Here is a 57,671-nt window from a genome sequence, read left to right as displayed (position 1 = left end):
AGGAAGCCGCCGTACCGCGCCTTGTCCAGCCGCGGATCGAGCACCGCGACGACACCTCGGTCACCGCTGGCGCGGACCAGGCGCCCGGCGCCCTGGGCCATCAGCAGGGCCGCGTGTGTGGCGGCGACGGCCATGAAGCCATTGCCCCCGCGCTCCTCCACCGCCTTTTGCCGCGCGCTCATCAGCGGGTCGTCAGGACGCGGGAAGGGGATGCGGTCCATCACCACGAGCTGGCAGTTCGGGCCCGGGACGTCCACCCCCTGCCACAGCGACAGCGTGCCGAAGAGGCACGTCCTGGCGTCCTCGGAGAAGGCCCGGATCAGCTCTCCCAGCGTCTCCTCGCCCTGCAGCAGCACGGGGTGGTCCAGCCGGCCCCGCATCGCCTCCGCGGCCGCCTGCGCGCCCCTCATGGACGAGAAGAGCCCGAGGGTGCGCCCGCCCGCGGCCTCGATCAGCTCGGCGAGTTCGTCGAGCATGTCCTCGCGGCCGGCGTCGCGGCCGGGCTGCGACAGGTGCCTGGCGACGTAGAGGATGCCCTGCTTGCGGTAGTCGAACGGCGAGCCGACATCGATGCCCTTCCACCGCGGCACCGGGTCCTCGCCCTCCGCCGCCTTGGTGCCCTCCGGCGCCAGGCCGAGAGAGGCGGCCACCCCGTTGAAGTCGCCGCCCAGCTTCAAGGTGGCCGAGGTGAGCACGACCGAGCGGTCGGTGAAGAGCTTCTCGCGCAGCAGCCCGGACACGCTCAGCGGAGCGACCCGCAGGGACGCCCCGAAACGATCGTGGCGCTCGCACCACACCACGTCGTACTCGGAGCCCTGCACCAAGCGCTCAGCGACCTCGTGGACGTGCTCCACGGACGCCAGGGCCTGCTTGCGGACCGCGTCCTCGTCCTGCACGGACTTGTCGCGGGTCTCCCCCAGCGCGGTGATGACCAGGCGGCAGGCGTCCCGCAGGGCGGCGAGCACGTATCCCAGGTCCTCGGGGATCTCCTCCAGCCGCCCGGGCAGGGCCAGCTCCATCACCCGCTCGAAGCCCTCGCCGGCGCTCAGCAGGGCGTCGGCCGCCTTCTCGTTGACGAGCTTGGCGGCGCGCTTGACCGCGCGGTTGACGCCGATGGGGGTGAGCTCTCCGGTGGCCACGCCCGTGACCCGGGAGACCAGTTCGTGCGCCTCGTCGATGATCAGCACCTCGTGGCCGGGCAGCACGGGAGCGCCCTCGATGGCGTCGATCGCGAGCAGGGCGTGGTTGGTGACCACCACCTCGGCGAGCTTGGCCCGCTCCCTTGCCGCCTCGGCGAAGCACTCGGCCCCGTAGGCGCACTTGGTGGCACCCAGGCACTCCCGGGAGGTGACCGACACCTGGCTCCAGGCGCGGTCGGACACCCCGGGGGTCAGGCCGTCACGGTCGCCGGTCTCCGTCTCGTCCGCCCAGTCCCGCATCCGCAGCAGGTCCTGCCCCAGCTTGCTGGTGGGCGCCGCCGCCTCGAAGGGGTCGAAGAGGCCGTCCTCCTCGTCCTGCGGCACGCCCTCGTGGAGGCGGTGCAGGCACAGGTAGTTGGAGCGGCCCTTCAGCATCGCGAACTGCGGCTCGCGCCGCAGGAGGGGCTTGAGCGCCTGGACCGTGCGCGGCAGGTCGCGCTCGACCAGCTGCCGCTGCAGGGCGAGGGTCGCGGTGGCGACCACCACGGGCTCGCCGTGGGCGAGGGCGGGCACCAGGTAGCCGAGCGACTTGCCCGTACCGGTGCCGGCCTGCACGAGCAGGTGCGAGCGGTCGTCCACGGCCGCCTCGACGGCCTTGGCCATGGTGACCTGGCCCTCCCGCTCGACACCGCCGACAGCGGTGACGGCGGCGTGCAGCAGGTCGGTGAGCGCTGGGGGTCCCCCCGCGGGCGTCGGGGAGTCTGGGGCGGTGGTGTCCATAGGGAGGCCAGCCTACGGCGCGCCACTGACACTGCGTTCCCGCTCGCTCCGATCCGGTCACCGCGCCGGGTTCGCGGCACCGGCCCCGCTCGCCCGGTGCTAGCTTCTGGTCACATGCAGTGCCAGAGCCGTCTGACGCTTGATGCCTCGGCCGCGGACTTCGTGATCGACGTCGCCAACGTCGTGCGCGAGCCGGCGCTCGGCGGGGAGCGGGCCGCGGACCTGGCCCGTTTCGAGGGCTTGCTGGACGCACTCGCGGCCTACGCCCGCGACCCCGCGGTGCAGGTGTACGCGATCACCGACCGGTCCCTGCTCACCGACGGGCGGCTGACCGCCCCGGAGCGCGAACGGCTGGGCGGGTGGTACCGGGGCGGGCTGCTGGAGGTGCTGCCCAGGGCGGACGACCGCATCCTGGAGCTAGCCGACGCCCTGGAGCTACGGGTGGTCAGCGCCGACAACTTCCTGGACTTCCACCGTGCCTATCCCTGGATCCCCGGCGACCGCGACCGCTTCCTGCGGCCGGTTCTGGACCCGGACGGCACGATCGGGGTGCGGCCGCGGATCATGCCGGTGCCGCCGGAGTGGCAGGTCTCGCGGAAGGAGGAGGAAGGGCTGCTGCTGGAGGCCGGAGTGCTGCGCCGCTGGGCGCCCTCGGCGCACCGCGCCGTTCTCGGCCGCAACTGGCGCTGCCCCGAAGCCGGCTGCCCGCTCTTCGGCTCCGCGGACCGGCCCGGTACGGCGCTCCCCAGGCGCCGCGGGCGGCGCATCGAGTGCCCGACGCACGGGGTGCCGCTGGCGGACGCGGGGCCGCGCCCGGCCCGCGCGCAGGTGAAGGTCGTCATGGACGGCACCGTCCGCGGCCGCTTCATGGTGACGGCCGGCGAACCGCTCGCTGTCGGCCGCGCACCGGGCAGTGGCGGTGTCGCCCTGGGCGCCTGGATCGACCAGGCCGCGGTGGACTCGGTCAGCCGCACGCACGTGGTGCTCGACTACGACGGCTCCGCCCTCACCGTGGTCGACGAGCGCAGCGCCAACGGCACCCGGATACGACGCAGGCGCCCCGAGGGCGACGTACTGCTGCCGCTCCACCACGGCAATGTGTGGCGGCTGCGCCGCGGCGACTCCGTGGTGCTGCACGAGCGGCTCGAACTGCTGCCCAGCGGCCGCCAATTCGTCTTCGAGGAGGACGAGGCGGACGGTGCGGACGGGCCTGCCCGCACAGCCGCCGCGGCCGCGGCGACCATGGTGGCGCTGCCCAGCGCCCTATGGCGCGAGGCGGCCGCACCGCCACGGGAGCGCGCTGCGCTGGGTGCGGCGGACCGCCCGGAGGTCGAGTGAGCGGGGACCGCGCGATCGGCGTGGGCACGCTCCTGAATGGCCGCTACCGGTTGGAGGCGCCCTTGGGCGACGGCGGCTTCGGCAGGGTTTACGCCGCGATGGACGAGAGCCTGGGCCGCAAGGTGGCGGTGAAGGTGCTCACCTTGCGTGCGGAGTGGTCGCCGGAGGAGCGCGCCGAGCGCCAGGGCCGCTTCCGGCGGGAGGCGTACGCCGCGGCCGCCCTCGCCCATCCCAATGTGGCCACGGTCCACGACGCGGGTGCGCACCAGGGGAGCCCGTTCCTGGTGATGGAGTTGCTCGCCGGTGAGGACTTCGGCCGGGTGCTGCTGGAACGCGGCGGCCTCCCGGTCACGGAGGTGCTCTCCTACGGGGCGCAGATCGCCGCGGGTCTGCAGCACGCGCACGAACACGGCCTGGTGCACCGCGACATCAAGCCGGAGAACCTGATGCTGCTGCCGGACGGCACGGTGAAGGTCTGCGACTTCGGCCTCGCGGCGCAGCAGGACCCTACGCGCACCCGCCACACCGCGGCCCATGCCGTGCTGGGCTCGCCGCCTTACCTGTCGCCCGAGCAGGCGCAGGGGCACGAGGTGACCTCGGCCTCCGACCTGTACGCCCTGGGTTGCGTGCTCTACGCGATGCTCGCCGAGGGGCCGCCCTTCTCCGCCGGCACCCCCGTCGGCTACGCCTACAAGCACGTGCACGTGGCGCCCGAGCCGATCGCGCGCCGCCGACCGGACGTTCCGGCGCCCCTGGCGGACCTGGTGCACGCCCTGCTGGCCAAGTCCCCTGCCGACCGCCCTGGCAGCGCGGGCGAAGTGGCCGAGCGGCTGCGGGAGATGGCGCGACCGGCGGAGGAAGCACGGGTGGACGCACGGCATGTCCTGTGGGCGCTGCTGGAAGAGGGCGAGGAACTGCTGGCGAAGCAGCGCTACACGGAGGCGGACCGGCGCTACTGGGAGGTGCTGCACCGGCTCGCGCTCCTGGGCGTCGAGGGCGATGCCGCCGCCTTTGCCGCGCGCTTCGGCCGGGCACGGGCGCTGGAGGGGATGCACGGCACGGTGGCCGCGATCCGGCGCTTCGCGGAGGTGGCGCGCGAGTCGTCCGCCGCCCTGGGCGCGGGGCACCCGTTGGCGCGCTGCCTGGCCTCCTATGCGGCGGTCAGGGCAGCACCAGAACAGTGACGTCGGCCGCGAGCCGCAGCGTGGAGCCGGGGCGCAGGACTGCGGTGCTCCTGGGTGCGAGGCGGCGGCCGTCCACGAAGGTGCCGTTGGTGGAGTCCTCGTCCGTGACGGTGGCGGTGCCTTCGGCGTCGACGGCGACGGTGGCGTGCAGGCGCGAGAGGTCGGAGTGGCCGGTGAGGAAGCCGGCCCGCGGACACAGCCGCGGCTCCCGGCCGAGCCTGACCTGCTCGTCTCTGGTCAGGGCGATGGTCTGGCCACCTGAGAAGCGCAGGGCGAGGGCATGGGGCGGCGCGACCTTGCCCGGTGCGTCGAGCGTGAGAGACGGCCGGTCGATGACGCGCGTGTCGGCCTCCGCTGCCCGGTCCGACGCCATGGGTGCTGGATCGCGGCCTGGGTCGCGATCCGCCGCCATGGAGGCGTGGGCGGCCTCCATGGGTGGCGGGACGAGCGCGAAGGGGACGTAGCAGACGCGGCAGACCAGTTGGCCGGGCAGCACACCGGCCGCACCGCAGCCCGGGCATGTCCTGGTGCCGTCCTGCTCGCCCATCGCGCTCCGTCCGCCGGGGCCGGTCGCCGCCCACCACCGTGGGCATCGTAGCGACCGGCCCCTCCTCGCCTCCTTGGGTGTCAGGGGCCGCTGAGGGGATTGGGGACGGTGCCGTGGACAGCGGCGTGCGGGCGGTTGGGGCGGTCGCGGTAGCCGTCGAGGTGGAGCCGGTTGCGGTTCAGGCACAGCCGGGCGATGCGCGCGGTGAGCAGGTCGAAGGTGGCGAAGCGCTCCTTGAGTTCGGGGAAGCGCTCCTGGTGGTGGAGGACCTCCTGCCGCACCAGTTGCCAGAATTCCGCCTCGGGCACCCCGAGTTGTGCTTCGCACAGCGGCGCCAGATAGCGGAAGACGCCGACGAACAGACCCGAATGGATGAACTGGGTGAGGAATTCCGGGGGTTCGGTGAGGAGCACGGAGCGGACTTCCTCCGGCATGGTGGCGAGTTCCGGCAGCGGGTGCGCGGAGACGTTCACGTCGTCCACGAAGTCCTTGACCGCCAGCCGAACCGGGATGTCGTGCTCGTCGAAGACGACGATGGCGTTCTCGCCGTGCGGGGAGAACACCGTTCCGTAGCGGTAGAGGAAGTGCAGCAGCGGCGGGAGGATCGCCGCGAAGAGGTGCCGGAGCCAGATCTCGGGTGCGAGTCCGGAGCGTTCCACGAGTTCGGCGGTGAAGGCACGGCCGTCGCGGTCGGTGTGCAGCAGGGACGCGAGAGTGCGGGCGCGCTCGCCCGGGTCGAGGCTCGCGGCAATGGGTTCGCGCCAGATGCAGCCGAGCAGTTCGCGGTACTGGTACGGAACGGCGGGCAGCTTGTCGTACTGCGGGTGGGCCACGCTGACGGACGCGACCTCCCCGAGCAGGATCACCCGTGCCTCGTCCCTCAGGAAGCGGTCGTGGTCGCGCAGCCCGTGCATCCAGGCGGTCACCGCAGGGGCGGCCAGGGTGCGTTCGGTGGGCAGGCCGCGCCAGACCAGGGTGTTGAGGACGGACAGCGGCAGCTTCACCGTGCGGCGCTGCGGCCGGCTGGTGTTGAGGAAAGTGCGGATCGACTGCTGCGGCATGCGCAGGTCGGTGTCGGTGGTGAGGTGGATGATGGTGCCGTCGGCGAGCGCCGGGGCGAACAGCGGGGCGACGATCTGGTCCCACTGCCAGGGGTGCACGGGCAGCAGCAGGTAGTCGGCCGGCTCGCGGCCGCGCTCGGCGATCAGGCGGTGGAAGCCGGCCAGGACGTCGGACGGCAGTTCCTCGGCGTAGAGCTTGTCCGGGTTCTCCAGGGTGCGGGTGCCGCGGTACTCGGCGAGGTCCCGGTGGACGGCGATCCAGGGCAGCCGGTGCTGCCTGCGCGCCTCCGGCGCCCACTGCTCGCTGTCGGCCGCCGAGAAGCCCACCCGCCCCTTGTTCGCGACCAGCCAGGGGTGGCCGGTCTGGTGACCCTCCAGTTCGGCGTAGTCGAGGTCGGCCAGCTCGGCGGCGGTCAGCGCGGTGGCGTCCAGGCGCACGTCCGCGCTGATCGTGGCGAGCAGTTCCCTGATCAAATGTCCCGTCGTGTCGCCGCTCAGGCCGAGCACCCCGTGGTGGCCGTGGGTGAGGAAGTGCAGCGGATCGCCGGTCGGCGTGATGCTGTCCGCGTCCACGCGCCAGCTGCCGTACGCGCCCCGCCGAGCGCGGAAGCGGTAGGTCACGTCGTGGTGCAGCGGCACCCGGTAGGCGTCGGGGCCCGCCTGCGGATCGGGCTCCGGGGCGATCACCTCCTCGTAGGCGAATTCGGCCAGCATCTTGGCGAGCAGCCGCCGGGACGCGCGCTGCCATGCTGCGGGATCGTTCGGGAACGGGATCGTCACGGTGGGCTCCTGCGGAAGGAGGGGACGGTGGTGGCCGGTGCTGGTCGCGGTGCTCCAACGGCCGGTGCGGCGTTACCGGATCCGGTCGCGCAGCGCCCGGTCGCGGACCATCAGGGCGGCGCGCTTGCCCGGCAGGTCGACCTCGGCGCCGAAGCGGAATCCGGCGGTGAGGAAGGCGGCGACGGACGGGGTGTTGCGCAGGTCCGGCTCGGCCACGACGCGGCGGCAGCACGGCCGCTGGTCGAGCACGAGGTCGGAGACGGCGCGCAGCAGGGTGCCGCCCAGCCCGCGGCCGCGGTCGGCGACGCGGCCGAGGAGCAGGTGGATCCCTGTGTCGTGGGGGCGGGCGGGGTAGAAGCGGGCGAGCGGGTCCAGGTCGGCGCGGTAGATCTCCCAGTAGCTCATGGGGGTCCCGTCCAGTACGCCCAGGCAGGGCACGCTGCGGCCGTCCCCGTCGCTCTGGGCGCGGACGTGGGCCTCGGTGACGTGCTGCCCGCCGGCGAGTTCCCAGAACTGCGCGACCGCAGGGTCGTTCATCCAGGCGGTGACCAGGGCCAGGTCCCTGCTGGTGTCCACCGGGACGAGCCGGAAGGAGCCCGCGGGGGTGGCGGCAGCGGGCCAGCCGGCCACACCGCCGAGCAGGTCGGTGCTGTCGCCCGCGGTGAGCGGGGGGTCGAGCAGCGCGAGGACTTCCGCGGGCAGCTTCAGGTCCAGGGTGTCCTCGGTGCCGGAGTCGGCGGATGGCAACGGAACTCCTTCCTGTGCCGGCCGTCCGACGGTGCCTCAGCGGGCCTCAGGAGCCCGTCGGACGGCCTGGCGCGGTCTTTCCGGACCGGGGGTGGGGGGCATGCTCCCGCAGGCTGTCTGCGGTCGTCTAACGGGCCAGCGGGTTGGGCAGGGTGACGTAGACGGACTGCGTATCGACCGGACCCACCAGCTCGTCCATGCCCTGCAGGCGCGTCAGCAGGTTGGCCTTGCAGCGCAGGTGACTGCTGTCCAGCAGCAGCTCGGGCAGGCTGCTCGCGCCGCGCACCGCGGTCAGGAAACGGCGGAAGGCGGCCAGCAGCAGCTCCTCGTCGGCGAGCCGCTGCGCCCCGAAGGCACCGACCAGGCCGAGGACGTTGTTGATGCCCAGGTAGTACGCGAAGCGCTCGTCGGCCGTCTCGTCGGCGACGAAGGTGTCGCTGGCCGCCCCGATGCCGGGCAGCTGCCGCTCCAGCTCGGCCCGGTGGGACTCGCGGAAGTAGTACCCCTGGTTGTCGCGGTAGCGCCCGCCGCGGGGCCAGCCGTCCTGGTCGAGGAGCACCAGGGTGTTCTGCTGGTGGGCCTCAAGGGCGATGCCCGCCTCGCCGTCCAGCCACAGCACCGGCCGCACCACCGCGTCCAGGTAGCGCAGGAACCACTCGGCGGCCACCGCCCCGCCAGGGCGCCCGGTCCGCGCGGCAAGGCGGCCGACCAGGACCGAGAGCTTGGAGTGCAGCTCATGGGCGGCCCGGCCGGGCCACGGGCGGGGCGCGGTCAGTCCGGCGAGGCAGTGCGCCTCCTCCCCGGCGCCGAAGGGGCTGTGCCGCAGGCCGACGTCCAGACCGGGCAGGGGGACGCCGGCGGGATCGTCGACCCCGAGCCAGGCCGGGTCGCGGACGATGTCGAAGCCGGGGTGGGCGGCCTGCCAGCGGGTCGCGAGCCCGGCGCGCAGCAGCCGGTGCACCTCGGTGCCGCGCAGCAGTTCCTTGCGCAGGTTCTCCCGGCGGGAGTTGGTGATCCGCAAGCCCAGCGAGAGCTTGAGCATGGCCGGGGCGCCCGGCCGGTAGACGGTGCGCACCGAGGAGGTGGGGTGCCAGCGGCCGCCCATGGGGCCGAGGTCGTGCAGCAGGCCGGCGTCGAAGAGCTCGCGGATGGCGGGTCGGTACCGGATGTCGCGGGCCTGCCAGGGGTGCAGCGGCAGGGGCGCGGTGTTCGGCGGCAGGCGCAGGCTGCTGCCGGCCATGGCCGTGAGCAGGTCGGCGGCCGCGACGGGCCGGCCCTTCTCGGTCCAGGCCGAGTCGGTGGCCAGCAGCGAGCGGTCCACGGCGACCCAATGCAGCGCGAAGCTGCCCCGCAGTTCGGGCGAGTAGGCGGCCGACTCCCCGTCGCCGAGCCCGTCGCGGCTCTTGGGCGTCGGGTGCATGGGGTGGCCGAGGATGAGCGCCTGCTCGGAGTCCAGGAAGGGGTCCTCGGGCTCCATGCTGCCGGGCCGCTGCCTGCGGTCGGCGAGGAAGGCGGAGGTCCGCAGCACAGAGTCCGCCACCCTTGCGACCAGGTCGGCGCCCTCCAGCGCGTCGGCGCCGCTCTCACGGGCCAGCAGCGCGGCCAGCTGCACGGCGGTGACCTCCTGGTGCCCCGCGGCGCCGATGCGCGGCGGTCCGAAGCGGTGATGGCCGGTCGGGGACCAGTGGTGGACCGGTACCTGCACCTCGGCGCCGGTGGCCGGCAGCGGCAGGCGCAGCAGCCCGTCGGCGGGCCGGTCCAGGCCCTTCTCGCGCGCCCAGCAGCGCAGCAGTGCCTCCGCGCCTGCGCCGTCGGCGGCGGCGTAGGGCTCCTCGCGGGCCTGCGGGGCGGCCGCCGGGGCGAACAGAGCCGCGTGCACGCGCTGGGGCGGCACGGTGGTCTGGGCGTCGTAGCGGCTGTCGGTGGGGTCCACGCGTGCGGTCATGCCAGGGGCCTCACTTGTCGGGTACGGCGGTGCGGGTGCGGGTGCGGCGTGCGGGCGCTTACGGGCGGGAGGCGCCGACAGCGGGCTGCGCGGCGCCCTGGGCGGCCTGCAGGGCGTCGGCGAGGCGGTCCAGTACGGCCTCGGCCTGCTCGTCGGTGATCGTGAGCGGGGGCAGCAGCCGGATGACGGCGGAGTGCCTGCCGCCGAGCTCCACGATCAGGCCGCGCCGCAGCGCCTCCTGCTGGACGCGCGCGGCCAGCGCCGACGCGGCGGGCAGGGCGCCGTAGTCGTCGGGCTGCGCCGCGGTATCGACCAGTTCGACGCCGATCATCAGTCCGCGGCCGCGCACATCGCCGATGCAGGCATGGTGGGCGGCCAGGCCGCGCAGCCGGGACAGCATGTGGGCGCCGACGGCCTCGGCCCGCTCGTGCAGCGCGTTCTGCCGGACGAAGCGGATGGTGGCGGCGCCGGCGGCCATGGCGAGCTGATTGCCGCGGAAGGTGCCCGCGTGGGCTCCCGGGTGCCAGGTGTCGAGTTCCTCGCGGTAGACGATCACCGCGAGCGGGAGGCTGCCGCCGACCGCTTTGGAGAGCACCATGACGTCGGGCACGACGCCGCTGCGCTCGACGGCCCAGAAGGTGCCGGTGCGGCCGACGCCGGTCTGCACCTCGTCGGCGATCAGCGGGATGCCGCGGGCCCGGGTGATCTCCCGCATCCTGCGCAGCCACTCGTCGGGCGCGGGGATCACGCCGCCTTCCCCTTGGACGGGTTCGAGCAGCATGGCGGCGGGCCGCTGCACGCCGCCCTTGGGATCGTCCAGCAGGTTCGCGGTCAGCCGCGCGGACAGTTCGGCGCCGCGGTCGCCACCGGTGCCGAAGGGGCAGCGGTAGTCGTAGGGGAACGGGAGCCTGGTGACGCGTGTGTCCGCCGCCATGGCCGCGCGCGCGTCGGTGTCGCCGGTGGCCGCCAGGGCGGCGGACGTCATGCCGTGGTAGGCCCCGGAGAAGGCCAGCAGTCCGGCCCGGCCGGTGGCGGTGCGCGTGAGCTTGATCGCGGCCTCGACGGCGTCGGTGCCGGCGGGGCCGCAGAACTGCACGCGGCCGTGCTCGGCCAGGGGCGCGGGAAGCGTCTCGAACAGGGCGGTGGTGAAGTCGTCCTTGACCGGGGTGGCGAGGTCCAGGACGTGCAGGGGGGCGCCGGAGTCCAGGACGCGCCGGATCGCCTCCAGGACGACGGGGTGGTTGTGGCCGAGGGCGAGGGTGCCGGCGCCCGACAGGCAGTCCAGGTAGCGCCGCCCGTCGGCGCCCTCTACCGTCATGCCGCGGGCCCGGACCGGGACCACCGGCAGCGACCGGGCGTAGGTGCGCGCGGACGACTCGCGCTGCGCCTGGCGGCGCAGGATCGCCTCGGCGCCGGTGATGTCGCCGTCGATCGGCGCCAATTGTCCCGGCACGCTCGAAGTGACCGCCACGTACCCTCTCCTCCTGGTCGGCTTCGGGACGGTTGTCCCCCGTCCGTACTAACGACGCGGTGACGAAGCGATCACGGGCGGTCGACAGAACTTTCCGGACGGACCCGGCCGGCGGCCCGCGCCGGTCCTCCCTCCGGCAGCGCGGAAGGGCATCCGGCCCCGGGGCGCGGCAGGGCACCACGGCGATCGAGGCACCACGAACCGGGAGAGGTGTACGGCTCGGTGAGGCCCGAGGTCGCCCGGGCGAGGTGCGGCGAGGCCGACAAGGAGATCAGAGCGTGCAACGCGTAAGGGCCGCCTCCAAGGGGAGGCGGCCCTTACATTCGTCGGTGCCGGACGGTCAGTGTCGCGCGGCCAGGGTGAACGGCGCCAGTTCGGCAGCCAGTTCCTCGTGCACCCGGACGCGGAGCAGGGTGCCCTCGCCGGTGTGCTCCTCGGAGAGCACCTCGCCGCTCGCGTGCACGCGCGAGACCAGCGCCCCATGGGTGTAGGGCACCAGGGCCTCCACCTCCACGTCAGGGCGCGGCAGCGTGTCGTCGATCAGCGCGAGCAGCTTGTCGATGCCCAGGCCGCTGCGGGCGGACACGGCGATCGCGTGCTTCTCCTCGCGCAGCAGCCGCTGCAGGACCAGCGGGTCGGCGGCGTCCGCCTTGTTGACGACGACGATCTCCGGCACGTCGTGTGCGCCGACGTCGCGGAACACCTCGCGGACCGCGGCGAGTTGCTCCTCGGGCACCGGGTGCGAGCCGTCGACCACGTGCAGGATCAGGTCGGCCTCGCCGACCTCCTCCATGGTGGAGCGGAACGCCTCGACCAGGTGGTGCGGCAGGTGCCGCACGAATCCGACGGTGTCGGCGAGGGTGTAGACGCGGCCGCTGGGCGTCTCGGCCCGCCGCACGGTGGGGTCCAGGGTGGCGAACAGCGCGTTCTCCACCAGGACGCCGGCGCCGGTCAGCCGGTTGAGCAGCGAGGACTTGCCCGCGTTGGTGTAGCCGGCGATGGCCACCGAGGGCACCTTGTGGCGCTTGCGCTCCTGGCGCTTGAGGTCGCGGCTGGTCTTCATCTCCGCGATCTCGCGGCGCATCTTGGCCATCTTCTCGCGGATGCGGCGCCGGTCGGTCTCGATCTTGGTCTCACCGGGACCGCGGGTCGCCATGCCGCCGCCGGAGGAACCGGAGCCGCCACCGCCCATCTGGCGGGAGAGCGACTGGCCCCAGCCGCGCAGCCTGGGCAGCATGTACTGCATCTGCGCGAGCGACACCTGCGCCTTGCCCTCGCGGGACTTGGCGTGCTGGGCGAAGATGTCGAGGATCAGCGCGGTGCGGTCGACCACCTTGACCTTGACGACGTCCTCGAGGTGGATGAGCTGGCCGGGGCTGAGCTCGCCGTCGCACACCACGGTGTCGGCGCCGGTCTCCACGACGATGTCGCGCAGCTCCTGCGCCTTGCCGGAGCCGATGTAGGTGGCCGGGTCGGGCTTGTCGCGGCGCTGGATCACGCCGTCGAGCACGAGGGCCCCTGCCGTCTCGGCGAGTGCGGCGAGCTCGGCCAGTGACTGCTCGGCGTCGTCCACCGTGCCGGAGGTCCACACACCGACCAGTACCACGCGCTCCAGGCGGAGCTGCCGGTACTCGACCTCGGTGACGTCCTCCAGTTCGGTGGACAGGCCCGCGACCCGGCGCAGGGAGGCGCGGTCGGAGCGGTCCAGCTGGTCGCCGTCCCAGTCGCCGTCGGTGTCCAGGCCCAAGGCCGCGTCCTCTTCCATCAGGGCTTCGGCCCGAAGGTGCTCGGGAAGGCGCTGCCGGTCGTGCGGGGAAGAGGAGGAAGCGTTGGAGGTCATCTGTTCCTTCGGTCGTACGGTCGACGTTCGGGCGCCGTGGTGGCGCCACCACTGTCGATGGTCGCACGCCGGCGCGGTGCGGTCACGCGGGTTTCACCGCGGGCGATGTTCTTTGCCCGACCGGGAACTACGTACGGTCACCGTCCGTTGCAGGAGTGTGATCAGTCCTGGACGGCTGCGGTGGTCAGGTGCGCGCGGTAGACGTCGTAGACGCCGGGGACGGACCGCATCGCCCTCATCAGCGCCGTGAGCGCCTGCTGGTCGGACAACTCCACAGTGTAGGTATGGCGGACCCGGTGCTCCTGGGGCGGCTCCACTGCGGCGGAGACGATGCCGACGCCCTGGGAGGCGATCACCTCGGTGAGATCGGCCAGCAGCCTGGGGCGGCTGAGGGCCTCGGCGAGGACGGTCGCGCGGTAGGAGGCCCCCTCGCTGGGGGCGTCGCGCCACCGGACGGGCACGGCGGTGCGGCCGTCGGCCGCCATGCGGGCGCCGCTGGGACACTCGGCCCGGTGCACGGCCACGGTGCCGCCGCGGATCGCGAACCCGATGAGGTGGTCGGGCGGCACCGGCGTACAGCACCGGGCCAGCCGGACGGAGGCGCCGGGAAGGTCGGCGACGGCCACCGGCTCGGCGTGCGGCACGCCGCTTTCCAGGGCCGCCGGTCGGGCGGCGGGGGCCTTGGCGGGCTGCTCCTCCCCGGGGAGGCCGGGGTGCTGGTTGAGCCAGCGGCCGATGGCGATACGGGCGGCCGGAGTGGTGGCGTGCTCCAGCCATTCGGGGTCGGGGCCCGAGGTGTCGCTGTCGTCCATCAGCAGCTGGACGGTGTCGCCGTCGCGCAGGCGGGTCCCCAGCGGCGCCAGTCGGCCGTTGACGCGGACGCCGACGCAGGCGTGGCCGCCCGCGCCGTGCACGGCGTAGGCGGCGTCCACGCAGCTGGCGCCCGCGGGCAGCCGGAAGGTGCCGGTGGCCTCGGCACCTTGAGCGGTGAAGACGGTGATCTCGCGGTCCTGGGCGAGGTCGTCGCGCAGGGCCGACCAGAAGGTGTCCGCGTCGGGGACGGCCCGCTGCCACTCCAGCAGGCGGGCGAGCCAGCCGGGCTGGGTCGGGTCCGGTCCCGCCCAGCCCTCGCCGGAGGGGGCGTCGGCATCAGCGCCCTGGGGCGGTTCCACGGCGGCGTGCGGGTCGCCGAGCGCGACGACGCCCGCCTCGGCGACGCGGTGCATCCGCCGGGTGCGGACGAGGACTTCGGCGATCCGGCCGTGCCGGTCCGCGACGGCGGTGTGGAGCGACTGGTACAGGTTGAACTTCGGCGCGGCGATGAAGTCCTTGAACTCGGCGATCACCGGGGTGAAGCAGGTGTGCAGCTCGCCGAGCGCGGCGTAGCAGTCGGCGTTCTCCTCCACGACCACCAGCAGCCGCCCGAAGTCGCAGCCGCCCAGCTCCTCGACCCCGCGTTTGCGCATCAGGCGGTGCACGGAGACCACGTGCCGCGGCCGGATGCTCACCTCGGCGGCGATGCCGGCGTCGCGCAGCACGCCGCGCAGGTCCTCGGCGACGACGGCGAGGGGGTCGGGGCGGGCGGCGGCCGCGTCGATCATCGCGCGGGCCCGGGCGTACTCCTCGGGGTGCAGGACCGCGAAGACCAGGTCCTCCAGCTCGCTCTTGAGTGCCTGGACCCCCAGCCGCTCGGCGAGCGGGATGAGCACGTCGCGCGTCACCCTGGCGATGCGGGCCTGCTTGTCGGGCCGCATGACGCCCAGGGTGCGCATGTTGTGGAGGCGGTCGGCGAGTTTGATCGACATGACCCGCACGTCGTTGCCGGTGGCCAGGAGCATCTTGCGGAAGGTCTCGGGTTCGGCGGCGGCGCCGTAGTCGACCTTCTCCAGCTTGGTCACACCGTCCACGAGGAAGCGCACCTCCTCGCCGAAGGCCACCCCGACCTGATCGAGCGTCACCTCGGTGTCCTCCACGGTGTCGTGGAGGAGCGATGCGGTCAGCGTGGTGGTCTCGGCCCCGAGTTCGGCGAGGATCAAGGTGACGGCGAGCGGGTGGGTGATGTAGGGCTCGCCGCTCTTGCGGGTCTGTCCGCGGTGCGAGGACTCGGCCAGGACGTAGGCGCGCCGCAGGGTCTCGACTGCTTCCGGGCCCGCCTCGGGGTAGTGGGCGCGGTGGGCCTTGATGAGGTGCTCGATCGCGTCCGGCAGCCGGCCGCGCCCGGAGCCACCGAGCAGGGCCACGCGTCCCAGCCTGCGCAGGTCGACGCGGCGCAGGTCGATCCGCCGCAGGCCGCGCCGGACGATGTCGACGGCGTTGTCCGCGTCGAAGGCGTTCTCTGCGCTCATCGGGGCCTCCCGGCAGCGTGGACCGGCTGCGGACGCTCACCACGCCCCGTGGAGCCGCGCCGGTGATTGATGCTACCGAGCCCACCACGTGCGGCTGTCACGCTCTCGCCGAGAGTGATCCCCATCACCCGTTCGAGGGAAGGTGTACGGGTGGGGTGACCGGATACGTCCGGTTCTGCTGGTGCGGGCCGGCGGCGGTTCAGTGGGTGGGTCCCCACAGCCAGGCCGGGTCGATGGTGCCCTCGGCGAGGATCACGGCGGGACCGGTCATCTCGACCTCGCCGTCTGCGCGTTCGGTGATCACGAGCCGGCCGCCGGGGACGTCCACGGTGTAGGTGGCCGCCGCTCCGGTGCGCAGCGGGTCCAGCCCGTCGCGCCGGGCGGTGGCGACCATCACGGCGCAGGCACCGGTGCCGCAGGAGCGGGTCTCGCCCGAGCCGCGCTCGTGGACGCGCATGGCCACATGGCCGGGCGCGCGGTCGACGACGAACTCGACGTTGGTCCCGGCGGGGTAGGCGCCGGCCGGGGCCACGGCGGGGGCGTGCAGCAGGTCACCCGCCTCGTCCAGGTCGGTGACGAAGGCGACGGCGTGCGGGTTGCCCATGCCGACGTTGATGGCGGGCCAGGTGCGCCCGTCCACGCCGACGCTGACGTCGCCGCCCGGCAGGGTCGCGCGGCCCATGGACACGGTGATGTCGCCCTGGCCGCCGTCCTCGGTGTCCTTGGCGAGGTGCACGTGCCGGATGCCGGCCCGGGTGGCCACGGCCAGGTCGCCGGCCTCGATGTGCCCCTCGCGCTGGAGGTAGCGGGCGAAGACCCGGACGCCGTTGCCGCACATCTCGGCGATGCTGCCGTCGCTGTTGCGGTAGTCCATGAACCACTCGGCCTCGCCGGCGAGCGCGGCGCCCTCGGGATGGGCGGCGCTGCGGACGACGCGCAGCAGGCCGTCGCCGCCGATGCCCGCGCGGCGGTCGCACAGCCGGGCCACATCGGCAGCCGACAGGTCGAGGCGGCCGTCCGGGTCGGGGACGATCACGAAGTCGTTCTCGGTGCCGTGCCCCTTGAGGAAGGGGATCCGGGCGCCGGCGTGCGGGTGCGTCACCCTCCCGATCGTACGCGGTCCGCGCCGCTGCGCCCGGTCGGGACCGGACCGCCCGGCGGGGCATGGCACAAGGGGTGCGGAATGCGGCCGGGCGTGTCAGCGCAGCCGGGCGACGCGCCAGACGGCGAGGACGGCCAGGACGGCGATCACGGCGGCGTACCCGGCGACGTAGCGCCAGTCCGCCCTTCCGCCCGAGCCGCGGGCCGGCAGTCCCGGCCAGGTCTGGCCGACCCGCCGGGCGGCCGTCAGGCCCCAGCCGGCGGCGCACCCGCACAGCAGCAGGCCGAGCATGGCCACGACGGGCCCGGCGTCGCCGGACTCGAAGGCGAGCGGAAAGGCGAACATCAGCGAGCCGCCGACGGCCAGCACGACGATGGGCGCGAGCTGCCAGATCCTCAGCCTGCGCGGCGGCCGCAACTCCCGGAAGGACTCCGCCCCTTCGAGATCCGGCAGCGGCTCGCCCGCCTCCAGGGGGTCGATGTCGTCCAGAACGCCCAGGGGCTCCAGCCGCTCCAGACGGTCGAGCCGGTCGGCCGGCTCCCCGGGATCGAGGGGGTCGAGGCCGTCGAAGGGGTCCCCGCCATTGCGGGGATCGGGTAGCGGGTGTGAGTCGTGTGACTCCTGGGACGTGCCAGGGTCCGCCGATGTGTCGCGCCCCGATGGGGTGTCGCGTGGGCCGGCTGCCATCGCCACGCGCCCTCCCATGCGTCCGACACCGTAGCTCGAAGCACGATGATGGCACGGTGAAAGGGCCCGCCCGGGACACCAGGACGTCCCGATGCCATCACGTGATCAGGCTGTGACCGCTTCTTGGAGCTTGTTCGGCCAACGCCAGCGCCTGCTCGGTGAGTTCCGTTCCGCGGGCGGTGAGCCAGTGCACCCGCGGGTCGCGCCGGAACCAGGACTCCTGCCGCCGGGCGAAGCGCTTGGTGGCCCGTACGGTCTCCGCGCGTGCCTGCTCCTCGGAGCTGTCGCCGGCGAACCAGGCGAGCACCTGCTGGTATCCGAGGGCCCGTGAGGCGGTGCGGCCCTCGCGCAGGCCGACCGCCTCCAGGGCGCGCACCTCAGCCACGAGCCCGGCCTCCCACATGCGGTCCACCCGGGCGGTGATGCGCTCGTCCAGTTCGGGGCGGGGCACGCCGACGCCGATCTGCACGGTGTCGTAGATCGACTCGTGGCCCGGCAGCCCCGCGGTGAAGGGCTGCCCGGTGATCTCCACGACCTCGAGGGCCCGCACGATGCGGCGGCCGTTGCTGGGCAGGATCGCCTGGGCGGCCTTGGGGTCCACGGCCGCGAGCCTGGCGTGCAGGGCGCCAGGGCCGCGCATCTCCAGCTCCTCCTCCAGCCGGGCGCGGACGGCGGGGTCCGTGCCGGGGAAGTGCAAGGCGTCGATGGCGGCGCGCACGTAGAGGCCGGAGCCGCCGACGAAGACAGGAACGCGGCCCTCGGCGTGGAGCCGGTCGATCTCCGCACGGGCCAGCAGCTGGTACTCGGCCACGCTCGCCGCCTCGGTCACCTCCCAGACGTCCAGGAGGTGGTGGGGCACCCCCTGCCGTTCGGCGGGGGTGAGCTTGGCGGTGCCGATGTCCATGCCGCGGTAGAGCTGCATCGAGTCGGCGTTGACCACCTCCCCGCCCAGCGCCCGGGCCAGGGCGACGCCGAGGTCGGACTTGCCGGCCGCGGTCGGACCGACGACGGCGATGACACGCTTGTTCACCCTGCAAGTCTCCCAGACGCCGGCCCTCGGCCACTTTCCGGTGATCTCCGCCGCCGTCCCGCCCGACCTCCCCTAGCTGTCGCCGGCGCGGGCGGCCACGGGGCCGGTGCCGGGTTGTCCACAAGCCCGATCGGCTGCCGACGCGAAATCCGGGCGGCACGGGTATGGTCGTCAGTGGGTGACGGAATGCACCCACTTGGCGTGTTTTGCGCCTTGGTACGTGGATGGGACGGCGCACGTCGGCGGCCAAACGGCCGCCCGCCCGCCGCTTCGACGGATTCCCAGGAAGGGTGCCCGGATGAGCCTCATGGACACGCTCAAGGAAAAGCTCGGCATGTCGAAGGGCAAGGCCGACGACATGGTCAGGGAGCACGGCGACAAGATCGACCAGACGTACGACAAGGCCGGCCACGCCGTGGACCAGAAGACCGGCGGCAAGCACAGCAGCCAGATCGACTCCGGTGTGGAGAAGGCCAAGGACGCCACACATGACTACGGCGAGCGGGGTCGCGACTCCGGCGCCTGACCGCCCGTGCCCGACCGGCCGGGGCCGACGGGCCCGGGCCGGGTGCGGGCCTCCCACGGACCGGACGGCCGCGGACCTCCACCATCCGCGGTCCGTCCATGTCTGGTGTGCGAACGCTTGCGGCGCTCGACGTCGCCGCTGCTCGGCGGGGCTCCTCGCGGGAAGCCGCGGGTCCGCTGGCTCGGCGCTTTGCCTGTGCGTCCAGGCTGCCCCTACGTCCAGGCTGCGACGAAGTAGCCGACACCGTAGGGCGCCGCGTCGTACAGCAGCTCGCCCTCCAGTCCGGCGCCCTGGGCCGCTCCGGCCAGCACCTGCCAGGGCGCCCGCCCCGCCACGAGGAGTTCGCGGGCCAGCTCGGGATCAAGGGCGGTCAGAGCGTCCACGTCGGCCGCGGCCAGCGCGTCGGCGACGGCCGCGTCATAGGGCTCGGCCCGCTCGTCGAGATAGCCGGGCGCCTTGACCGTACGGCACGCGCTCCCGTCGCCGAGCACCAGCAGCACGACCCGCTCCCCCGAGGCCGCCAGCTCCCGCCCCGCCTCGGTGCAGCGCTCGGCCGCAAGGCCGCCGTCGACGCCGAGCCCGGTCACGGGAGCCGCGTTCCAGCCCCGCAGCAGCCAGGCAGCCACCGCCAGCGAGGACGGCAGTTGCGGGGGTGCGGCGGGATCCCCTTGGCCGAGCCGCACCTCGAGCGGCACTCCGAAGGCGGCGAAGGACCCGCGCGTCCCGGCGGGGATGTCCACCAAGCCGCCCGTCTCGGACGGCCCCACGGCCACCAGCCGGTCCGGCCGGGCGGCCGCGAGCACGCCCACGACATCCGCGCAGGCGGACCGCAGGTCGTCCAGCTCCGGCGCGGCCCCGGCCGCGACCTCGGGCACGAGCAGCGGCGGGCAGGGGCACACGGCGGCAGCGACGAGCATGATCGGAACCCTACCGGCGGGGCTCAGTCCAGGGCGCAGCCACCCGCGGCCACAGGGGTCTGCGGCACGGCGGGCGCCCCGATGGTCGGCAGGCCGAGCATGACGCCCGCGGGCTTGGCCGGCGCGCTGTTCCGCCGCTCCCAGGCGTCCCCTGCGCGGGTGCGGCGCACGGCAAGCGGCGGCTTCTCGGCGAGCAGGTGGTGCGGGGCCCCGTAGGTGATCTCGACCGTCACCATGTCGCCGGGGCGCACCTCCTCGGCGGGCCGCTCGAAGTGCACCAGCCGGTTGTCGGGCGCACGGCCCGACAGGCGCTTGGTGGCGTCGTCCTTGCGGCCCTCGCCCTCGGCGACCAGCACCTCGAGGGTGCGGCCGACCTGCTTCCTGTTCTCCTCCCAGGAGATCTCCTCCTGCAGGGCGACCAGCCGCTCGTAGCGCTCCTGGACCACGGCCTTGGGAATCTGGCCGTCCATCTCGGCGGCCGGCGTGCCGGGGCGCTTGCTGTACTGGAAGGTGAACGCCTGGGCGAAGCGCGCCTCGCGCACCACGTGCAGGGTCTGCTCGAAGTCCTCCTCGGTCTCGCCGGGGAAGCCCACGATGATGTCGGTGGTGATCGCGGCGTCGGGCATCGCGGCCCGCACCTTCTCGATGATGCCGAGGTAGCGGTCCTGCCGGTACGAGCGGCGCATCGCCTTCAGCACCCGGTCCGAGCCGGACTGCAGCGGCATGTGGAGCTGGTGCATCACGTTGGGCGTCTCGGCCATGGCGGCGATCACGTCGTCGGTGAAGTCGCGCGGGTGCGGCGAGGTGAAGCGGACCCGCTCCAGGCCCTCGACGCCGCCGGTGGCCCGCAGCAGCTTGCCGAACGCCTCGCGGTCGCCGATGTCGGAGCCGTAGGCGTTCACGTTCTGGCCCAGCAGGGTGACCTCGACGACGCCCTCGGCGACCAGGGCCTCGACCTCGGCGAGCACGTCGCCGGGACGCCGGTCCTTCTCCTTGCCGCGCAGCGCGGGCACGATGCAGAACGTGCAGGTGTTGTTGCAGCCCACCGAGATCGCGACCCACGCGGCGTAGGCGGACTCCCGGCGTGAGGGGAGCGTGGAGGGGAAGGTCTCCAGCGACTCCGCGATCTCGACCTGCGCCTCGTCGGCGACACGGGCCCGCTCCAGCAGGACCGGCAGGCTGCCGATGTTGTGGGTGCCGAAGACGACGTCGACCCATGGGGCGCGCTTGATGATGGTGTCGCGGTCCTTCTGGGCCAGGCACCCGCCCACGGCGATCTGCATGCCCGGCCGCTCGGCCTTCTTCGGCACGAGACGGCCGAGGTTGCCGTAGAGCCGGTTGTCCGCGTTCTCCCGTACCGCGCAGGTGTTGAACACGACGACGTCCGCCTCGTCGGAGCCCTCCGGGGCCCGCACATAGCCCGCGCCCTCCAGCAGGCCGGCCAGCCGCTCGGAGTCGTGGACGTTCATCTGGCACCCGTAGGTGCGGATTTCGTAGCTCCGTGGGAGAGCGGTGTCCTGCGCGGTCATGCACCCCAGGGTAAGCGCTCCCCCGGACATCGCCGTACGGGGTTAAGGGGTCTGCCCGGGCGGTCGTGCGGGCGGCCCTTCCGTGTCGCCGCCCCGGCTGGCAGGATCGCGGGGCATGGACCTCTCCCACCTCGGCGGACGGCTACGGCGGCTGGGCGCGCCGCTGCGCGGGCGGGTGGCCGCCCGCCGGGTGCTGCAGGGGGCGCTGGCCGCCGCCTCGGCGCTGGCGCTGCTGGTGTGGTGGCTCCTGGCCTCGGAGGGGCCCTCGTACCCCAAGGCGCCGATCTCGCTGGCGACCGGGGTGTCCAACGGCGTCTACGAGAAGTACGGAGTGCTGCTCAAGGCGGACCTGCGCACCGCGCTGCCAGGGGTGCGGGTCGGCCTGGTGCACACCGCGGGCTCGGTGGAGAACATCGAGGACGTGGTCTCGGGGCGGGCCGACTTCACCATCGCGGCCGCCGACGCGGTGGAGGCGTACCACGGTCCGGGCAAGAACGACCTGCGCGCCTGTGCGCGCCTCTATGACGACTACATGCAGCTCGTCGTCCCGCGCGACTCCAGGGTGCAGTCCACACGGGACCTGCGAGGGCTGCGGGTCGGCGTGGGGCAGGCCGGCTCGGGCGTCAATCTGATCACCAGGCGGTTGCTGACGGCGGCGGGCCTGGACATCGACAAGGACATCACCGCCGTGCCGGTCGGCATCGACCAGGCGCCCTCGATGCTGCTGCACGGCAAGCTCGACGCCTTCTTCTGGTCGGGCGGGCTGCCGACTGCCGCGGTCGCCGCCATGGCGGCGCCGGTGGACCGCATCCGCCTGGTGCAGCTCGGCGACCTGGTGGCCAAGCTGCACGCCATGGGTCCGGAGATGGCGTACTACCGCCAGGCGATGATGCCGGCCGACGCCTACCCCAAGGTGCAGGACGGGCAGGCCATAGCGACGATCGCGGTGGCGAACCTGCTGGTCACCACCGACCATGCGAACGCCGGCCTGGTGCAGCGGCTGACCAAGGCGGTGATCGACAGCCGGGACTCGATTGGCAAGGTCGTGCACGCGGCACAGCTGGTGGACCTGCGCACGGCTGTCTTCACCGATCCGCTGCCGCTGCACGAGGGTGCCGAGCGGTACTACCGGTCGGTGAAGCCCTGACCGCGCCTGTCTGGAGGCGAACTGGGCGAGCATCCAGGGTGCGCGTCCTGGTGCTCAGGCGCTTGCGCTCAAGTGCTTGCGCTCGCCGCCTGATGCCCGACGCCTTGTGCTCGGCGCCCGCTGCTCGATGTCCAGTGCTCAGCCCGCCCCCACAGGTGCCGTACGCGGCACCGTGAGCGTCACTTCCAGGCCGCCAGGGTCGCCGTGCGCGAAGCCGATCGCTCCACCACTTTGACCGAGCAGGGCGCGCGCGATGGACAGGCCGAGCCCTGAGCCGTGGACGTTCTGGTGGCGTGCGCTGCGCCAGAACCGGTCGCCCACACGGCCCAGTTCGTCGTCGGTGAGACCGGGCCCGCCGTCCGCGACCAGGATGGCGACGTGTTCGTCCTCCACCCGTATCCCTACCGCGACCCGCCCCTGCGGGGGCGTGAACTTGATCGCGTTGTCCAGCACGGCGTCCAGGGCGCTGGACAGGGCGACGCCGTCCGCCCACCCGTCGACCGCCTTCTGCGGCGGCGACCCGAACTCCAGGGTGACGCCCTCGCGGTCCGCGACCGGGCGCCAGGCGTCGACGCGAACGCGCGTCAGGGCGGCGATGTCGGTGACGGCGAGATGGCGGCCGGAGTTCTCGGCGACCGCGAGGCCGAGCAGGTCGTCGAGCACTTGGGCCAGCCGTCTGCCCTCCTCCTTGACCGACTCCGCCTCCATGTGGCCGTCGGGCAGCTCGAGTCCCAGGAGCTCGATGCGCAGCAGGAGGGCCGACAGCGGGTTGCGCAGCTGGTGGGAGGCGTCGGCGACGAAGGCCCGCTGCTGTTCCAGCACGGCCTCCACGTTGTCCGCCATCTCGTTGAACGAGCGCACCAGGCGGCGCAGTTCCGGTGGGCCGCCCGAGCCCTCCACCCGGGACTTCATCCGCCCGGTGGCGATGTCGTGGGTGACCCGGTCCAGCGTCTCGATCGGCAGCAGCACCCAGGCGGTCAGGCGGACGGCCAGCAGCACCGCGATCGCCATGGCGGCCAGCTCCCCGGCGATCAGCAGCAGCCACCCGTGCAGGATGCGGGCCCGCAGCGCGCCGGTCGGGGAGTCGGTGACCACCACCGCGACCACGTCGCCGTCGCGCACGATGGGCGAGGCGATGGCGAGCATGCGGTGCTGCCAGGGCCACACCTGCCGCGGATTGTGGGCGCGGCGGCCGAGCAGCGCCGCCTCGTACGCCTCGTAGAGCTCGCCACTGGCGGGGACGCGCCAGTTGTCGGGGGCGGCCGCCATGGCGGAGCGGTCGCGGTAGAAGACGCCGGCCTTGATGCCGTACAGCTGCTCGTAGCGGGCGAGTTCGGTGCGCAGGGTGTGCAGGCGCTCGTCGTCGTCCGGGGAAACGGTCGACTCCTCGTCGCGTGCGGTGACGAACTGGGCGACGGCCGCGAAGCGCGTGGTGTCGTCGATGCGGTCCACGACGACGCGCTGCTGCTGGGCGGCGGCCTGACTGGCCGCCAGCGGGAAGCCGAGCGCGAGCAGCACGCCGGCCATGAGCATGATCAGCAGCGGGAGGAGTCGTGAGCGCACGGTCGGTGTCCCCTGGTTCCGCGGGTCAGGCAGCGGGGACGACGAGGCGGTAGCCGACGCCCCGGACCGTCTCGATCATCGCCGGGATGCGCAGCTTGGAGCGCAGGGAGGCGACGTGCACCTCAAGGGTGCGCCCGGTGCCCTCCCATGCGGTCCGCCACACCTCGCTGATGATCTGCTCGCGGCGGAAGACGACGCCGGGGCGCTGGGCGAGCAGTGCCAGCAGGTCGAACTCCTTGCGAGTGAGGGCCACCGGGTCGCCGCCGACGCTGACGCGTCTGCTGGACAGTTCGATGGCCACTTGGCCGAGCACCAGGCGGGTCTCCTCGGCAGGGGCGAGGTCGGTGACCACGGGGCTGCCGTGGGGCGGTGTGGGGGCGCCCTGGGCTGCGGCCGGCCGCAGCGGCGGGCGGCGTCCGACGGCGTGGATGCGGGCGAGCAGTTCGCCGATGTCGTAGGGCTTGACCACGTAGTCGTCCGCGCCGAGGTTGAGCCCGTGGATGCGCGAGCGGACGTCGGCGCGGGCGGTGACCATGATCACCGGGGTGGTGCTGCGGCGCCGGATACGGCTGCACACCTCGAAACCGTCCTGGTCGGGCAGCCCGAGGTCGAGCAGCACGCAGTCGAACTCCGGGCCGCCGTCGGGCAGCAGCGCCTCCAGCGTCTCCTCACCGTTGCGGGCGTGCCGGACGTCGAAGCCGTGCCTGCCGAGCACGGCCGACAGCGCTGCGGCGACCCGGTCGTCGTCCTCCACGAGCAGAAGCCGCATGCGTCGCCTCCTCGTCATCCCATGTGTATGCCTGGTTCGGCTTGTGTTGCGCCCCGGTTCCCTGCGAGCGTGTTGTCTCGCAGGTCCGGTTGCCCCACAAGAACCGCCGGACCCCGGCACGAAGCGCCTGTGGAATCGAATCCACCCCGATCCGCCCCCGGTGCGTCAAGGGGGTACAGGCTCACGTACGGGACCGTTACCCACCCGGTACGCATCCGGAGCGCCACGGGGTGCGCCTCCTGAGTACCCGGCGTGCCCACCTCGCACCGCGCCGACGTGCGACCGTCGCTTGACGCGGGATGACGCAGTGGGTTGCATACGCTTTGTGACCGCAACTCTTCCCGGGGTTCCTGCGTGGACCCGGTGATCGTCGCGGGGGCGGGTCCTGTCGGCCTGACCCTCGCTCTCGCGCTGGCCCGCAGGGACGTCCCCGTCATCCTCATCGACGAGGCGGAGGTCCTCGCCGACGCGGAGGGCCTGCGGCAGGCCAGGACCGCCGTACTCGGCCCGCGGGCCGTGGCCCTGCTCGACCGCCTCGGCCACCGGCGGCTGCGCGAGGACGGCGCGGCCTGGACCGGCTGGCGTACGGTGCGGCGCCGCGCGGAAGTGCTGCGGCTGGAGTTCACCCCGGAGGAGGCGCCGGTCCACGTCAACCAGCAACTCCTGGAGAAGGGTCTGCGGGACACGCTGCTGACCTGCGGCGCCGTACGGATCGTGCCCGGCTGCCGGATCGACGTGGTGGAGCAGGACGCCCGCGGCGTCACCGTGCACACCCAGGGCGCCCAGGAGACCTGGTGGCGGGGCAGCTTCCTGGTGGGCTGCGACGGCCCGCGCTCCACCGTGCGCAAGCTGCTCGGCGTACGGTTCCCCGGCCGCACGGCCGTCGACCGGCACGCGGTCGCCGCGGTCAAGGCGCAACTGCCCGAACCCGGCGTGGCACTGCTGCACCGCGACCCGCCGGGCGCCCCGATGGGGCAGGAGATCACCGCCCGCCCGCTGCCCGCCGGGGTCTGGCGGCTGGACTGGCAGTTGCCGATCCAGGGCCGCCGGCTCACCTCCGACGCCCTCGTCGAACGCGTCCGCGCGGCCCTCACCGCCTGGTGCGGCCAGGTGGTGCCCTACGAACTGCTGGGCTCGGCGGACTACCCCGTGCACCAGCGGCTCGCTCGCAGCTGGCGGGTGGGGCGGGCCTTCCTCGCCGGTGACGCCGCCCACCTGATGGGCGCCCTCGGGGCCCAGAGCATCGAGGAGGGGCTGCGCGACGCCGAGAACCTCTCCTGGAAACTGGCCTTGGCCTTCCACGACGGCGCCTCCGACATCCTCCTCGACAGCTACGAGATCGAGCGCAGGGGCGCCGTCGGCACCCGGCTGCGCGCCACCGACCAGGTCCTGCCGCTGCTGCGGGCGAGCGGCGCCTGGCAGGCCGTCCGGCACACCCTGCTGTCCGGCTCGACCCGGGACCAGGCCGAACTGCTGACGGACAGCCACCTCGGCCGTAACGAGGCCGCCACCTCGATCTACGCCCGCTCGCCGCTCGCCGTCCCCGCCCAGCGCGGCGGCAAGGCGGCCGCTCCGAGCCCCGCCGCTGCCTGCGCCACGCCACCGGGCGGGGTCGTCAGCGATGTTGCCGTCACGGCCCTGGACGGCACCGTGGGGCGCCTCAGCGAACGGCTCGGCCGTGGCCTGGTCATCCTCCTGATCGCGCCGGGCACCGGCGTCTGGGACTCCCGGCACTGGCTGAGGGCGGGTCTGATGCCGCGCCTCGCCTCGGCCGTGAAGGCCCTGCCGACCCGCGCGGAGCTGCTGGTGGCCGAGGCGTATCCGGGCGCCACCGCGCACACGGTCCTGCTCATCCGGCCGGACGGGCACTTGGTGGCCGCCATGATGGGCTGCCGGCCCGCCGAGCTGTACTCCTACGCCGACCGTGCCCGTGGCGGTCCGCCCGCCGCCGCACTCGGCGGTGGAGCGGGGGGTGAGGGTGTGCCGGGCCCTTCCGGGGCGGCCGATGAGGCGGTCGCTGCCGACGGCGCGGACGAGCGCGCGAAGGGCTCCCCCGGCCATCAGGTCAGTGGGCGTACCGGTTAGCCGCCGGCAACCGCCGCCGCGCCCGCACCGCGCCGGCCGGCCAACCACCCGTCAGCCGCGTCGACGCCTCTGCGGGCATCGCCGTCGGCGCGGAGGGCCGCAGGGTGCGGCTCCACTATTCGTGCTCCCATACCCACGGCTCCTCCTCTCCTTCATCGGTGCCCTCTTCCGCGAGGGCGTCGCGAACCACCCGCAGGGCCAGGCCCTCCGGGTATCCCTTGCGGGCGAGCATGCCCGCAAGGCGCCGCACCCGCTTGTCGCGGTCGAGCCCGCGGGTGCCGGGCAGCCGGCGCAGCACCAGTTCGCGGGCCCGCTGCTCCTCCTGCTCGTGGTCGAGCAGCCCGACGGCCTCGCTCACCAGTTCCGCGTCCACTCCCCTGGTGCGCAGCTCACGGGCGAGGGCGCTGCGTGCCAGGCCGCGGCCGCGGTGCCGCGACTCGACCCAGGCGTTGGCGAACGCCTGGTCGTCGATGAGGCCGACGTCCTCAAAGCGCTCCAGGACGTGCTCGGCGACCTCGTCGGGGATCTCCCGCTTCCGCATGGCGTCGGCGAGTTGCTTGCGGGTGCGGGGTGTCCCGGTGAGCAGGCGCAGGCACAGTGCCCGCGCCTGCTCCTCGGGCTCGAGCGGCGGCTCTTGCGAGGCCCTCGACTCGGAAGAACCGCCGCGTCTGCGGGGGTTGCGCTCCACGGCGTCAGCCCTTGGCGGCGGTGGCCTTGGTCGCCTTCTTCGGGGCGGGGACCTCGGCCTTGGCGGGCTCGGCCTTGGCCGCGGCGGCCGGGTCGGCCGCACCTGCCGCGTCCGCGCCCGGCTGCGCGGCCGGAGTCTCGGTCTTCGGCACGCCGACGCCGAGCTTCTCCTTGATGCGCTTCTCGATCTCGTCGGCGAGGTCCGGGTTGTCCTTCAGGAAGTTGCGGACGTTCTCCTTGCCCTGACCGAGCTGGTCGCCCTCGTAGGTGTACCAGGCACCGGACTTGCGGACGAAGCCGTGCTCCACACCCATGTCGATCAGGCCGCCCTCGCGGCTGATGCCCTGGCCGTAGAGGATGTCGAACTCGGCCTGCTTGAAGGGCGGCGCGACCTTGTTCTTGACCACCTTCACGCGCGTGCGGTTGCCGACCGCGTCGGTGCCGTCCTTCAGCGTCTCGATCCGCCGGATGTCGAGGCGGACGGAGGCGTAGAACTTCAGCGCGCGGCCACCGGTCGTGGTCTCCGGGGAGCCGAACATCACGCCGATCTTCTCGCGGAGCTGGTTGATGAAGATGGCGGTGGTCTTCGACTGGTTGAGCGCGCTGGTGATCTTCCGCAGCGCCTGGCTCATCAGGCGGGCCTGCAGGCCCACGTGCGAGTCGCCCATCTCGCCCTCGATCTCCGCCCGCGGCACGAGGGCTGCCACGGAGTCGATCACGATGAGGTCGAGTGCACCGGAGCGGACCAGCATGTCCACGATCTCCAGAGCCTGCTCGCCGGTGTCCGGCTGGGACAGGATCAGGTTGTCGGTGTCGACGCCCAGCGCCTTGGCGTAGTCGGGGTCGAGGGCGTGCTCGGCGTCCACGAACGCCACGGTGCCGCCGGCCCGCTGGGCGTTGGCCACCGCGTGCAGGGTGAGGGTCGTCTTGCCGGAGGACTCCGGGCCGTACACCTCCACGACGCGGCCGCGGGGCAGCCCGCCCACGCCGAGCGCCACGTCCAGCGCCGTCGAGCCGGTGGAGATCACCTCGATGGGCTCGTTGGGCCGGTCGCCGAGCCGCATGACAGCGCCTTTGCCGAACTGCCGTTCAATCTGTGCGAGCGCGGCGTCGAGCGCCTTCTCGCGGTCGTTTGCTGCCATGGGTTCCACCCGGGATGTCTGGTTCGATCGCTTCACGTCCACGACGCTAGCGCCTGCCACTGACAATGCGCCCGGACGTCGCCCCGGACCTGTGGATAACTCCGTTCGCGGCCACCGGAACCACCCGGTGCCGCCGCGGCGCGATCCGCCCGGCAGACCCATGAGAATGGATGTTCGAATTCCGTGTCAAGCGACTCGCCCACCGCTCACTCCTCCGGCTCGGCGGACCCCACGACCTCGTAGCGCCGCACGTACGCGGAGAAGAAGCCCTGCAGGGTCGCGGTCGCCGGGATCGCGATCAGCGCCCCGACCGCGCCGAGCAGGGCGGTCCCGGCGATCACCGAGCCGAAGGCCACGGCGGGGTGGATGTCGACGGTCCGCGCCGTGATCCGCGGCTGCAGCAGGTAGTTCTCGAACTGCTGGTAGACCACGACGAAGCACAGCACCCACAGCGCGTCCCACGGGTCCTCGGCGAAGGCGATGAGGATCGGCAGCGCGCCGGCCAGGTAGGTGCCGACGGTGGGGATGAACTGCGAGACCAGTCCGACCCACACGCCGAGGGCGGGCGCGTAGGGCACGCCGAGCACCTGCAGCAGGATGTAGTGCGCCACGCCGGAGACCAGGGCCATCAGGGCCCGTGAGTACAGGTACCCGCCGGTCTTGGCGACGGCGATGTCCCAGGCCCGCAGCACCTCGGCCTGACGGGCCGGCGGCAGCATCGAGCACAGGGTCCTGCGCAGCCTCGGCCCGTCGGCGGCCAGGTAGTAGGTGAACAGCAGCACCGTGAAGAGCTGGAAGAGCGTGCCGAGGACCGTGGCGGAGATCCCCCACACGCTGGTGGCGCCCTGCGCCAGGTAGGTGCGGACCCAGTCGGAGTGCACGAACCTGTCGCGGAGCCTGCCGGTGTCCAGCTTGGTGTGGAAGGTGCGGTTGACCCAGGCGACCACGTCGTCCACGTACTGCGGGAGGTTGTGCACGATGGTCCTGATCTGGTCCACCAGCAGGGAGCCGAGGGCGAGCAGGAACAGTCCGGCGGCAGCGAACACCACCAGCATCACGAGCGCGGTGGCAAGACCCCGCCGGACGTGGCGCCGGGCCATCCAGTCGACGGCGGGCTCGATGGCGAGCGCGCAGAAGAAGGAGACCAGCACGTTGACCAGGAGGCCGACGAGCCGGTCGAACACCCAGTGCGCGAACTGGTAGAGGGCGAAGAGCGAGAGGGCCACGGCGAACGCGCGGGGCAGCCAGCGCGGCATCCGGGGGCGCGGCGGGCTCGCCCCGGCGGCCGACGCGCCGTCATCCGGCTCCGGAGTCCCGTCGCTGCCTGCCACAGGGCAAGTCTGTGACGATCCGGCCGCCAAGTCCTGACGTCAGGTCATCCGCGCAGCTCAGGGGCGCGTGCAGGGGTGATACGAGGAGTCAGCGGCGGGACTGGGGAACATCCATCGCGGCGCAGACGGCCCGCCAGACGTCCTTGGCCTCCCACCCGTCGTCAAGCGCCTGCAGGACGGTGCGGCCGCCGAGCTCGGACATGACGTGGTCGCGTGCGAAGGAGTCGGCGTAGGTCTCGCCGAAGTGGGCGCGCATCCGCTCCCAGAAAATGGTCAACCGCATGGGTGCCAGTATTGCTCGCCTCCGGGCGGTAAGCCGCACCCGCCCGGAGGGCGGCCCTTACTCGCGCTCCTGTCAGCGGGAGCCCGCCGGCCGGCGGCGCTTCACATCGCACGCACCGCGGCGGTCACCAGCACCGCGGCAGCCACGACCACGAGGAAGGGCGCCCGAAGCAGGAGCGCGAGCGCGGCTGCGGCGAGCCCGGCGGACCTCGCGTCGACCACCAGGTGGAGCCGGTCGGTGCCGAAGGTCTGCAGGGCGGTGAGTGCGGCGAGCAGCGCGATCGGCAGCAGCGCGGCCAGCCGCTTGACCAGCGGCCGCTCCAGCAGTCCGGCGGGCACCGACAGCCCGATCAGCTTCACCGCGTAGCAGCCGGCCGCGGTCATGGCGATGGCGGTCCAGGCACCACCGCCCGCGCTCATCGGTCCGCTCCGTCCGCCGTACCGGACACCTCGCCGTGCGACTGCCCGTCCGGCCCCGTGCGCCGCAGGGCCCGAGCACCCAGGACCAGGGGCGCGGCCAGTGCCGCCACCAGCACCGGGACTCCCGCAGGGAGCACGGGCAGGCAGAAGAGGGCGAGCAGCACGGCCACTGCGGCGACGGCACGCTCGGCGCGCCCCTTCACCATGGGTGCCAGCAGGGCGAGGAAGACGGCGGGGCCGGCCGCGTCCAGGCCCCAGCTGTCCGGGTCGCCGAGAGCGGAGGCGCCCAGGGCGCCGAGCAGAGTGGTGAGGTTCCACAGCGTATAGAGGCTGGCGCCGGTGACAGTGAAACCGAGCCTGGCGGCCGCGGTGCCGCGCTGGGCGAGGGCGACCGCGGAGGTCTCGTCGATGACCCACTGGGCGGCCAGTGGCCGCACCGCCCGAGGCAGTCGCAGCAGTCCGGAAAGGCGCAGTCCGTAGAAGGCGTTCCGGGTGCCGAGGAAGAAGGCGCCTGCGGCTGCGGCGAAGGCCGACCCGCCCGCTCCGAGCGCACCCACCAGGGCGAACTGGGACGCCCCGGTGAAGACGAGCAGGGACAGGGCGCAGGACTGCAGGAGCGTCAGCCCCGCTCCTGCGGAGGTCACTCCGAAGGCGAAGCCGGACAGCCCTACGGCGACGCCCACGCCCAGGGCATCACGTACGACGGCGTTCCGGGGCGGCGGGGCGGTCTCCACACGGGTTATGGGCGGTGCGTTCACGCGCTCCAGGCTATGAAGGCCGGTGCAGGAGGTTCTTGTACGTTCTTGCAGGGCCGCTCACTCGCCGGCGCTCCCCGCGCTGTCAGACCGTTCGCGCCTTTCTGCGCTCCCGCTGGTAGGCCCCGGGCGACACCCCGAGGATGCGGCTGAAATGGCGGCTGAGGTGCGACTGGTCCGCGAACCCGACCGCCGCCGCGGCGTCGGCCGGCGCCGTGCCGGCGTCGAGCAGCGTACGGGCGGTGCGGACGCGCTCACCGGTGAGCCAGGCGTGCGGGGGCAGCCCGTAGGCCCGTTTGAAGGCGCGCAGGAGTGCGAACGGCCGGCTGCCCGTCGCCGCGGCGAGCTCTGCGAGTCCGGGGAACGCCGTCATCCGGGCGGCGAGCAGGTCGCGGGCGCGGGCGGCGGCGTCGAGGGCCCGCGTCCGGGGCGGCGCCGCTGCGCGCGGCGGGCCCGCCGCGCCGAGCCGGCGGGCGGGCCAGGACCAGCCGCAGCAGGGTGTCCGCGGCCAGCGTGTTGTCCTGCTCGGCGGCGCGGTGGACGTCGGTGATCAGCCGGACCGCGGCGGGGTCCTCCAGCACGGTCCTCGTGAAAGCCGGAGTGCCGCGCAGCGCCGAGACCTCGGCCGCGACGGCGGAGACGACGGCCGGCGAGGGGTAGAGGACCCGGTAGCTCCAGCCCTCCTCGGCCCCGGCATAGGCTGTGTGCGGGGCCCCGGGGTTGATCAGGACCACGCTGCCCGCGCCGGCCCGCTCGGATCCGCTCGGCAGGCCCATGGCCTCGACCCCGGACGTGACCGCGGCGACCACGTACTCGTCGTGAACATGCCACGAAAAGGTATGCCGGACATAGCGGGCACGCAGGAGATCGACCCCGGGCAGGCCCGGGTGTTCCCAGAATCGTGCCTGCTCACGAGTGGTCATGGAGCAGTTGTGGCGTGTGCGCGCCACAAGTTGTCCACAGGTTGCGGCGCTCGGATCGGCGCGGTGTCGGTGCGGCGAGGCAGGATGGGGCCATGTCCAAGAAGTCCGGTCACAGCAGTCTCGACGCGTTCTCCCCGGCCACGCGTGCGTGGTTCACCGGGGCGTTCCGCGAGCCCACCGCGGCCCAGGCAGGGGCCTGGTCGGCCATCGCGGAGGAGTCCGACGTGCTCGTGGTGGCGCCGACCGGCTCGGGCAAGACGCTGGCCGCCTTCCTCGCGGCGCTGGACCGGCTGGCGTCCGTCCCGCCGCCCGCCGAGCCGCGGCGCCGCTGCCGGGTGCTGTACGTGTCGCCGCTGAAGGCCCTGGCGGTGGACGTGGAGCGCAACCTGCGCAGCCCCCTGGCGGGGCTCCGCCAGGAATCCGTGCGGCTGGGCCTGCCCGAACCCGAGGTGCGGGTCGGCATCCGCTCCGGGGACACCCCCGCGGCCGAGCGCCGCTCGTTCGCCACGCGCCCGCCGGACATCATGATCACCACTCCGGAATCGCTCTTCCTCATGCTCACTTCTGCCGCGCGCGAGGCGCTGAGCGGGGTGGAGACAGTGATCCTGGACGAGGTGCACGCGGTCGCGGGCACCAAGCGCGGCGCCCATCTGGCGCTGTCCCTGGAGCGGCTGGACCGGCTGCTGGACCGGCCGGCCCGCCGGATCGGCCTGTCCGCCACGGTCCGGCCGGTCGACGAGGTGGCGAGGTTCCTCTCCCCGCACCGCAAGGTGGCGATCGTGCAGCCGCCGTCCGCCAAGCGCTTCGACCTGTCGGTGGTGGTGCCGGTGGAGGATCTCGGGGAGCTGGGCGGCTCGCCGGTGACGGACGCCGCCGAGCACAGCGGCCCCGCGGCCGGGCCTTCGCAGCGGCCGTCGATCTGGCCGCACGTGGAGGAGCGGATCGCCGACCTGGTGCAGGCGCACAGCTCGACGATCGTCTTCGCCAACTCCAGGCGCCTGGCCGAGCGACTGTGCAACCGGCTCAACGAGATCGGCCAGGAGCGGGCCGAGGGCGAGGCGCTGCCCGAGGCGCACTCCCCCGCCCAGGTCATGGCGCAGTCCGGAGCCGCCAAGGGGGCGCCACCGGTGCTGGCCCGCGCGCACCACGGGTCGGTCTCCAAGGAGCAGCGCGCTCTGGTGGAGGAGGACCTGAAGGCCGGCCGGCTGCCCGCGGTGGTGGCCACCTCCAGCCTGGAGCTGGGCATCGACATGGGCGCGGTGGACCTGGTGGTCCAGGTCGAGTCGCCGCCCTCGGTGGCCTCGGGCCTCCAGCGGGTCGGCAGGGCCGGGCACCAGGTGGGCGCGGTGTCCACGGGCGTCGTCTTCCCGAAGTACCGGGGCGACCTGGTGCAGTCCGCCGTGGTCACCGAGCGGATGCGCGAGGGCGCCATCGAGGCGCTGCGGGTGCCGGCGAACCCGCTGGATGTCCTGGCCCAGCAGATCGTCGCCATGACGTCGATGGACACCTGGGACGTGGACGAGCTGCTGGCCGTGGTGCGCCGCGCCGCGCCCTTCGCGTCGCTGCCGCACTCGGCGTACGTCGCGGTGCTGGACATGCTGGCCGGCCGCTACCCCTCGGACGCCTTCGCCGAGCTGCGCCCGCGCCTGGTGTGGGACCGGGTGGCGAACACCCTCACCGGGCGCCCAGGGGCCCAGCGGCTCGCCGTCACCTCCGGCGGCACCATCCCGGACCGTGGCCTGTTCGGGGTGTTCCTGGCCGGCGCGGACCCGAAGAAGGGCGGCGGCCGGGTCGGGGAGCTGGACGAGGAGATGGTGTACGAGTCGAGGGTCGGCGACGTCTTCACCCTGGGCACGACGTCCTGGCGGATCGAGGACATCACCCGCGACCGGGTGCTGGTCTCGCCGGCGCCGGGGGTGCCCGGACGGCTGCCGTTCTGGAAGGGCGACCAGCTCGGCCGGCCGCTGGAGCTGGGCCGCGCGCTCGGCCGCTGGCTGCGGGAGGTGGGCGCGCTCGCCCCCGAGCAGGCCCGGCAGCGGCTGTCGGACGCGGGCCTGGACACCTGGGCTGCGGACAACGTGCTGGCGTACCTCGCCGAGCAGCGCCAGGCGTGCGGCCATGTGCCCGACGACCGCACGATCGTGGTGGAGCGGTTCCGCGACGAGCTGGGCGACTGGCGGGTGATCATCCACTCCCCCTTCGGGGCGCAGGTGCACGCCCCCTGGGCGCTCGCGCTCGGCGCCCGGCTCCAGGAGCGGTACGGGCTGGACGCCCAGGCGATGCACGCGGACGACGGAATCGTGCTGCGGCTGCCCGACGCGGATCTGATGGGCCTTGACCTGCTGGACACCGATCCGGGGCAGCGCGGCGCCGAGTTCGACCCGGAGCAGTCACCGGTGGGAGCGGGGGACGTCGCCTTCGACAAGGGCGAGGTGGAGCAGCTGGTCACCGACCAGGTGGGCGGCTCGGCGCTGTTCGCCTCGCGGTTCCGCGAGTGCGCCGCCCGGGCCCTGCTGCTGCCGCGGCGCAGCCCCGGCCGGCGCACCCCGCTGTGGCAGCAGCGCCAGCGCGCTTCGCAACTGCTGCAGGTGGCCTCGGAGTTCGGCTCCTTCCCGATCGTGCTGGAGGCGGTGCGCGAGTGCCTGCAGGACGTCTTCGACGTGCCCGGCCTGGTGGACCTGATGGGCGACATCGAGGCACGCCGGGTGCGGCTGGTGGAGGTGACGACGCAGGAGCCGTCGCCGTTCGCGCGGTCCCTGCTCTTCGGGTACGTGGCGCAGTTCCTCTACGAGGGCGACTCCCCGCTGGCCGAACGCCGGGCGGCGGCGCTGTCGTTGGACTCGCGGCTGCTGGCGGAGCTGCTCGGCCAGGCGGAGCTGCGCGAGCTGCTGGACCCGGACGTACTGGCCGACCTGGACAGCGAGTTGCAGTGGCTCACCGAGGACCGCCGGGTCAAGGACGCCGAGGGCGTGGCGGACCTGCTGCGGGTGCTGGGCCCGCTGACCGGCACGGAGCTGGCGCTGCGGGGTGCGGAGCCGGCCTGGCCGCAGGAGTTGGAGGCCGCCCGGCGCGCGATCAGGGTGCGGATCGCCGGCGAGGAGCACTGGGCGGCGGTGGAGGACGCGGGGCGGCTCAGGGACGCCTTGGGCACCGCGCTCCCGGTGGGTGTGCCGGTGGCGTTCACCGAGCCGGTCAAGGATCCGCTGGGCGACCTGCTCGCCCGCTACGCGCGCACGCACGGCCCGTTCACGACCGGGGAGGCGGCGGCCCGGTTCGGCCTGGGCGCCGCGGTTGCCGACGGCACGCTGCACCGGCTGGCGGCGGCCGGGCGGCTGGCGCAGGGCGAGTTCCGGCCGGGCGGGGCCGGGCAGGAGTGGTGCGACGCGACGGTGCTGCGCCGGTTGCGGCGCAGGTCGCTGGCGGCCCTCCGGGAGGAGTTGGAGCCGGTGCCGCCCGCGACGCTCGGGGTGTTCCTGCCGCAGTGGCAGCACGTGGGCACCCACTCCCTGCGCGGGATGGACGGGCTGGCCCGGGCGGTGGAGCAGTTGCAGGGCGCGGCGGTGCCGGCCTCGGCCCTGGAGAAGCTGGTGCTTCCGTCGAGGGTCGCCGGGTACACCCCTGCGATGCTCGACGAGTTGACCGCTTCGGGCGAGGTGCTGTGGGCGGGGGCGGGCGCGCTGCCCGGCAAGGACGGCTGGGTGTCGCTCTACCTGGCCGACAGCGCTCCGCTGCTGCTCCCGGCCCCGCAGCCGCTGGAGCAGACGCCGCTGCACGAGGCCGTCCTAGCGGCCCTGTCCGGCGGCTACGGCCTGTTCTTCCGGCAGATCGCCGAGCAGGTGCGCGCGGCGGGCCTGGAGACGTCGGACGCCCAACTCGCCGATGTCGTGTGGGACCTGGCGTGGTCCGGCCGCCTCACCAACGACACGCTGGCACCGCTGCGTTCGCTGCTCGGCTCCGGCCGCACCGCGGGCTCCACCGCCCACCGGGCACCTCGGTCCGTACCTCGCGGCCGCTACAGTTCGCTCGCGATGCGCGGTGCCCGACCCACCGCCTCCCGGACGGGCCCGCCGACGGTTGCGGGCCGCTGGTCGCTGGTTCCCATCGCGGAGGCCGACCCGACACTGCGAGCGCACGCCCTCACCCACGCTCTGCTGGACCGGCACGGGGTGGTCACCAGGGGCGCGGTCGCCGCGGAGGGCGTGGCCGGGGGCTTCTCGGCGGCCTACCGGGTGCTGTCGGCGTTCGAGGAGACCGGGCAGGCCCGGCGGGGCTATGTGGTGGAGGGACTCGGCGCCGCGCAGTTCGCGATGGACGGCGCCGTGGACCGGCTGCGGGCGCTGAACACCGCCCGCGAGCGGGCAGGCGAAGAGGAGCACGGGCGCAGCTCGCGCACGGTCGTGCTGGCCGCCGCCGACCCCGCCAACCCGTACGGCGCCGCCCTGCCCTGGCCGGAGCAGCCCGCGGGGGTGTCCCACAAGCCGGGGCGCAAGGCCGGCGCGCTGGTCGTCCTCACCGACGGGGAGCTGGCCCTGTACGTCGAGCGCGGCGGCAAGACGCTGCTGGCCTGGCCGCTGGACGAGATACGTGTGCAGGCGGCGGCCGACGCCCTGGCGCTCGCGGTCCGGGAAGGCGCATTGGGCCGGCTCACCGTCGAGCGCGCCAACGGCGAGCCCGCCCTGGCCTCACCGCTGGGCCGCGCCCTGGAGGCAGCCGGCTTCCACGCCACTCCCCGCGGCCTGCGCCTGCGCGACTCCCGCTGAGGCGGGTCCGCGAAGTCGCGTCGTTGGCGCGCAGAGCGAGGTCGGCATCTGGTGGCCCTTGCGCCGGCGGGGTCCCCCGGCTCGTAGGGCGGAGAGTCGTCCCCGTCGTGGACCTGATCGGAGGAGCTCGAGACAAGACAGCACGGTGAGGGCGCCCCGTTGGGTGCGGGGGGGGAGTGCCAGACGTCGACGACCAGAGGCGACTTCGCGGAAAACGCCCTCCGGGCCCGACGCAGCAGAAGCGCCTGCCCGGCCAGTCCTGGCGTTCCCCTGAGGGGCGGGCGCCTCGTCCGCCTGTCCCGGTTACGAGTGAACCGCTTGGCGCTCGCCCTCAGGGGCGGGCGAGGCCGCTCGCTCCGGCAGGGAGGGATACCCCGCCCGGGGCCGCCCGGTGCGCGGCCTCCTCCTGAGCCCGGGCCGCGAAGGCGCCTCCAACGCCCCCAGCGCTCCCCGTGGCCTCACAAAGGGAGAGACACCTCGCCGACAGCACGGGATAAAGCTCCAGCCCGCACCGAAGGCCCCACCCTCCGTTCCACCACGCGGCGCGCCATCATGGACGGGTGCCTGAGGGAGACACGGTCTGGCTGACCGCACACCGGCTGCACGCGGCGCTCGCGGGGCAGCAGCTGGTGCGTTCCGACCTGCGGGTGCCCAAGCTGGCCACGGTGGACCTCGCGGGGCGGCAGGTGCTGGAGGTGGTGCCGCGCGGCAAGCACCTGATGCTGCGCGCGGAGGGTGGGGTGACGCTCCACAGCCATCTGCAGATGGACGGCTCGTGGCACCTGTACGGTCCGGGCGAGCGGCGCCGGGGCGGCCCCGAGCACCAGGTGCGGGCGGTGCTGGAGGTGCCTGGCCGGACAGCCGTGGGATACCGGCTGCCGGTGCTGGAGCTGCTGCCGACCGCCGAGGAGCACACCGTGGTGGGCCACCTCGGGCCCGACCTGCTGGGCCCGGACTGGGACGCCGCGAAAGCGCTGGCCAAGCTGTCGGCGAGGCCCGAGCGCCCGGTCGGCGAGGCGCTGCTGGACCAACGCAACCTCGCCGGGGTCGGCAATGTGTACGTCTCGGAGCTGTGCTTCCTGCGGGGCGTGACGCCTTGGACGCCGTTCGGGCAGATCGCGGCGCCAGAGAAACTCGTGGTCCTCGCCCGGCGGCTGCTGGCGGCTAACAAGGAGCGCCCCGGCCATGTGACGACCGGCGACACCCGGCGTGGCCGTACGCACTGGGTCTACGGGCGCGAGCACCAGCCGTGCCTACGCTGCGGCACCCCGGTGCGGTCGGCGCGGCACGGACCGGCGGAGCAGAGCAGGGTGGCGTACTGGTGCCCGAGGTGTCAGCGGGGCCCGGTGCCCTCCTCGGACTCAGGTGAGGGTCCCGGCATCGGGGGCGGCTCCGGCAGTACAGGCGGGACCGCCGGCATCGGCGGCTGAGCGCCCGTACCGCCCGTGCCGCCCGTACCGGGCAGCCGCGCCGACCCGGCCGCCCCGGCCGCCCGATGCCGCGCAGCGACCGCGTGGACGGGGACCAAGCCGAGGCTCCAGCCCGCGAGGAGCGCGCCCTCCCAGCGCCCGGCGGCCCCGCCGCGCAGACCGTGCAGGCCGTGCCGCAGCGCCGCCCACCACCACAGCACCCCGCCCATCAGGGCGAGGAGCGTGCGGAGCGGGTTGCCGAGGAGGGCCCGTATCGCGCGGCGGGCGGGCGCCGGGGCCCGCGGCAGTGCTGCCTGAGGGGCGCGCACCGGCGCCTCAGACGTTCTCGGCCTGGAACATCCAGTGGAACTTCTCCAGGTCCGCGGTGATCCCGATGAGGAGGTCCTGGGTGACGGGGTCCGGCTCGTCGGTGGCCGAGATCCGTTCACGCATCCGGGTGATGCAGGCGTCGAGCGCGGCCACCATGATGTCCACGACCTCGCCGTCCTTGACCCAGCCGTCGGTGACGGTGTCCAGCCCGCTGGTCTTGGCGACAGTGCCGGCGCGGCCGTCCGGGGTGATGCCGATGGCCGAGGCGCGCTCGGCGACGGTGTCGGAGGCGAGCCGGGCGGTGTCCACCACCTCGTCGAGCTGGAGGTGGATGGAGCGGAAGCGCGGTCCGATGACGTTCCAGTGGACCTGCTTGGCGACCAGGGACAGGTCCAGCAGGTCCACGAGGGCGCCTTGCAGCGCCTCCCCCACGATCGTGCGGGCCTGCTCCGGAAGGGGGCTCTTCACAACAGACATGCGCTGCTCTCCTCGCGGATCGACGCCTTCGGGTCTTGTTGATCCCTTGCTGACCTCCTTCGCCTACCCTGCACCGCCTCGGTACACATGGCAAAAGACGGGCAACGAACAGGCGAAAGAGCGCCGGCCGGCCGACAGCGGCAAGGTGACCCGAAGACGGCGAGCGGGTGACCGGCCCGCCGACGGCGGTCGATGGCGGGACAACGAAAAGGCCCCGCTCCGGGAACTCCCGGGCGGGGCCTGCCGCGGCACGCGGCACAAGCGATCGAGCAGCGTGACGCTCAGGCCGCCACGACGTCCACGGCCTCCGCGGACTTCTTGGGCGCCTTGATGGTGATCCGTTCGTCCGGGGCGGACGGCACGGCAGTGACGGAAGTGACGGACGTGACCGCGCCCAGCACGGGCCGCATCGGCGCGGCAGTGGTCTCGTCGGCCGCCGACTGCGCCAGTTCGGCGAGCGACAGGTCGTCGCTGACCTCGCGCATCACCTCGGACATCGGCACGTCCAAGGCGTCGCAGATCGCCGAGAGCAGTTCGGAGGACGCTTCCTTCTGCCCGCGCTCGACCTCGGAGAGGTAACCGAGCGAGACCCGGGCGGATGAGGAGACCTCACGCAGGGTGCGGCCCTGGCGCTGGCGCTGCCGACGCAGCACGTCACCAAGCAGGCGACGGAGCAGGATCATCGGTGGCTCCCTCCTCGGACCGCGTAACCGCATCCTTCTCGCCCCACCGTACCGCCTCGGGCACCGGCCGTGCGGGGAGCGGGGACGTGTTCACTCAGGGCTGCAAACATCCCTACCCCCCGGCTTCTTCCCCATCCTCCGGCCCCGGACTCGTGCCGGGACCGTTATCAGGCGGGCTGTCAGGACCGCCACCAGGCCCGTTCCGCGGACCCGGCGGCTCCCACCCGGAAGGCGCGCTCCCTTGCGCGCCCCCAGTGGGTCTCACGGCTGACGCCGCTCCGGGGCCGCGGCGGACTCCGGACCCGCTACCGTACTCCTTCGCAGCGCGGAGGCAAGCAGCTCCAGGGCCGCGTCCACCGACGCGCTCCGGATCCGGCCACGATCGCCGTCGAGCCGCAGCCGGTCCACCCACGATCCGTACGGGCCCGCGGCGGCGACGAAGACGGTGCCCACGGGCTGGCCGTCCTGCGGGTCGGGACCGGCGACCCCCGTGGTCGACACCCCCCAGTCGGCGCCCAGCCGCTCGCGCACGCCCTCGGCCATCTGGCGGGCCACCTCGCCGTCCACCGCCCCACGGGCGGCCAGCAGCGCCGCGTCCACGCCGAGCAGGCGGTGCTTCAGCTCGGTGGCGTAGGCCGTCACCGAGCCTCGGAAGGACTTCGACGCCCCGGGCACGGAGGCGATCTCCGCGGCCACCAGCCCGGCCGTCAGGGACTCCGCGACAGCGAGGGTGGCCGAGCGCTCGCCCAGCAGCGCCAGCACCTCCTGCGCGACGCTCATACGCCCTGCCGCCGTTCGTGCTGGGCGCGCTCGGCCCCACCCGCGGGCTCCGCGGCCCGCTCGGCGGCGCCCGCCCGCGCCCCGGACGCCCCCTCGGCCGGCACCCCGTCGGCCAGCGCGCCATCGGTCAGCGCACCGTCCGCCAGTGCCTGCTCCGCCAGCACGCCCGCCCGGTGGGCACCGGAAGCGGCCACCCCCGCCTCACCGGCCGGCGCCGTCACGGCGCCCTCCGCTCCACCCGGCGCCTGGGCCGCCGGCCGGTCCCGGCGCAGGACGGCGGCCTGCCGGACGTAGTCGAACCCGGTCACCACCGTGAGGACCACCGCCACCGCCATGATCCAGGCGCGGATCGACGCCAGCGGACCGGTGAGGATCAGGATGTACATGCCGACCGCGACGCCCTGGGTGAGCGTCTTGAGCTTGCCGCCCCGGCTGGCCGGGATCACCCCGATACGGATCACCCAGAACCGCATCAGCGTGATGCCCAGCTCCCGCACCAGGATCACGATCGTGATCCACCACGGCAGGTCGCCCAGCGCGGAGAGCCCGACCAGCGCTGCGCCCATGATCGCCTTGTCGGCGATGGGGTCGGCGATCTTGCCGAAATCCGTCACGAGCCCGTAGCGCCGGGCCAGTTCGCCGTCGAAGAGGTCGGTGATCATCGCGACGCCGAAGGCCGCCCAGGCGAAGGAGCGCCACGCCGGGTCGTGCCCGTCGCCGTGCACCAGCAGCAGCACGAAGCCGGGCACCAGGGCGAGCCGGATCATCGTCAGCAGGTTGGCGACGTTCAGCAGCCCCGCAGGGCCGCCCTCGGCCCCGTACGGGCGCACGTCCGCCCCTGGCGCGGGTGGCGGTGGCGGCGGTGTGGCCTCGGTGGCTCCGCTCATCTGGCCGCCCCCTCGGTACAGTCCGCGCCCTGCGGGCCGTCCGGCCCCAGCTGCGGCAGCGCCTCGGCGACGAGGTCCACGCCCTCGCTGCCGACGACCTTCGCGGTCACGAAGGTGCCCGGTGCCGGCGGCCAGCTCCCGGCGGAACCGTCCGCGGGCACCAGGACCACCTGGCCGTCGGTCTCGGGCGCCTGGTGGTCGGCGCGGCCGGTGACCTCGCCGGTCTCCTCGTCCAGGTCCTCCACCAGCACCCGGACGGTCGCGCCGAGCCGCTCCTGCGCGCGCTGCGCGGTGAGTTCCTCGGCCAGCCGGGAGACCCGGGCGAGCCGGGCGGCGACCACGTCCTCGTCGAGCTTGCCGTCGAAGGAGGCTGCCTCGGTGCCCTCCTCGTCGGAGTAGCCGAACACGCCGATGGCGTCGAGCCGGGCGGCACCCAGGAAGCGCTCCAGTTCGGCGAGGTCCTCCTCGGTCTCCCCGGGGAAGCCCACGATGAAGTTCGACCGCACGCCCGCCTCGGGCGCCTTGGCGCGGATGGTGCCGAGCAGTTCCAGGAAGCGCTCAGTGTCGCCGAAGCGGCGCATGGCGCGCAGCACGCCGGGCGCGGAGTGCTGGAAGGACAGGTCGAAGTACGGCACGACTCCCGGGGTCGAGGTGAGCACGTCGATCAGCCCGGGCCGCATCTCGGCGGGCTGCAGGTAGCTGACCCGCACCCGCTCGACGCCCTCGACGGAGGCCAGTTCCGGCAGCAGCGTCTCCAGCAGGCGGATGTCGCCGAGGTCCTTGCCGTAGGAGGTGTTGTTCTCGCTGACGAGCATGACCTCCCTGACCCCCTGCCCGGCCAGCCAGCGGGTCTCGGCGAGCACGTCGGAGGGGCGGCGGGAGATGAACGAGCCGCGGAAGGAAGGGATCGCGCAGAAGGTGCAGCGCCGGTCGCAGCCGGAGGCGAGCTTCACCGACGCGACGGGCCCGGACCCCAGACGGCGGCGCAGGGGGGCGCGCGGGCCGGACGCGGGGGCCACGCCCTCGGGCAGGTCCGGGACTTCCACCTCCGGCTCGGGCGCGTCGGCGGCCTGGCCGTGTCCGGGCAGCGCCACGTCCGAGCCCTGCCGCTGCGCGGGGGTGATCGGCAGCAGCTTGCGCCGGTCGCGCGGGGTGTGGGAGGCGTGGATGCCGCCGGACAGGATGGTCTGCAGCCGGTCGGAGATGTCCGCGTAGTCGTCGAAGCCGAGGACCCCGTCGGCCTCCGGCAGTGCTTCGGCCAGGTCCTTGCCGTACCGCTCGGCCATGCAGCCCACGGCGACGACGGCCTGCGTGCGGCCCTGGGACTTGAGGTCGTTGGCCTCCAGCAGGGCGTCCACCGAGTCCTTCTTGGCGGCGTCCACGAAGCCGCAGGTGTTCACCACCGCAACGTCGGCGTCGGCGGCGTCGTCGACGAGCCGCCAGCCGTCCGCCGCCAGCCGGCCGGCGAGTTCCTCGGAGTCGACCTCATTGCGGGCGCATCCGAGCGTGACAAGGGCGACGGTACGGGGTTCGGGCATAAGCACCAGCCTACCCGGTGGCCTGCCGGCGGCTGCCCCGCGCGGCTCGCCGGAAGGCTCCGCCGTGCCGGGGTCGCCGGGCCGCGTCCGGAAGGGGCCGGAAGGTGCCCCGGCACCGGCCGGGGCGGCCGCCGGCTAGCCCTGGGTGGGGTCGCCGGGGGTGTAGGTCAGGCGCACGACCTGCCCCTTGTCACCCGCCGGGCCGAGGTCCTTGCCGTTGACGAACAGCTGGACCGCGCCCGCGTTGCCGACGACCAGCTTGATCTTCTTGTCGTCCGTCCAGCTCTTGGACTCGCCCTCCTTCAGGGAGGCCTGGAACAGCTGTTTGCCGGTGCCGTCGGTGGCCTGGATCCAGCTGGTACCGCCCTCGGCGGTGACCTTCACGGTGACCTTGCCGGGCGGGGCCGCGGCGATCGCGCTGCCGGTGTCGGTCGGCTGCGCGGTCGGCGCGCCGGCGCCCTGCGGGGAGGGCGTGGTGGCGGTGGGGCTCGCGGTGGTCTTAGTGGGGGTGGCCTGGGCGTCGTTGCTGGAACCGCTGTTGTCGCCGCCGCTGAAGACGGTGAAGCCGACGAACCCGACCACGGCGACGATCGCGGCGATCATCGCGGCCGTCCAGTTGGGGCGGCGCGGCTCGGGCTTGATCCGCTCCGACTCGTACACGGGCGCGACCGGCAGCGGCGCCTGCTCGGTGCCGTGGTCTGCCGCGTACTGCTCGATCAGGGGTTCGGGGTCGACCCCGACGGCGCGGGCGATGGAGCGGATGTGCCCGCGGGCGTAGACATCGCCGCCGCAGCGGGAGAAGTCGTCCCGTTCGATCGCCTGCAGGATCGGGACGCGGACCCTGGTGGTGGTGCTGACCTCGTCGACGGTCAGGCCCGCCGCGACACGGGCCTGGGCGAGGGCGCGACCGACCGAAGGCCGGTCGGCGGAGGGCGAATTGCCGAGGGACACGAGGACGCCTTTCAAGCGTGCAGCCACCTGGAGGCTCAGTCTAGGGGCGGTGCAGAAAGCGGGGGCAGGCGGACGGCCGCTTTCCGTCGCCGCGAGCGACGGAGGGCCGGGTCGTCCTGCCTGTAACAACTTGACGCACGGGCAGGAGAAACGGTTGCCTTCCAACGTGCCCCGTCATCGGCGGGATCACACGTCCCAGGACGCCACTTGTGTGACACGTTTTCCCGCCGCCGGAGCGGTGCGGGCGGGCCGCTACTCGCCCCCGCCCCGGATCACCGCGAGCACGCCGTCCAACTCGTCGGCCTTCACCAGGACATCGCGCGCCTTGGAGCCCTCGCTGGGCCCCACGATGCCGCGCGACTCCATCAGGTCCATCAGCCGGCCCGCCTTGGCGAACCCCACCCGCAGCTTGCGCTGGAGCATCGACGTGGAGCCGAACTGCGTGGAGACCACCAGCTCGGCGGCCTGGCACAGCAGGTCCATGTCGTCGCCGATCTCCTCGTCGATCTCCTTCTTCGGGCCGCTGCCGACCGTGACGTCGCTGCGGTAGCTCGGGGTGAGCTGCGCCTTGCAGTGCTCGACGACCTTGGCGATCTCCTCCTCGGTGACGAAGGCGCCCTGCATGCGGATCGGCTTGTTCGCGCCCATCGGCAGGAAGAGCCCGTCGCCCTTGCCGATCAGCTTCTCCGCGCCCGGCTGGTCGAGGATGACCCGGCTGTCGGCGAGCGAGGATGTGGCGAAGGCCAGCCGGGAGGGCACGTTGGCCTTGATCAGCCCGGTGACGACGTCGACGCTGGGCCGCTGGGTGGCCAGCACCAGGTGGATGCCGGCGGCGCGGGCGAGCTGGGTGATGCGGACGATGGCGTCCTCCACGTCCCGGGGCGCGACCATCATCAGGTCGGCGAGCTCGTCCACGATCACCAGCAGGTAGGGGTACGGGGCCAGCTCGCGCTCGCTGCCCTCGGGTGTCTTGGCGCGCCCGGAGCGCACGGCGGCGTTGAAGTCGTCGATGTGCCGGAAGCCGTAGGCGGCCAGGTCGTCGTAGCGCAGGTCCATCTCGCGCACCACCCACTGCAGGGCCTCGGCGGCCCGCTTGGGGTTGGTGATGATCGGGGTGATCAGGTGCGGGATGCCCTCGTAGGCGGTCAGCTCCACGCGCTTGGGGTCGACCAGCACCATGCGCACCTCGTCGGGGGTGGCCCGGCACATCACCGAGGTGATCAGGCAGTTGATGCAGGAGGACTTGCCGGAGCCGGTCGCGCCGGCCACCAGGACGTGCGGCATCTTGGTGAGGTTGGCGACCACGTAGCCGCCCTCGACGTCCTTGCCGAGCGCGACCGTCATCGGGTGGTCCTCGCCGGCGGCGTCGGCCGAACGCAGCAGGTCGCCGAGGTTGACCATCTCGCGGTCGCTGTTGGGGATCTCGATGCCGACCGCGGACTTGCCCGGGATCGGGCTGATGATCCGCACGTCGGGACTGGCCACGGAGTAGGCGATGTTCTTGGCGAGCGCGGTGATCCGCTCGACCTTCACCGCGGCGCCCAGCTCCACCTCGTAGCGGGTGACCGTCGGGCCGCGGGTGAAGCCGGTGACGCTCGCGTCGACCTTGAACTCCTTGAACACCTGGGAGAGCGAGGCGACCACCGCGTCGTTGGCCGCGCTGCGGGTGCGGCCGGGGCCGCCGCGCTCCAGCAGGTCCAGGGACGGCAGCGCGTACGTGATGTCGCCGGAGAGCTGCAACTGCTCGGCGCGCGGCGGCAGCGGCTCGCTCACCTGCGCGTCGGGCTTCTTGGTCAGGTCCGGTACGGAGCCGGTGTCGCTGTCCTCGGCGCGGGCGGCGGGCACCTGCTTGGTGATGCGGCTGGTGAGGTCGGCGACCAGCGGCGAGGGCTGCACGCCGTGCAGGACGGCGCCGTCGAGCGCGGCCGCGGCGGCCGCCGCCACGTCCACCGGGTCGATGCCGTCGGTGCCCGCGGCCGCGGGCACCGCCTCGGCACGGCGGCGGGGCCTGCGGCGCGGCTTGGGCTCCTCGGCACCGCTGCCCAGGCCGGCGGTGTCCTTGTCCACGTCGTAGGGGTCGGCGTCCGATCCGGCCGGGGACTTGGTGAGGCGGCCGGGCAGCCGGCGCACCGGGGAGTCGTCCTGCTCCGGCCCGGCCTCGGCGTCCTCGTCGAAGAACTCCTCCAGCGGGACGGCCTCGGGGTCCGGCGGCGTCGCGTACAGGCCCACCCGCGCGCCCGCCGCGCGCAGCCGCTGCGGGATCGCGTTGACGGGCGTGGCGGTGACGACGAGCAGCCCGAAGAGCGTGAACAGCAGCAGCAGCGGTACGGCCAGGAAGGCGCCCACAGTGCTCAGGAACGGCGTGGCGGCCGCCCAGCCGATCAGGCCGCCCGCGTCGCGCAGCGCCTGGGCGCCGTCGGAGCGGCTCGGCGCCCCGCAGGCGATGTGGATCAGCCCGAGCATGCCGATGACGAGCGCGGACAGGCCGATCACGATCCGCCCGTTGGCCTCGGGCTGCTCGGGGTGCCGCATCAGGCGGACCGCCACCGCGCCGACCAGGAAGGGCACCAGAAGGTCCAGGCGGCCGAAGGCCCCGGTGACCAGCAGCGTGACCAGGTCGCCGACCGGGCCGTCGAGGTTGGACCAGGTGCCGGCCGCGACGACCAGGGTCACGCCGAGCAGCAGCAGCGCCAGCCCGTCCTTGCGGTGGGCCGGATCCAGGCCGCGGGCGCCGCGCCCTATGCCGCGGAAGATCGCGCCGATGGAGTGGGCGAACCCGAGCCACACCGCGCGCACCAGCCGGTAGAGGCCGTTGGTGGGCGAGGGAACCGGCTTGGGCGCAGGCTTGGCCGCCGCCTTCTTGGCGGGCGGTTTGGCGGCAGCGCTCTTCGCCGCGGCCTTCTTCGCCGCGGGCTTCTTGGCCGGGGGCTTCGCCGCTGCCTTCTTGGCGGTGCCGGACGTACGGGAGGCCATGGTGGCGAGGTTACCGCCCTTGTGATCGGGGGACACGCGTGCACGGGCATACGCCCGTTCGTGTCGGACGGCCGCAGGGGCGTGGTTGACGTCGCGTCAACCGGGCTTTACCGGATCGCTCGTTCGTGTACTGCTCACCGCCGGATTGACGTCCGGGGGTGCCGGACCGTACGGGCGGCCGGCCGCCTGACGGGGTGGCACCCCGGCGGCCGGGCCCCGTCTCACTCCGGTGCGGACTGCCGTACGGCGCCGCCGTCGCCGGGCTCCAGGGCGTCCAACGCCCGGCGCAGCCCGGTCAGTTTGCGCTCCAGGTGCGCGGCCGTGGCGACCGCCGCGGCATCCGCGCTCTCGTCGAGCTGCTTGCTGAGGGCCTCGGCCTGCTCCTCCACCGCGGCCAGCCGCGCCGACAGCTCCGCGATCAGGCCGGCCGGCTCGCGCGAGCCGCTGCCCGTGCCGTCCGGGACGCCCTGCTCCAACTGCAGCCGCAGCAGGGCCGCCTGCTCGCGCAGCTGGCAGTTCTTCATGTAGAGGTCCACGAAGACCGACACCTTGGCCCGCAGCACCCAGGGGTCGAACGGCTTGGAGATGTAGTCGACGGCACCGGCCGCATACCCGCGGAAGGTGTGGTGCGGGCCGTGGTTGATGGCGGTCAGGAAGATGATCGGAATGTCGCGGGTCCGCTCCCGCCGCTTGATGTGCGCCGCCGTCTCGAAGCCGTCCATCCCCGGCATCTGGACGTCCAGCAGGATCACTGCGAAGTCGTCGGTGAGCAGCGCCTTGAGTGCTTCCTCCCCGGACGATGCCCGTACCAGGGTCTGATCGAGCGCCGAGAGGATCGCCTCCAGCGCCAGCAGATTCTCCGGCCGGTCATCGACCAGGAGGATCTTGGCCTTTTGCACCATGCCACGCCCTCCTCGCCCCGGCTTGGGGCCTCCCCGGCTGCTCAGCTCCGCGGAGGCGACGGTCGCCGCCCCCGCGGGCAGCTTTGTCGCGCCGCCCGTCCTTGTGCCGGTCATGGTAGCCGCACCCCGCCGTTCGCCACACCCTGTTACCGCCACGTCACTCACCACATACCGGAAACGTCGGCGGAGACCCTAAGGTTCCCAGATTCCGGGGCCCTCACACCTCACCAGGCGCACGAGTCGGCAAAAGGTGGGCCACGGCACACACGGCCCCTGCAACACCCGCCCGGTTCCGGTCAGCGCGCGTGCATCCATTCCTCCATGAGCGTCAGCAGATGGTCGGTGTCCACCGGTTTGGTCACGTAGTCCGAGGCCCCCGAGTCGATCGCCTTCTCCCGGTCGCCCTTCATCGCCTTGGCGGTCAGCGCGATGATCGGCAGGCCCGCGAACTGCGGCATCTTGCGGATCGCCGTGGTCGTCGCGTAGCCGTCCATCTCCGGCATCATGATGTCCATCAGCACCACGGCGATGTCGTCGTACTGCTCCAGGACCTCGATGCCCTCGCGCCCGTTCTCGGCGTACAGCACGGTGAGGCCGTGCTGCTCCAGGACGCTGGTCAGGGCGAAGACGTTGCGGATGTCGTCGTCGACGATCAGCACCTTCTCGCCGCTGAAGCTGCCGGTGAAGCCGTTGTACGAGCCCTCGGCCGACTCCTCCACCCAGGACTCGCGCTCCTGGCCGCCGCGCCCGGGACCGGAGCCGTTCGCCCCGTTCGCGGACACCTCGCCGTTGCGAACGCCGTTGTGACCGTTGCGGCCCGCCTGCCCGTTGCCGTTCACGCGGCCCCCCGCGCCCGTACGCGGGCCGCTCTCGGCCGAACGGCGGCGCAGGCGCGCCAGGCTGCTGCCGGGGCCGCGGGTGCGGCCCTGGGCGGCCTCGCCCTCGCCGGCCTGCCCGGCGCCGGCCGGCAGCTGCGGGGTGGCCGGCGGCAGCGCGTCGCCGATGCTCAGCGGCAGGTACAGCGTGAAGGTCGAGCCGCGCCCGGGCTGGCTGTCGGCGTGGATCTCACCGCCGAGCAGCCGGGCGATCTCGCGGCTGATCGACAGGCCCAGGCCCGTGCCGCCGTACTTGCGGCTGGTGGTGCCGTCGGCCTGCTTGAACGCCTCGAAGATCACCCGCATCTTGCCGGCCGCGATGCCGATGCCCGTGTCGGTCACCGAGAACGCGATGAGCGGCTGGTCGGCCTCGCGCAGGGTGCCCGCCTCCAGCAGCTGCTCGCGGATGGCCTGCGGCACCTCGCTGCCGGCCGGGCGGATCACCAGCTCCACCGAGCCGCTGTCGGTGAACTTCACCGCGTTCGACAGCAAGTTGCGCAGCACCTGCAGCAACCGCTGCTCGTCGGTGTGCAGGGTCACCGGCAGCTCCGGGGAGACCCGCACCGAGAAGTCCAGGCCCTTCTCGGCGGTCAGCGGCCGGAAGGTGGCCTCCACGTAATCCACCAGCTGCACCAGCGCGATCCTGGTCGGCGAGACGTCCATCTTGCCCGCCTCGACCTTCGACAGGTCCAGGATGTCGTTGATCAGCTGCAGCAGATCCGAGCCCGCGCCGTGGATGGTCTCGGCGAACTCGACCTGCTTGGGCGACAGGTTGCCGTCGGCGTTGTCGGCCAGCAGCTTGGCCAGGATCAGCAGCGAGTTGAGCGGGGTGCGCAGCTCGTGCGACATGTTCGCCAGGAACTCCGACTTGTACCGCATGGAGACCGCGAGCTGCTCGGCCCGCTCCTCCAGCACCTGCCGGGCCTCCTCGATCTCGGTGTTCTTCACCTCGATGTCGCGGTTCTGCCGGGCCAGCAGCTCGGCCTTCTCCTCCAGCTCGGCGTTGGACATCTGCAGCGCCCGCTGCCGGTTCTCCAACTCCGCCGAGCGCTCCTGGAGTTGCTCGGTCAGCAGCTGGGACTGCTTGAGCAGCGCCTCGGTCTTGGTGTTCACCGAGATGGTGTTGACGCTGATCGCGATGATGTCGGTGATCTGGTTGAGGAAGTCCTTCTGGATCTGGGTGAAGGGCTGGAAGGCGGCCAGCTCGATCACGCCGAGCACCCGGCCCTCGAAGAGCACCGGCAGCACGATCACGTGCGCCGGCGGCGCCTCCCCGAGCCCGGAGACGATCTTCAGGTAGCCGGGCGGCGCCTGCTCGATCAGCACCGGCCGCTTCTCCACCGCGGCCTGCCCGATCAGGCCCTCGCCGGGCATGAACACCGTGGACATCGTCCGCGAGAAGCCGTAGCCGCCGATCAGCCGCAGCTCGTACTCCTCGCCGGGCTCCGTGGTGTCCTGGACCAGGAAGAAGGCGCCGTGCTGCGCGGAGACCACCGGGGTCAGCTCGCTCATGATGAGCGCGGCCACGTCCCGCAGGTCGCGGCGGCCCTGCATCAGGCCGGAGATGCGGGCCAGGTTGCCCTTGAGCCAGTCCTGCTCCTTGTTGGCCAGGGTGGTCTCGCGCAGGCGCACGATCATGGTGTTGATGTAGTCCTGCAGCTCCAGGATCTCGCCCGCCGCGTCCACGTCGATGCGCAGGTTGAGGTCGCCGCGGGTCACGGCTGTGGCGACCTGGGCGATGTTGCGCACCTGGGAGGTCAGGTTGTTGGCCATCAGGTTGACCGACTCCGTCAGGTCCTTCCAGATGCCCGAGACGCCCGGCACGCGCGCCTGGCCGCCCAGGCGCCCCTCGGTGCCCACCTCGCGGGCCACCCGGGTCACCTCGTCACCGAAGGCGGACAGCTGCCCCACCATGGTGTTGATCGTGGTCTTGAGCTCCAGGATCTCGCCCCGGGCGTCGACGTCGATCTTCTTGGACAGGTCGCCGCGGGCCACCGCCGTCGTCACCTGGGCGATCTGGCGCACCTGGCCCGTCAGGTTGGACGCCATGCCGTTCACGGACTCCGTGAGGTCCTTCCAGGTGCCGGCCACGCCGGGCACGCGGGCCTGGCCGCCCAGGATGCCCTCCGTGCCGACCTCCCTGGCGACGCGGGTGACCTCGTCACCGAACGCCGACAGGGTGTCCACCATCGTGTTGATGGTGTTCTTCAGCTCCAGGATCTCCCCGCGGGCGTCCACGTCGATCTTCTTCGTCAGGTCGCCGTTGGCGACCGCAGTGGCCACCGAGGAGATCGAGCGCACCTGGGAGGTGAGGTTGGAGGCCATGCCGTTGACGGAGTCGGTGAGGTCCTTCCAGATGCCCGAGGCGTCGCGCACCCGGGCCTGGCCGCCCAGCTGGCCCTCGGTGCCCACCTCGCGCGCCACCCTGGTGACCTCGTCACCGAACGCCGACAGGGTGTCCACCATGGTGTTCACGGTCGTCACCAGGGCGAGGATCTCCCCCTTGGCGTCGACCGTGATCTTCCGGGACAGGTCGCCGGCCGCCACCGCGGAGGTGACGTCGGCGATGTTGCGCACCTGGGAGGTCAGGTTGTTCGCCATGAAGTTGACGGACTGCGTCAGGTCCTTCCAGGTGCCGCTGACGCCCTTGACCTCAGCCTGGCCGCCCAGGATGCCTTCCGTGCCCACCTCGCGCGCCACCCTGGTGACCTGCTCGGCGAAGGACGACAGCTGGTCCACCATCGTGTTCAGGGTGTTCTTCAGCTCAAGGATCTCGCCCTTGGCGTCCACGTCGATCTTCTGCGACAGGTCGCCCCTGGCGACCGCGGTGGCGACCTGCGCGATGTTGCGCACCTGGCCGGTCAGGTTGCCGGCCATGAAGTTCACCGAGTCGGTCAGGTCGCGCCAGACACCCGCGACACCGGGCACCTGCGCCTGACCGCCGAGGCGGCCGTCGGTGCCCACCTCGCGCGCCACCCTGGTGACCTGCTCGGCGAAGGACGACAGCTGGTCCACCATCGTGTTGATGGTGTTCTTCAGCTCAAGGATCTCGCCCCGAGCGTCGACGTCGATCTTCTGCGACAGGTCACCGCGGGCCACCGCCGTCGTCACCTGGGCGATCTGCCGCACCTGGGAGGTGAGGTTGCCGGCCATGAAGTTGACCGAATCCGTCAGGTCCTTCCAGGTGCCCGAGACGCCCTCCACGCGGGCCTGGCCGCCCAGGCGCCCCTCGGTGCCCACGTCCCTGGCCATGCGGGTGACCTGCTGCGAGAAGGAGCTGAGCTGGTCGACCATGCGGTTCACGGTGTTCTTCAGCTCCAGCATCTCGCCGGAGACGTCCACCGTGACCTTCTGCGACAGGTCGCCGTTGGCGACCGCGGTGGTCACCTGCGCGATGTTGCGCACCTGGGCGGTCAGGTTGCGGAAGGCCGTGTTGACGGAGTCCGTCAGGTCCTTCCACGTCCCCGCCGCCCCCGGCACGGCCGCCTGACCGCCGAGCTGGCCCTCGACGCCCACCTCGCGCGCCACCCGGGTCACCTCGGCGCCGAAGGCGGACAGCTGGTCCACCATGGTGTTCACGGTGTTCTTCAGCTCCAGCATCTCGCCGGAGACGTCCACCGTGACCTTCTGCGACAGGTCGCCGCCCGCCACCGCCGTCGTCACCTGCGCGATGTCGCGCACCTGGGCGGTCAGGTTGCGGAACGCGGTGTTGACGGAGTCCGTCAGGTCCTTCCACGTCCCCGCCGCCCCCGGCACCTGCGCCTGGCCGCCCAACTGCCCCTCGGCGCCGATCTCGCCCGCGACCCTCGTCACCTCGTCGGCGAACGTGCGCAGCGTCTCGGTCATCGCGTTGATCGTCTCGGCCAGCTGCGCGACCTCGCCGCGCGCGCCGATGGTGATCTTCTGCGTCAGGTCGCCGTTGGCGACCGCGGTGGTCACCTGGGCGATGTCGCGCACCTGGGCGGTCAGGTTGCCCGCCATGAGGTTGACCGAGTCCGTGAGGTCCTTCCAAACACCGGCCACACCGGGCACCTGGGCCTGCCCGCCCAGCTCGCCCTCGGTGCCGACCTCCCGGGCCACCCGGGTCACCTCGGAGGAGAAGGAGGAGAGCTGGTCCACCATCGTGTTGACGGTGTTCTTCAGTTCCAGCATCTCGCCGGCCACGTGCACGGTGACCTTGCGCGACAGGTCGCCCTTGGCGACGGCCGTCGTCACCAGGGCGATGTCGCGCACCTGGGCCGTCAGCCGGTACGCCATGGTGTTCACCGAGTCGGTGAGGTCCTTCCAGGACCCCGACATCCCGCGGACCTTAGCCTGACCGCCGAGCTTGCCCTCGGTGCCGACCTCGCTGGCCACCCGCGTCACCTCGTCGGTGAACGCCGACAGCTGGTCCACCAGCCCGTTCACCGTGCGGCCGACCTTCAGGAACTCCCCGCGCAGCGGGTGCGCCGATCCGTCCGCGTTCTGCGCCCGCAGGTCCATGCGCTGCTCGAGGTCGCCCTCGGCGACCGCCGAGAGCACCCGGCCCACCTCGGACACCGGCCGCACCAGGTCGTCCACCAGCGCGTTCGACGCCTCGATGGCCGCCGCCCAGGCGCCCTCGCACTCGCCCGTCTCCAGGCGCTCGGTGAGTTTGCCGTCCCGGCCGACCACGCGCCGCACCCGGGCCAGCTCCCCGGTGAGGTGCTGATTGCGGTCGGCGACCTCGTTGAACACCAGTGCGATATCGGCCATCAGCCCGTCGCCGGACACCGGCAGCCGCTTGCGGAAGTTCCCGTCCCGCATCGCCGACAGCGCGCCCAGCAGCTTGGTGAGCGCGACTGTCTCCACCTCTACGGTCCCGCTCGCACGGGATCGCCCGTTCTTCGTACGCGTGACCGTGCCCCGCGCCGATGCGCCAGACTCCACCGTGTCCCTCCTGGAGGGTCGACCGACCCGCAGATGTGCAACCTTGCTGCGTTCAGAACATGCCCAGTGTTTCACTACGGCCACGCCAGGCCATAACAGTTCGGCAGCATCAGCCGAAGCCGAGGGCACGTTCGGGGTGGAAACACCGGTAACCGGCGCACACGCGTAGTGCTTGGGTAAGTAACCTGGCATCGGGTTGCCCGCCCCTCGACGGGCGCACACCTCTGGGGAGCCGCCGGTGACGTCCATGCAACACGACGGCACGACGACGGCCGCGGCGGGCACCGTGCCCGTCCGCACACGAGCAGCGAGGAGACCGGTGATCACGGCGCGGGCAGCGGCCACCTTCGAGCCGGTGGGACGGTCGGTCGCGGTCGCGCGCGCCTTCGTCCGCGACACCCTGCACGGCTGGGGCTTCGCCGACATCGTGGACGACGCGGTCGTCCTCACCAGCGAGCTGGTCACCAATGCCGTCGTGCACGCCGGCACCGCCGCCGACGTCACGTGCCTGCGCTACGACACCGCCGTCCGCGTCGAGGTCGCCGACCACTACCCCGAGCGCGAAGTCCCGATGCAGACCCGGGGCCGCCAGTTCCGCGAGACCGACAACGAGGGCGGCCGCGGCCTGCTGCTGTGCGCGGCCCTGGCCAGCCGCTGGGGCGTGGAGTACTCGCCCTCGGGCAAGGACGTCTGGTTCCAGCTCGATCTGCCCGAGCGCCCCGCCGGCACCCGCTCCGCCGGGCCGCTGCTGCCCACCGCCGAGCTGCCCGTCGCCGACGAGCAGGTGCGCGTCGCCGTCGTCCAGGTCGACCGCCAGGCCGTCATCACGCGCTGGAACGACGACGCCGCCGACCTCTTCGGCCACAGCACGGCCGACGTCGTCGGCAAGTCGCTGGCCGACCTCGCCGCCTGGCCGCAGACCCCCGGCACCGGCATCGGCCTCGCCGACGCCCTCCGGCTCTCCCGCTGGGAGGGCACCTACGGCCTGCGCGACTCCTCCGGCCGCGTCCTGCCCGTCTACGGCTCGCACCTGCGGGTGCGCGACAGCGTCGGCGAGCCCTCCACGGTCTGCCTGCTGGTGCGCGCCGAGGAGCGCGCCGTCCTGCAGTCCCCCGCCCGCGGCTCCTCCGGCGCCGACAACCACGCGGCCCAGCGCGGCAAGGCCACCGACGCCTTCGAGGTGTTCATCGGCTCCCCCGCGCCCGACGACCTCGACGGCCTGCTCCAGCGCACCGTCGAACGCGCCCGCGACATGCTCGACGGCGACGCCGCCTACCTGCTGCTCGCCACCGACGACGAGACGGAGCTGGAGGTCCGCGCCTCCACCGGCCTGCCCAACGCCCGCCAGCGCTTCGCCCGCGTCCCCGTCGAGGCCGGCACCGGCCGCTACGGCAGCGCCCGCATGCCCGCCGTGCACGAGGACCTCACCGCCGTCCCCGGCGCCGTGCCGCTGCTCTCGGGCACCGGGATGCGCTCGGTCGTCACCGTGCCACTGAAGGTCGAAGGGCGCCTGACCGGGTCGCTCGGTGTCGCCGCCGAAGCACCCGGCCGCTACGCCAACCAGGAGGCCCTGCGGCTGCAGTTCGCCGCCGACCGGATCGCCCTGGCCGTCGAGAGCGCCCGCCTCACCGAGTTGGAGCGGCTGCGGCGCGGCTCGCTCTCCTTCCTCGTCGAGGCCTCCGACCTGCTCGCCGGCACCCTCGAACGCGACCAGACGCTCGCGCTGATGGCCCAGATGACCGTGCCCACCCTGGCCAGTTGGTGCGCCGTCTACACCATCGCCGAGCAGTCCGAGCCCGAACTCGCCTTCGTCCTCCACGAGGACGAGGACCGCATCGACGGCATCAAGGCGCTGCTCCAGCAGGTCAGGCCGCCCGAGCCCGACCCCACCCCCGGCGCCCGGATCTGGACCGCACCCGCCGACGCCGCCCACTCCAGCGCCCTGCGCGCCTCCCTGCGCAGCCTGGGCGTGGGCAGCGGCTCCGGCAGCCGTCCCGCCAGCGGGCCGGGCATCGCCCTGGCCACCGCGGCCGCCGTCGGCGGCGAGACGGTCGTCCTGCCCCTGGTCGCCCGCAACCGCGTCATCGGCATGCTCACCCTCGGCAAGGCCACCGACGAGCGCTTCCGCCAGGAGATCCTCGAACTCGCCGAGGACCTCTCCCGCCGCGCCGCGCTCGCCCTGGACAACGCCCGCCTCTACAGCGAGCGCACCGCCATCAGCCAGGCCCTGCAGCGCAGCCTGCTGCCGCCGGAACTCCCGCACGTCCCGGGCGTCGAGGTCGAGGTCGTCTACCGGGCGGCCGGCGAGGGCAACGAGGTCGGCGGCGACTTCTACGACCTCTTCCCGATCCGCGAGGGCTGCTGGGGCTTCGCCATCGGCGACGTGTGCGGCACCGGCCCCGAGGCCGCCGCGGTGACGGGCCTGGCCCGCCACGCGCTGCGCCTGCTCGGCAGGGAAGGCTTCGGCGGCCCCTCGGTCCTGGAGCTCCTCAATGCCGCGATCCTCGACGAAGGCGCCCGCAGCCGCTTCCTCACCCTCCTCTACGGGGAGCTGTGGCCCAAGGAGGACGGCAGTGCCGAGCTGCGCATGGTGTGTGCCGGCCACCCGCTGCCGCTGCGGCTGCGCCCGGACGGCTCGGTGGAGCCGGCTGCCGACCCGCAGCCGCTGCTGGGCGTCATGGACGACCTGGAGCTCTACGAGCAGTCGGTGACACTCGACCCCGGCGACGTGCTGCTGTGCGTCACCGACGGCGTCACCGAGCGCCGGGAGGGCGACCGCATGCTCGGCGACGACGGTCTCGCCGACGTCCTGGCCACCTGCACGGGCCTGACCGCGGGCGCGGTCGCGGCACGCATCCAGCGGGCCGTGGAGCGCTTCGCCGCCGACGCGCCCTCGGACGACATGGCGATCCTCGCGATGCGGGTGCCCGCGCTGCCGACGTCCTGAGCGGTCGGCCGCCCGCCCGGCCGGCACAGGCAACGACAAAGGCCCCCGCCGGGATTACCGGCGGGGGCCTTGTCTCTCGGAGCCCCAATACGGAATCGAACCGTAGACCTTCTCCTTACCATGGAGACGCTCTACCGACTGAGCTATTGGGGCGCGTCGACGGGAAGATCGTAGCCCATCGGCGCGGGAATTCGGTAATCGGATCAGATGAGTCCGCCGAGGCGGTTGCAGACCGACGCGATGTGGGTCAACTCCCGCTGGGTGAGCCCGGAGTGGACCGGCAAGGAGAGCGTGTCGGCGGCCACCAGCTCGGTCTGCGGGAGCACGCTGCCGGAGCGGTGTGCGGGCATCCGGTGCACCGGCACGGCGACGCTGACCTTCGCCCGCACGCCGCGCACGGCCAGGGCCTTGGCGTAGGCGTCCCGGTCGGGCCGGCCGTTGCCGGGGACCCGCACGACGTACTCGTGGTAAAGGTGGTGGGCGCCGGGGGCGGTGTACGGCACGATGACGCCGGTCAGTGCCGAGTCCAGGAACCGGGCGTGGGCACGGCGGCGGGCGACGGCCCCGATGTCCTCGGTGGAGGGCGTCTCCTCGATGACGGCCAGGCCGTGGCGCTCCGCGATGCTGCCGATGCTCTCCATGGGCGCCGGGTGCCCGAAGGCGTTCACCGGCAGTACGGCGGCGGTCCGGGACGTGATGCCGGCGGCCACGGCCGAGGGGTCGAGGCAGAAGGTGCGCGGGTCTATGTCGGCGAACACCGGTATCGCGCCGGCCAGTCGGGCCGCGTCGGCGGGGGCACTCGGGCCGTAGGAGGGGACGATGACCTCGTCACCACGGCCTATGCCCAGCGAGGACAGCGCGGTACGGAGAGCGGCGGCGTTCATCTCCGAGGCGATCCTGGGCCGCCGTCCGGCAGTCGTCATCTGCTGCACGTCTCCACACCTCCGCGTGTCGGGAGACCCAGGTTCCCGGCAGGATGTGAACACGAGGGTAACGAACAGCAAAAATGCCTCAACCCCCGAGACAATGCTCGGGGGTTGAGGCATTCATCAAAAATTGTTCGGCGGTGTCCTACTCTCCCACAGGGTCCCCCCTGCAGTACCATCGGCGCTGAAAGGCTTAGCTTCCGGGTTCGGAATGTAACCGGGCGTTTCCCTCACGCTATGACCACCGAAACAC

At 73.1% G+C, this 57,671-nt stretch carries 39 protein-coding genes, 1 tRNA gene, 1 rRNA gene and 1 pseudogene (1 of these 42 running past the window's edge); 8 read left to right on the top strand and 34 right to left on the bottom strand.

Translation table 11 applies throughout. The annotated features are described in order from the left end of the window. A protein-coding gene (locus tag BLR33_RS25055) for an ATP-dependent DNA helicase (RefSeq protein WP_093786867.1) crosses the window boundary here: on the bottom strand, positions 1–1,919 show its 5' portion. 109 nt of this gene lie to the left of the window's left edge; only the first 1,919 of its 2,028 coding nucleotides appear in the window; it begins with the start codon at positions 1,917–1,919; its stop codon lies off the left edge, out of view. A 114-nt stretch (positions 1,920–2,033) separates the two neighbouring features. On the opposite strand from BLR33_RS25055, the gene BLR33_RS25050 reads away from it, so the two are divergent. Continuing rightward, positions 2,034–3,257 (top strand): FHA domain-containing protein, encoded by a 1,224-nt coding sequence (locus tag BLR33_RS25050; protein ID WP_093786866.1) that lies wholly within the window; start codon positions 2,034–2,036, stop codon positions 3,255–3,257. Beyond that, complete coding sequence (locus BLR33_RS25045; RefSeq protein WP_176930453.1) at positions 3,254–4,441, top strand: serine/threonine-protein kinase; 1,188 nt, start codon at positions 3,254–3,256, stop codon at positions 4,439–4,441. Before BLR33_RS25050 ends, BLR33_RS25045 begins: the two co-directional genes overlap by 4 nt. Here the strand turns inward: BLR33_RS25045 and BLR33_RS25040 are convergent. From BLR33_RS25040 to miaA, 10 genes are all read right to left on the bottom strand, one after another. Next, complete coding sequence (locus BLR33_RS25040; RefSeq protein WP_093786864.1) at positions 4,419–4,988, bottom strand: FHA domain-containing protein; 570 nt, start codon at positions 4,986–4,988, stop codon at positions 4,419–4,421. The genes BLR33_RS25045 and BLR33_RS25040 overlap by 23 nt on opposite strands. An 80-nt stretch (positions 4,989–5,068) precedes the next feature. Next, positions 5,069–6,829 carry an IucA/IucC family protein gene (locus tag BLR33_RS25035; RefSeq protein ID WP_245771648.1) on the bottom strand — a complete coding sequence of 587 codons (1,761 nt, stop codon included), beginning with the start codon at positions 6,827–6,829 and terminating at the stop codon, positions 5,069–5,071. A 72-nt stretch (positions 6,830–6,901) separates the two neighbouring features. Continuing rightward, a complete protein-coding gene (locus BLR33_RS25030) occupies positions 6,902–7,576 on the bottom strand; it encodes a GNAT family N-acetyltransferase (RefSeq protein WP_093786863.1) in 675 nt (224 codons plus the stop codon). 127 nt (positions 7,577–7,703) lie between these two features. Further along, positions 7,704–9,521 carry an IucA/IucC family protein gene (locus BLR33_RS25025; protein WP_093786862.1) on the bottom strand — a complete coding sequence of 606 codons (1,818 nt, stop codon included), beginning with the start codon at positions 9,519–9,521 and terminating at the stop codon, positions 7,704–7,706. Between the two features lie 58 nt (positions 9,522–9,579). Beyond that, the gene (locus BLR33_RS25020; RefSeq protein ID WP_407639722.1) at positions 9,580–10,992 is read right to left on the bottom strand and encodes a diaminobutyrate--2-oxoglutarate transaminase family protein; all 1,413 of its coding nucleotides are present in this window, start codon (positions 10,990–10,992) and stop codon (positions 9,580–9,582) included. 340 nt (positions 10,993–11,332) lie between these two features. Continuing rightward, positions 11,333–12,832 (bottom strand): GTPase HflX, encoded by a 1,500-nt coding sequence (gene hflX, locus BLR33_RS25015; RefSeq protein WP_093786861.1) that lies wholly within the window; start codon positions 12,830–12,832, stop codon positions 11,333–11,335. A gap of 161 nt (positions 12,833–12,993) precedes the next feature. Then, positions 12,994–15,177: a RelA/SpoT family protein gene (locus tag BLR33_RS25010; RefSeq protein ID WP_093786860.1), complete on the bottom strand. Its 2,184-nt coding sequence runs from the start codon at positions 15,175–15,177 to the stop codon at positions 12,994–12,996. A 199-nt stretch (positions 15,178–15,376) separates the two neighbouring features. Further along, a complete protein-coding gene (dapF, locus tag BLR33_RS25005; RefSeq protein ID WP_093786859.1) occupies positions 15,377–16,279 on the bottom strand; it encodes a diaminopimelate epimerase in 903 nt (300 codons plus the stop codon). 96 nt (positions 16,280–16,375) lie between these two features. Beyond that, positions 16,376–16,972, bottom strand: coding sequence for a hypothetical protein (locus BLR33_RS25000; RefSeq protein ID WP_407639721.1), 597 nt, complete (start codon positions 16,970–16,972; stop codon positions 16,376–16,378). A gap of 91 nt (positions 16,973–17,063) precedes the next feature. Further along, complete coding sequence (gene miaA / locus BLR33_RS24995) at positions 17,064–17,996, bottom strand: tRNA (adenosine(37)-N6)-dimethylallyltransferase MiaA (protein ID WP_093786857.1); 933 nt, start codon at positions 17,994–17,996, stop codon at positions 17,064–17,066. A 298-nt stretch (positions 17,997–18,294) separates the two neighbouring features. On the opposite strand from miaA, the gene BLR33_RS24990 reads away from it, so the two are divergent. Then, positions 18,295–18,522 (top strand): antitoxin, encoded by a 228-nt coding sequence (locus BLR33_RS24990; RefSeq protein WP_093786856.1) that lies wholly within the window; start codon positions 18,295–18,297, stop codon positions 18,520–18,522. Between the two features lie 212 nt (positions 18,523–18,734). Here BLR33_RS24990 and BLR33_RS24985 read toward each other — a convergent pair whose 3' ends face one another. After that, positions 18,735–19,439 (bottom strand): class III extradiol dioxygenase subunit B-like domain-containing protein, encoded by a 705-nt coding sequence (locus tag BLR33_RS24985; protein ID WP_093786855.1) that lies wholly within the window; start codon positions 19,437–19,439, stop codon positions 18,735–18,737. Between the two features lie 23 nt (positions 19,440–19,462). After that, complete coding sequence (miaB, locus tag BLR33_RS24980) at positions 19,463–20,968, bottom strand: tRNA (N6-isopentenyl adenosine(37)-C2)-methylthiotransferase MiaB (protein ID WP_093786854.1); 1,506 nt, start codon at positions 20,966–20,968, stop codon at positions 19,463–19,465. A gap of 115 nt (positions 20,969–21,083) precedes the next feature. On the opposite strand from miaB, the gene BLR33_RS24975 reads away from it, so the two are divergent. Next, positions 21,084–22,115, top strand: a complete 1,032-nt coding sequence (locus BLR33_RS24975) for a TAXI family TRAP transporter solute-binding subunit (RefSeq protein ID WP_093786853.1) — start codon at positions 21,084–21,086, stop codon at positions 22,113–22,115. 138 nt (positions 22,116–22,253) lie between these two features. Here the strand turns inward: BLR33_RS24975 and BLR33_RS24970 are convergent, their stop codons facing one another. Together BLR33_RS24970 and BLR33_RS24965 are read right to left on the bottom strand one after the other, a co-directional pair. Further along, positions 22,254–23,678 (bottom strand): sensor histidine kinase, encoded by a 1,425-nt coding sequence (locus BLR33_RS24970; RefSeq protein ID WP_093786852.1) that lies wholly within the window; start codon positions 23,676–23,678, stop codon positions 22,254–22,256. Positions 23,679–23,703: 25 nt separating this feature from the next. After that, a complete protein-coding gene (locus BLR33_RS24965) occupies positions 23,704–24,447 on the bottom strand; it encodes a response regulator transcription factor (protein WP_093786851.1) in 744 nt (247 codons plus the stop codon). 354 nt (positions 24,448–24,801) lie between these two features. Between BLR33_RS24965 and BLR33_RS24960 the strand changes: the two genes are divergently transcribed. Continuing rightward, positions 24,802–26,532, top strand: coding sequence for an FAD-dependent monooxygenase (locus BLR33_RS24960; RefSeq protein ID WP_093786850.1), 1,731 nt, complete (start codon positions 24,802–24,804; stop codon positions 26,530–26,532). Positions 26,533–26,647: 115 nt separating this feature from the next. Here BLR33_RS24960 and recX read toward each other — a convergent pair whose 3' ends face one another. The 7 genes and pseudogenes from recX to BLR33_RS24925 form a co-directional block, all read right to left on the bottom strand. Beyond that, on the bottom strand, positions 26,648–27,322 hold the full coding sequence (gene recX, locus BLR33_RS24955; protein ID WP_093786849.1) for a recombination regulator RecX: 675 nt from the start codon (positions 27,320–27,322) through the stop codon (positions 26,648–26,650). Further along, complete coding sequence (recA, locus tag BLR33_RS24950; RefSeq protein WP_093786848.1) at positions 27,225–28,361, bottom strand: recombinase RecA; 1,137 nt, start codon at positions 28,359–28,361, stop codon at positions 27,225–27,227. The genes recX and recA overlap by 98 nt, the downstream gene beginning before the upstream one ends. A gap of 206 nt (positions 28,362–28,567) precedes the next feature. Further along, positions 28,568–29,692: an AI-2E family transporter gene (locus BLR33_RS24945; RefSeq protein ID WP_245771645.1), complete on the bottom strand. Its 1,125-nt coding sequence runs from the start codon at positions 29,690–29,692 to the stop codon at positions 28,568–28,570. 88 nt (positions 29,693–29,780) lie between these two features. Further along, positions 29,781–29,975 (bottom strand): DUF3046 domain-containing protein, encoded by a 195-nt coding sequence (locus BLR33_RS24940; protein ID WP_093786846.1) that lies wholly within the window; start codon positions 29,973–29,975, stop codon positions 29,781–29,783. 101 nt (positions 29,976–30,076) lie between these two features. Next, complete coding sequence (locus BLR33_RS24935) at positions 30,077–30,394, bottom strand: AzlD domain-containing protein (protein ID WP_093786845.1); 318 nt, start codon at positions 30,392–30,394, stop codon at positions 30,077–30,079. Further along, on the bottom strand, positions 30,391–31,152 hold the full coding sequence (locus BLR33_RS24930; RefSeq protein WP_245771644.1) for an AzlC family ABC transporter permease: 762 nt from the start codon (positions 31,150–31,152) through the stop codon (positions 30,391–30,393). The genes BLR33_RS24935 and BLR33_RS24930 overlap by 4 nt, the downstream gene beginning before the upstream one ends. A gap of 82 nt (positions 31,153–31,234) precedes the next feature. Beyond that, a pseudogene (locus tag BLR33_RS24925) lies at positions 31,235–32,072 on the bottom strand (AraC family transcriptional regulator). 92 nt (positions 32,073–32,164) lie between these two features. Here BLR33_RS24925 and BLR33_RS24920 point away from each other — a divergent pair. After that, complete coding sequence (locus BLR33_RS24920; protein WP_093786843.1) at positions 32,165–36,832, top strand: ATP-dependent helicase; 4,668 nt, start codon at positions 32,165–32,167, stop codon at positions 36,830–36,832. A 560-nt stretch (positions 36,833–37,392) separates the two neighbouring features. Then, the gene (locus BLR33_RS24915; RefSeq protein ID WP_093786842.1) at positions 37,393–38,262 is read left to right on the top strand and encodes a DNA-formamidopyrimidine glycosylase family protein; all 870 of its coding nucleotides are present in this window, start codon (positions 37,393–37,395) and stop codon (positions 38,260–38,262) included. A 315-nt stretch (positions 38,263–38,577) separates the two neighbouring features. Here the strand turns inward: BLR33_RS24915 and BLR33_RS24910 are convergent, their stop codons facing one another. The 9 genes from BLR33_RS24910 to BLR33_RS24870 form a co-directional block, all read right to left on the bottom strand. Beyond that, on the bottom strand, positions 38,578–39,048 hold the full coding sequence (locus BLR33_RS24910; protein ID WP_093786841.1) for a Dps family protein: 471 nt from the start codon (positions 39,046–39,048) through the stop codon (positions 38,578–38,580). A gap of 281 nt (positions 39,049–39,329) precedes the next feature. Beyond that, the gene (locus tag BLR33_RS24905) at positions 39,330–39,731 is read right to left on the bottom strand and encodes a helix-turn-helix domain-containing protein (RefSeq protein ID WP_093786840.1); all 402 of its coding nucleotides are present in this window, start codon (positions 39,729–39,731) and stop codon (positions 39,330–39,332) included. A 261-nt stretch (positions 39,732–39,992) separates the two neighbouring features. Further along, on the bottom strand, positions 39,993–40,511 hold the full coding sequence (locus BLR33_RS24900; protein WP_093786839.1) for a CinA family protein: 519 nt from the start codon (positions 40,509–40,511) through the stop codon (positions 39,993–39,995). After that, positions 40,508–41,398, bottom strand: coding sequence for a CDP-diacylglycerol--glycerol-3-phosphate 3-phosphatidyltransferase (pgsA, locus tag BLR33_RS24895; RefSeq protein ID WP_093786838.1), 891 nt, complete (start codon positions 41,396–41,398; stop codon positions 40,508–40,510). The genes BLR33_RS24900 and pgsA overlap by 4 nt, the downstream gene beginning before the upstream one ends. Further along, entirely contained in the window at positions 41,395–42,936 is a 1,542-nt protein-coding gene (gene rimO / locus BLR33_RS24890) for a 30S ribosomal protein S12 methylthiotransferase RimO (RefSeq protein ID WP_093786837.1), read from the bottom strand. Before rimO ends, pgsA begins: the two co-directional genes overlap by 4 nt. Positions 42,937–43,071: 135 nt before the next feature. After that, on the bottom strand, positions 43,072–43,887 hold the full coding sequence (locus tag BLR33_RS24885; protein WP_093786836.1) for a helix-turn-helix domain-containing protein: 816 nt from the start codon (positions 43,885–43,887) through the stop codon (positions 43,072–43,074). Positions 43,888–44,139: 252 nt separating this feature from the next. Further along, positions 44,140–46,860, bottom strand: a complete 2,721-nt coding sequence (locus tag BLR33_RS24880; protein ID WP_093786971.1) for a DNA translocase FtsK — start codon at positions 46,858–46,860, stop codon at positions 44,140–44,142. 221 nt (positions 46,861–47,081) lie between these two features. After that, entirely contained in the window at positions 47,082–47,762 is a 681-nt protein-coding gene (locus BLR33_RS24875; protein ID WP_093786835.1) for a response regulator, read from the bottom strand. Positions 47,763–48,058: 296 nt separating this feature from the next. Next, the gene (locus tag BLR33_RS24870) at positions 48,059–53,545 is read right to left on the bottom strand and encodes a hybrid sensor histidine kinase/response regulator (RefSeq protein WP_176930451.1); all 5,487 of its coding nucleotides are present in this window, start codon (positions 53,543–53,545) and stop codon (positions 48,059–48,061) included. A gap of 319 nt (positions 53,546–53,864) precedes the next feature. On the opposite strand from BLR33_RS24870, the gene BLR33_RS24865 reads away from it, so the two are divergent. Beyond that, positions 53,865–56,492 (top strand): SpoIIE family protein phosphatase, encoded by a 2,628-nt coding sequence (locus BLR33_RS24865; protein ID WP_093786834.1) that lies wholly within the window; start codon positions 53,865–53,867, stop codon positions 56,490–56,492. 80 nt (positions 56,493–56,572) lie between these two features. On the opposite strand, the gene BLR33_RS24860 is transcribed toward BLR33_RS24865, so the two are convergent. The 3 genes from BLR33_RS24860 to rrf form a co-directional block, all read right to left on the bottom strand. After that, positions 56,573–56,645 (bottom strand) — tRNA-Thr (locus BLR33_RS24860). A 50-nt stretch (positions 56,646–56,695) separates the two neighbouring features. Then, positions 56,696–57,376, bottom strand: coding sequence for a DegT/DnrJ/EryC1/StrS family aminotransferase (locus BLR33_RS24855; RefSeq protein ID WP_093786833.1), 681 nt, complete (start codon positions 57,374–57,376; stop codon positions 56,696–56,698). 174 nt (positions 57,377–57,550) lie between these two features. Further along, a 5S ribosomal RNA gene (rrf, locus tag BLR33_RS24850) occupies positions 57,551–57,667 on the bottom strand. Positions 57,668–57,671: the final 4 nt, after the last annotated feature.

It is taken from the genome of Actinacidiphila guanduensis (assembly GCF_900103985.1).
Classification (GTDB): Bacteria; Actinomycetota; Actinomycetes; order Streptomycetales; family Streptomycetaceae; genus Actinacidiphila; species Actinacidiphila guanduensis.
Note: the sequence above shows the minus strand (reverse complement) of the source record. Positions and strands in the feature narration are given on the sequence as shown.

Excerpts from the sequence above, each read along its gene's own strand:
- BLR33_RS25010 (WP_093786860.1), bottom strand. The coding sequence starts at position 15,177 with ATGAGCGCAGAGAACGCCTTCGACGCGGACAACGCCGTCGACATCGTC.
- BLR33_RS24905 (WP_093786840.1), bottom strand. The coding sequence starts at position 39,731 with ATGATCCTGCTCCGTCGCCTGCTTGGTGACGTGCTGCGTCGGCAGCGC.
- BLR33_RS25050 (WP_093786866.1), top strand. The coding sequence starts at position 2,034 with ATGCAGTGCCAGAGCCGTCTGACGCTTGATGCCTCGGCCGCGGACTTC.
- rimO (WP_093786837.1), bottom strand. The coding sequence starts at position 42,936 with ATGCCCGAACCCCGTACCGTCGCCCTTGTCACGCTCGGATGCGCCCGC.
- recA (WP_093786848.1), bottom strand. The coding sequence starts at position 28,361 with ATGGCAGCAAACGACCGCGAGAAGGCGCTCGACGCCGCGCTCGCACAG.
- BLR33_RS24875 (WP_093786835.1), bottom strand. The coding sequence starts at position 47,762 with ATGGTGCAAAAGGCCAAGATCCTCCTGGTCGATGACCGGCCGGAGAAT.
- BLR33_RS24965 (WP_093786851.1), bottom strand. The coding sequence starts at position 24,447 with ATGCGGCTTCTGCTCGTGGAGGACGACGACCGGGTCGCCGCAGCGCTG.
- pgsA (WP_093786838.1), bottom strand. The coding sequence starts at position 41,398 with ATGAGCGGAGCCACCGAGGCCACACCGCCGCCACCGCCACCCGCGCCA.
- BLR33_RS24985 (WP_093786855.1), bottom strand. The coding sequence starts at position 19,439 with ATGCTCGTCGCTGCCGCCGTGTGCCCCTGCCCGCCGCTGCTCGTGCCC.
- BLR33_RS24910 (WP_093786841.1), bottom strand. The coding sequence starts at position 39,048 with ATGTCTGTTGTGAAGAGCCCCCTTCCGGAGCAGGCCCGCACGATCGTG.
- BLR33_RS25025 (WP_093786862.1), bottom strand. The coding sequence starts at position 9,521 with ATGACCGCACGCGTGGACCCCACCGACAGCCGCTACGACGCCCAGACC.
- miaB (WP_093786854.1), bottom strand. The coding sequence starts at position 20,968 with ATGACCGCGCAGGACACCGCTCTCCCACGGAGCTACGAAATCCGCACC.
- BLR33_RS24940 (WP_093786846.1), bottom strand. The coding sequence starts at position 29,975 with ATGCGGTTGACCATTTTCTGGGAGCGGATGCGCGCCCACTTCGGCGAG.
- BLR33_RS24900 (WP_093786839.1), bottom strand. The coding sequence starts at position 40,511 with ATGAGCGTCGCGCAGGAGGTGCTGGCGCTGCTGGGCGAGCGCTCGGCC.
- BLR33_RS24935 (WP_093786845.1), bottom strand. The coding sequence starts at position 30,394 with ATGAGCGCGGGCGGTGGTGCCTGGACCGCCATCGCCATGACCGCGGCC.
- hflX (WP_093786861.1), bottom strand. The coding sequence starts at position 12,832 with ATGACCTCCAACGCTTCCTCCTCTTCCCCGCACGACCGGCAGCGCCTT.
- BLR33_RS25040 (WP_093786864.1), bottom strand. The coding sequence starts at position 4,988 with ATGGGCGAGCAGGACGGCACCAGGACATGCCCGGGCTGCGGTGCGGCC.
- BLR33_RS24990 (WP_093786856.1), top strand. The coding sequence starts at position 18,295 with ATGAGCCTCATGGACACGCTCAAGGAAAAGCTCGGCATGTCGAAGGGC.
- BLR33_RS24920 (WP_093786843.1), top strand. The coding sequence starts at position 32,165 with ATGTCCAAGAAGTCCGGTCACAGCAGTCTCGACGCGTTCTCCCCGGCC.
- BLR33_RS24975 (WP_093786853.1), top strand. The coding sequence starts at position 21,084 with ATGGACCTCTCCCACCTCGGCGGACGGCTACGGCGGCTGGGCGCGCCG.
- BLR33_RS24880 (WP_093786971.1), bottom strand. The coding sequence starts at position 46,860 with ATGGCCTCCCGTACGTCCGGCACCGCCAAGAAGGCAGCGGCGAAGCCC.
- BLR33_RS24855 (WP_093786833.1), bottom strand. The coding sequence starts at position 57,376 with ATGAACGCCGCCGCTCTCCGTACCGCGCTGTCCTCGCTGGGCATAGGC.